Here is a 56937-nt window from a genome sequence, read left to right as displayed (position 1 = left end):
CGAACCGTATCGCGGGTACAGCGGCGGGACAGTCGCTGTGCTGCACCAGATTCGGGACGGCAGGCCCTGGCCGGAGGCGGCCGGGGCGCTGTTCGACGGGCGTGGGTCGTGGGGAAACGGCGCGGCGATGCGGGTGGCCCCGCTCGGGGCGTATTTCGCCGGTGATCTCGATCGGGCCGCGGCGGAGGCGGCCTCGACGGCCGAGGTGACGCATCGGCACCCGGAGGCGATCGTGGGGGCGATGGCTGTCGCGGTGGCGGCGAGCTGGGCGGCTTCCGGTCGCGGAACGGACTGCGCGCCGGCGGAACTCCTGGACGCGGTGGAGCCGTACCTGGTGCCGGGACGGACAGCGAGTGGGGTGCGGCGCGCCAGGGAACTGCTCGGACGCTCCGTCGCCGAAGCCGCGTACGAGCTCGGCAACGGCGCGCAGGTGAGCGCGCAGGACACAGTGCCGTTCACACTGTGGGCGGCGGCGAGCTTCCTCGACGACTTTCCGGCCGCGATCACCGCCTGCGTCGAGGCAGGTGGCGACGCGGACACCACCGCGGCCATCGTGGGCGGAATCGTGGCCGCGCGCACAGGAATCGGGACGCCGGGCGGGGTGCCACCGGACTGGCTGGCCGCCCGGGAAGCCTTGCCCGCCTGGGTGGCGTGAGGCCCAGGCGTGCTTGATCCGCGCGATGACGAACCACAACGTGCCGGGACCGTCCAGCGGGACCGGAGCCGGGCGGGCGAGCACGGCCTCGGGCAGCGCTCGCCCGGAAAGGTGCACGCCGTTCCACAACGAGGAACTCCCCGCCATCCGGTCGTCACCCGGAGCACCCCGCCGCCGACTCGTAGCTGGAACTCGTGACCGTGCAACGAAAATTATTCGGCCACAAATCTTTTGACCAGTGTTGCGACCAGGCTGCGAAAAATCCGACCAGGGGCGGAGGATCCCCAGGTCGCGGGTGCCTATGCTGTGCGTGACAGACCGTCACACCCATCCCGGAGGCACCGTTGCCGAACAATCTCGAAGCCAGCATCGACATCGCCGCAGCGCCGGAGAAAGTGTGGTCGATCCTGGCCGACCTGCGTCGCGTATCCGAACTCAGCCCGACGACGCTGAAGATGATCCCCTTCGGCGGCGTCCGCGACGGCGCGTTCACCGTCAACGTCAACAAGGTCGGCTGGAAGATCTACCCGACCACCTCGCGCATCGTGACCTTCGAGCCGAACAAGTCCTTCGCGTTCCGGATGAACGAGAACCGCACGGTGTGGCGCTACGACCTCGAGCCGACCGCCACCGGCACCCGCGTGGTGGAGACCCGCACCGTCGATCCCCGGGGCCTGCCCGGCTGGCTGCGCGGCGCCATCAAGGTCGCGATGGGCGGCGAGCAGAAGTTCGAGGCCGACCTGGTCTCGGGCATGCGGGAGACGTTGAGCAAGGTCAAGGCCGCCGCCGAGCGCTGACCCACCCGAACGACGAGAGCCCGCCGGATGATCCGGCGGGCTCTCGTCGTTTCAGGGTCAGAGATCGGCGCGGATCTCGTCGAGCGCCTCCGCCGTGCGGGTGAGCAGCGCCGTCACCGCGGCCAGTTCCTCGGCGGTGAAGCGGGCGGCCAGGTCGCGTTCCACCGCGATGGCGCGGACGTCGGCGTCCGCGGTGACCTCCCGGCCCGCGTCGGTCAGCCGGGTCTCCAGGACGTTCTTGTGCCATTCGTGCGGCGTCCGCTCGACCAGGCCCCGGTCCTGCAGGTTCGTCAGAACGGTGTTCATCGTCGGCGGCGTCACCCCCGCCAGCCGGGCCAGCGCCGCGGCCGAGATGCCGGGGTTCTCGGCCAGGTGCAGCAGCGCGCTGTACTGCGGAACGGTCAGCCCGGCCGGCTTCAGCGCGGCGGTCTTCGCCGCGATCAGGGACTGCTCGGCGCGCTTGATATACGTGCCGAGCCTCTCGGCGGCGGGCATGGACGTCATGGGTGCATGCTATCCGCCCATCATCACATAATGATCTTGACGATCATTAGAACTCTAATCTACATTCCTGCCTATCGCTTGATGTCTAGCATTACATCACTGAGAGGCTTCATCATGATCAGGACCAGCGCCACCCTCGCCCTGGCCGTCGCCTGCCTGGCCGTCACCTCGTGCGGCACCGACACCGCGCCCACCACACCCCGGCTGAGCACCGCCTACGAGCTGCCCGGCGCCGCCGTCTATCCCGAGGGCATCGCGGTGGACGCGCGCTCCGGCGACAGCTTCGTCGGCTCGTTCGCCGACGGCGCCGTCTACCGGGCCGCCGCGAACGCGACCCGGGCGGAGGTGTTCCTGCCCGCCGGCGCCGACGGCCGCAAGACCGCCAACGGCCTGCGGGTCGACCACAACGGCAGGCTGTGGGTGATCGATTCGGGCGTGGGCGTCGCGGTGTACGACACCGGATCGCGCGCGCTGCTCGCCTCGTTCGTCGTGCCGGGCAGCGGTCCGCGCTTCGTCAACGATCTCGACTTCGGCGCCGACGGCAGCGCCTATCTGACCGACAGCGTGCGCAATGTCGTCTACCGGGTCACTCCGGACCGGATCGCCGAGGGCCGCGGGGAACTGGCGGTCGGCTACGACCTGGGCCCGGTGCTGGGCCCGCGTGATCCGCAGACCTTCGAGCTCAACGGCATCGTCGCCGATCCGGCAGGCGCGTATCTGCTGGTCGTGGCGATGTCGGCGGGCGAGCTGTACCGGATCGACCTGACCGGCGGCGAGCCGATCGGCAAGGTCGCGCTGACCGGTGGCGACGTGCGCCACGGCGATGGGATGGAACTGCGGGACGACACCCTGTGGGTGGTCCACAACACCGAGAACACGCTCAGCCGCTGGACCGTCTCCGACCATGGTGCCACCGCGACGCGGGTCGCCGAATTCCACGATCCCGCACTGAGCATCCCCACCACGATGGCGCACGCGGGCGATCGGGCGCTGATCGTGTCGTCGCAGTTCGACAAGGGCGGGCCGATGGGCGGCACCGGCGCGCCGGGACCGTTCGTGGTGACCGCCGTCGACGGGTTCTGAGTCAGGTCTCGGCGACGAATTCCCGCAGGACCGCGACGAATTCGTCCGGCTGCTCGACCTGCGGGGAGTGACCGGCGTGTTCGACGAGATGGGTCCGCGCACCCGCCGCGGCGTAGCGGTCCAGGGTGGCGGTGCTGTCGTAGAGGTGGTCATGGCGGCCGTGGATGGCCAGGACCGGCAGGTCGAGCGCGGCGGCCCGATCGTCGAGCGGACGCGCGGCCAGGTCGTCGCCCCGGGGGCCCGCGGCATAGGCCAGGCCGGCGGGGACGGCGGCGCGGAAGTCACGCACCACCGCGTCGGCCAGACCGGGCGCGGAGTCGTAGCGGAAGCGCGGCGCGAACGCGGTGCGGTGGGCCAGCCGGACCACCAGGCTCGGCGTCCACCGCTGCGCGAGCCGCACCGTCCACGGCCGGACCACCCAGGTCGCCGCCGCCGGGATCGCCGCGATCCGGTAGTCCGGCGCCTGCCCGACCACCACCACGCGGGCCACCCGGGGCGAGACCGCGGCGAGTTCCAGGGCGATCTCGGCGCCGAACGAATGCCCGACCACCGTCACCCGCGCGAGGTCGAGCTCGTCGAACAGTTCGATGATCGGCGCGGTCCGGGCGGCGGCGGTGAAGTCACCGGAGTCCGCGCCCTGGGCGTGGACGTCCACGCGGATCACCCGGTGGTCGCGCGCCAGCCGCTCGGCGACCGCGGCGAACCAGTCGACCGAGCCGGGAATGCCGTGCACGAACACGATCGCCGGGCCGGTCCGTGGGCCTTCGTCCAGAAACAGCACCAGTCCAGACTATCGAGACCGATCGGTTCGATCGCCGCACCGTTCGGTCAGCGTGGCTCGTCCAGCTCGGCGCGGAACAGCGCGCGCACCCGCTCGACCTGCCCCGGCCACACCGCACGCCAGAACCGTCCCGGCAGCACCCGGCCCCGCTCCTCCCGATCGACCCGGCCGCGCGGGTGGGAGATGATCCTGGCCTGCCCCGGATCGTAGGACCGCAGGAAGTCGATGGCGCACACCTGCTTGACGTTCTTGTACCCGTAGTGCGCGGGCGCGACGAGACGCAGCGGCGCGCCGAATGTGTCGGTGAGCTCCGCGCCGGACAGGCGATCGGCGAGCAGGACATCGGCGGCGAGGGCGTCGTCGAGGAACAACGTCGAGGAGTAACCGTCGAGGCCGGTGAAGCGCACCCAGCGGACGCCGGGATGCGGGACGACGCGCTCGGCCAGCAGCCGGTACACATCGGCGAAACGCACTCCCTCCCAGGTCAATCCGATCGCGCTCCAGGTCGTGACACAGTGCAGGTCACTGGTCCGGACGCACCGCTGCCCCGCGCCGAGGAGTTCGGCGATGCCGAATTGCGCCGGGTGCCGGGCCGTGCCGCCGACCGACACCCGATGGCCGGGCCCGGAACGCGCTCGGACACCGCCGAATTGCGGCAGCCCGAACGGCTCGTGCGGTGCGGGTCGCTGCCCCGGCGGCAACTCACCCGGCATCGCGCATCCTTCGCTCGGCGCGGGCCATCATGCGCGGGACCAGCCTGCGGTGGGCGATACCGACGATCGCGAAATACAGCCTTCCCAGCGGATTCCGGTAGCGCACCAGGGTGGTGAGGGTGACGCGGCCGTCGAGCACGCGCACCGAGGCGACGAAGTCGAGCATCGGCATCGCCTTGCCGGTCAGGTGCTCGGTGGCCGACCGGGCTCGTTCGGGAAAGGCGTTGCGGCCGAAGATCGCCCGGGTCCAGGCAGCCGGGTCGGTGGTGGCGCCGGGCGGCACGTCGGCGGAGTACGCGTCGGCGTAGTCGGGAGCGGCGATGGCCGCCTCGGCCAGCGGCGCCGCAGAGACGATCGGCATGGTCAAACCTCCATACTGTCCCGTATGGACTTGACCATACGGTAGCGTATGTGCATGCCGCAAGAGGAGAACGCGAAGTCGGCGGGACGCAGGCTCACCGCCGACGACTGGGCCCAGGCCGCGCTCGACGCCCTCGGCGAGGGCGGCCTCGCCGCGGTCGCGGTCGAACCGCTGGCGAAACGGCTCGGCGCCACCAAGGGCAGCTTCTACTGGCATTTCAAAGACCGGGCCGCGCTGGTCGACGCCGTCCTCGCGCGCTGGGAGCAGCGCGGCACCCAGGACGTCATCGACGAACTCGACCAGCTGCCCGGACCGGCCGAACGCTTGCAGCAGCTGTTCACCCACGTCATCGACTACGCCGCGCACGGCAGGGAGGACCTCGCGCTGCTCGCGTCGGTGGATCGGCCCGCCGTCGCCGCGGCGATGAGCCGGGTCGCCGAACGCCGCATCGCCTATGTCGCAGCGCAATTGCGACTGCTCGGAGTGCCCGACCCGCAGGCGCACACCCGCGCGGCGGTCGCCGTCAGCATCTATCACGGGTTCAATCAGCTGGCCAGAATCGCGCCGAAGACGCTGCCCGCCACCGACGAACTGGTCGACGCCGTGCTGCTGCGGCTGCTCGATCCGCAGCGCTGAATCGGTCGCATCGACAGCGCGCTCACCCCGCTCAACAGCCGATTTCGGTTCCGGGGCGAGCATTGTCGGCACACCAGTGGCGGTATTCGGCCTCGTCGAATACGCTTCGCCGCGGATGAAAACGCCTCATGGAGGGACGAGTGATCACTCCGAACAGGGCGGAGGACGCAGCCGAAGCCCGGCATACCGTGCCGTTGACCCAACTGATACACCTGATGGCGGGGTATCAGCACCTCGGCGCGCACCGTGACACCTTCCTCGCGACCCCGGCCGACGACACGTTCGTGCGCGGCTGCGGCATCGTCGCGGGGAGCATCGCCACCATCGGCGTCATCTGCACCGCCGTCGGCGCGTGGCAGGGTGGCGTCGCACTGCTCTCGATCGCCGCGCTCCCGGTCCTGCTGGCGTTCCGCCGCGGAATCCTCAACCGGCAGAACCGCGCCGCCCGCATCGATCTGTTCGACCACGGCGTCACCGTCTACCGCTCCGGCCAGCGCGTCGCCGGATTCCGCTGGGACAGCACCGAAGTCCGTCAGCAGATGATCCCGTTCCACGACACCACGCCGGTCTCCTACTATCTCGAGCTCACCGGCCCCGGCGGCGTCGAGGCCACGATCGACGAGGACGGCTTCGCCCGCGCCCGCGAATGGGCCCGCGCCATCCAATCCGCCGTCACCGCGACCCAACTCCCCCCGGCCGTGACCGCCATCGACAACGGCGACACCGTCGCCTTCGGCGACCTGGCCCTCTCCCTCGACGCCCTCACCTTCAACGGCGAGTCCTTCCCCTGGGAGAACATCCAGCTCATCGACGCCCGCAGCGGCCACATCCGCATCAAACTCGCCGGCATGTGGATCTCCCTCACCCCGGTCGGCACCATCCCCAACTTCTACATCTTCAACGAACTCGCCGAGCGCCTGCGGTTGACCCCGGTGGGCTGAGCCCCTCCATTCTCGACCGTCTGGACGGCCGCCGCCTCGGTAGGTGCGTACGGCGTCCAATGGACGCGTCGGCCAGTGACGTGGACACTGGAATCGACATCGAACCTGCGTTTCAGAAGGGGCGGATGGCGTGGAACCGTCGGAGGCACCAGTGGATTCGCCGTTCGTGTTCAGCTGGTCCGAGTACATCACCTGGTATCAGCGCATCAAGGCAGACCAACTCGATCCCGCAGCCAGAACCTTCGACCGTATCCTGACCAGCGCGCTCGATCAGCAGTTGCCACAGTTCGACCGGCACCGAATCAGGGTGGCAACGAGCCGGGTCAAGGACCCAGCGCGACTCTGGGCGAAGATGACGAAGCGCAAGTACCACGGACAGATCGTTTCGCTCGAGTCGATTCCGGAGGCGATCGACGATCTGGTCGGTTTTCGGGTTATCTGTAACAACCTCAGTGACGTGACGCGACTCCAGGACATCCTGGCCGGTCTCCCGTCGTCCGACACGAGTGATGCCTATTCGTTGGCGATCGAGCCGAACTCCACCAAGGACTACTTCGATGCTCCGAAAGAGTCCGGCTATCGCGCTTACCACGTCAACCTGGTGACCATCGTTCCGGGCTTCGACAAACATGCACGTGTTCGTGGCGAACTTCAGGTGCGCACGCTCCTGCAGGACGGCTGGGGTGAACTCACGCACGAAGACACGTACAAACCCGGTGTTCGACTTCCTGATCTCGCCACGACGATCGCCCGGCGCATGGCCGACCTCCTCGCGACGGTCGATGATCTTGCCCAGGACCTTCGCAACGAACTGGATCGAATCGCCGAGCGCACGATCGCGGATGAGGAATCCGGCGACGTCCGGCCAACCGAAAACCATTCGAAAGCAAACACTTCCGAGACGTCACCCCCACCGCCGATCAGCAATGACTCCCGCGAAGCGCTCTACGACGGAGTACGCACCATCGTTGCCAGCCTCAAACATCCGGCATTGCTGACCGACGTCGCGCAACAGGTGCAGTCGAAGTTCGGAACCGATCTCATCCGAGGTTGGGCAGGCCATGGCTCCTTTCGCGATCTGCTGACCGCCGCCGTCGCCGATGTCCGCATCGCCGGCACCCCGGCCAAGGTGGTTCCGCCGGGTACTCCACACGATGAGATCGTCGACCTCAGCACCCGAACCGATTTCGAGATTCCGATGATCATCCGCAAGCTCCGGGTCAAGGATCGCAACACTCCCGCGGTCGGTAGGCGCCAGATCTCGCAGGTTGTCACTGCCGTACGCGACGCCGTAACCGCGACAGTGTGGCACGAGCTGGAGCTCGCCTCGGACGGCCTGACCGGCATTCGCGATGTGAACAAACTCAGCCAGAGAGCACGGACAGCAGCTTCCGAGCGTGGGGAGATCGTCAGCCGACCTCATCTCGACTACGTGTTCAAAGCACTGCTGTGGAACCACTGTCTAAAGGCCGATCTGACCGTCGAGGAGATCAGGGAATGCCTGGCCACCCATCTGATCTCACGCGCGAACATCGTCGGGATACCCGTCGAACCCGAAGACCCACGTCGAGTCCGGCAATGGCTCGCCGACGAGCAGTGAACACGCCCTATGCCACTACGACACCGTGCTATAATCGGGCCCGATCGAGATTACTTCGTTCGATGGCAATGCCTTCGAGAAATTTCGGTCCGAACTCAAAACATAGGACGTCGGGCCAAACAGCTTGGCTGAATGGCAACTCCGGTCGACCACCACAGCGACGCTACCGCCGCAACGCTGCAAGGAGTCACTTCCTACGGGATTCGATTGAATCGGCCTGCCGCAGAAGTCGAAGGAGCCGTGCCAGGGCGAGTCGACGACATATGTTCCAGCAGATAGCCCCGTTCACCTGGGGCTATCTTCGTATCTGGAGGCAGATGTCATGACCGCCGCTGATCCGCAGGTCGCTTTCCAGGCACTGCAGAACATCATCTCCGAGTGGCGCGAACTCGGCCGTATCACCACGACCGCAGGCTTGAAGCCGGCTATGCAGGACGCACTCGAAGGTTTCACCGAGCAGGAATACGGATTCGACACTTTTCGTGACTTCATCCTTGCCGCCGAGCACGCCGGGTGTGTGCAGGTTCGCCGACTTCCCAACGGCCACAACCTTGTCGGTCTCCCCGGGGAGACATCCGAGGCCCTGGATCAGGTAGCGGCCATGGCCAGGCCCGCCGAGCCCAACAGCACAGCCGGGACCACGTCCGATGCGTCGGGTAACCGCCAGATCAAGTCCGATGTGTGGTCAGTGTTTGTCGATTGGCGTAGCGGGCTTCGGCGACTCTGGGATCGAGAAGGCCAGCACGCCTTCATGTATCCGACAATAGACGGCAAGCCTGCCTGGGAGTCCTCAGCCGAGCGCTTCGTCGAGATCCCCGCGGTCGGTCTCGATCAACAAGTAGCGTGGATGCGAGAGTGGACAAACACTCTGCCCGAGCCGGCGCGATCGGAACTGGCGAAGTCGCTGGCCCCCTCGGCACCGAAAGGCGAGTTCCGCCGCGAATTGACCAGGCTGGGTCTGAACACACAGTGGCGGGCAACTCTGCAACACAACGTCTTCGAGCACCTTTCCAGCTGGGCCGCTCAGCAGAGCATTCCACTCACGCATCTGCTGGACAACCGGCAGCCCAACGCCGTCAGCGCTCGGCTGGCCACGGCGTCGTCGCCGACTCCGCGACAGGCCATCTCCCGAGGACCAGTCCCGATACCTGAGATCGCACGGCAGGGCGGAGATGCCGAGCGGCTGAGGCAACGCCTGCATCGAGCGATCGATCGCATGTCCTTGGTCGAACTCGCGGCACTGCCTATTCGGGCCGAACATCTGTTGTACGACGACTGACCGGAACGCCGAAGGCCGGCCCACTCGGAGTGGACCGGCCTTCGTGACTTGCGGGAACTGGTGATCCAGGGGATCAGAAGTCCATGCCGCCCATGCCACCGGTCGGGTCGCCCGCGGGGGCGGCCTTCTCCGGCTTGTCGGCGACGACGGCCTCGGTGGTGAGGAACAGGGCCGCGATGGAGGCCGCGTTCTGCAGGGCCGAACGGGTGACCTTGACCGGGTCGGCGACGCCGGCGGCCAGCAGGTCCTCGTACTCGTTGGTCTGGGCGTTGAGGCCCTGACCCGCGGGCAGGTTGGCGACCTTCTCGGCCACGACGCCGGGCTCGAGGCCGGCGTTGAACGCGATCTGCTTCAGCGGAGCCGACAGCGCCACGCGGACGATGTTGGCACCGGTGGCCTCGTCGCCCTCGAGCTTCAGCTCGTCCAGCGCGGGAGCCGACTGCAGCAGGGCCACGCCACCACCGGCGACGATGCCCTCTTCGACGGCGGCCTTGGCGTTGCGCACGGCATCTTCGATGCGGTGCTTGCGCTCCTTGAGCTCGACCTCGGTGGCGGCACCGGCCTTGATCACCGCGACGCCGCCGGCCAGCTTGGCCAGGCGCTCCTGCAGCTTCTCACGGTCGTAGTCCGAGTCCGAGTTCTCGATCTCGGTGCGGATCTGCGCCACGCGGCCCTTGATGGCCTCCGCGTCGCCCGCGCCCTCGACGATGGTGGTCTCGTCCTTGGTGACGACGACCTTGCGGGCCTGGCCCAGCAGCTCCAGACCGGCGGTCTCCAGGGAGAGGCCGACCTCTTCGCTGATGACCTCGCCACCGGTGAGGATGGCGATGTCGGCGAGCTGCGCCTTGCGGCGGTCACCGAAGCCCGGGGCCTTGACGGCGACGGACTTGAAGGTGCCACGGATCTTGTTCACGACCAGGGTCGACAGGGCCTCGCCCTCGACGTCCTCGGCGATGATCAGCAGCGGCTTGCCGGCCTGGATGACCTTCTCCAGCAGCGGCAGCAGGTCCTTGACGGTCGAGATCTTGGCCGACACCAGCAGGATGTACGGGTCCTCGAGGACCGCTTCCTGACGCTCGGGGTCGGTCACGAAGTAACCGGAGATGTAGCCCTTGTCGAAGCGCATGCCCTCGGTGAGCTCCAGCTGGAGCCCGAAGGTGTTGCTCTCCTCGACGGTGATGACGCCTTCCTTGCCGACCTTGTCCATGGCCTCGGCGATGAGCTCACCGATGGACGCGTCGCCTGCCGAGATACCGGCGGTGGCAGCGATCTGCTCCTTGGTCTCGACCTCCTTGGCGGTGTCGAGCAGCTTGGCGGTGACGGCCTCGACGGCCTTCTCGATGCCGCGCTTGAGGCCCAGCGGGTTGGCGCCGGCCGCGACGTTGCGCAGGCCCTCACGCACGAGCGCCTGGGCGAGCACGGTGGCGGTGGTGGTGCCGTCGCCCGCGACGTCGTCGGTCTTCTTGGCGACTTCCTTGACCAGCTCGGCGCCGATCTTCTCGTACGGGTCCTCGAGGTCGATCTCCTTGGCGATGGACACACCATCGTTGGTGATCGTGGGGGCGCCCCACTTCTTCTCGAGCACGACGTTGCGACCCTTCGGGCCCAGCGTCACCTTGACAGCGTCGGCGAGGGCGTTCAGACCCCGCTCGAGACCGCGACGGGCCTCTTCGTCGTACGCAATTGTCTTGGCCATTGCGTTGAGATCCTCCACATGTCTATGGCTGACACACGAGACGACCACAGGTTGGATCGCCCCAAAGTACGCTGGCCAGGTGCGGTGCCCGCGACGGACGACCGAGGGTGTCGATGGAACCCGATCTCACCGTCCCGACCTGGCACTCAACAGACGCGAGTGCCAAAGCCATTTTTAGCACTCGGGTAGTGAGAGTGCAAGGTCGCGCCCGACGAGAGGACCGCGCCGGGCGCGTCCAGCGGCTCAGGACTCGTACTCCGCCGCAGCCAGGAACTGGTTCAGCAGCTCCACCAGATCGGCCTCTACCACAGCCTTGTCCAGGCCGAGGTCACTGAGCACGCCCGTGCCGTTCTCCTGCTCGAGCAGCGCGAGCAGGATGTGCTCGGTGCCGATGTAGTTGTGGCCGAGGCGCAGCGCTTCGCGAAACGTCAGCTCCAGGGCCTTCTTGGAGTCGCCGTCGAACGGGATGAGCGCCGGGATGTCGTCGGTCGCGGGCGGCAGCGAGGCGACGGCCGCGGCCCGCACCGACTCCAGGCTGACCCCGCGGGCGACGATCTCCTTGGCGGCCAGGCCCTCGGACTGGTCGATCAGGCCGAGGATCAGGTGACCGAGGGTGATCTGGTTGTTGCTCGCGGACCTGGCCGACTCCTGGGAACCCACGACGACCTGCCGCGCCCGATCGGTGAACTTGGCGAACCCGGCCTGCGGGTCCATGGCCGCGGCGTCGCCGGGCTGCTTGGGCACGAAGCGCTTCTGGGCAGCCTGCTTGCTGACGCCCATACTGACCCCGATATCGGTCCAGGAGGCGCCGGAGCGGCGGGCCTGGTCGACGAAGTGGCCGATGAGATGGTCGGCCACCTCGCCGAGATGACCTGCGGCCACCACGGCGTCGGAGAGCTGGTCGAGAACGTTGTCGGGGCGGGCCTTCTTGATGCCGTCGATCAGATCGTCGAGGCGAATGTTCGGGGTGCTCATGCGTCAACTCTAAGTTGACGATTTGCGATCGTCAACCATTGGTTGACGATTTCTCGATGGCAGAGTGTTCCCATGGGGAGATTTCGGCGCACGGCCCGGTGGGCGCTGCGCATAGTGGGGATTGTCGTGACGCTGGCGTGCGTGGTCGGTCTGGGCCGGTTCCTGTGGCCGCAGCCGGGCATCGATGAGCAGCCGGGGTCGACCGAGCGGCAGCTGGCGTTCCTTCGAGCCGCGCTCGACGACGGCGCGGATGTCGCCGCGCAGAGCCAGTTTCCGGAGGGGCACTTCTTCCTGAACGCGCTCTATGGGCTGTCGTGGGTGCAGGCGGCGCACACCGACCCGGTCCTGCGTGCAGCGGCGTTGCGCGAATCCCGTTGGGCGCTGGCGCGAGTGGAATCAGCCGAGGGGCGGGCGGTGTTCAGCCCGGCGCTGCGGCCCGCGTACGGGGTGTTCTGGGCGGGGTGGACCAATTGGTTGCGTGGGGCGATCCTGTCGCTGGACGCCGACGATCCCGACGAGGTGCGGCGATTCACCGCGCACAGCGAGGAGATCGCGAAGGCGTTCGCCGCGTCGGACACACCGTTCCTGCAGGCCTATCACGGCCAGGCCTGGCCGGTGGATTCCACCGTGGCGGTGGCCTCGCTGCGGTTGCACGACAGCCTGTTCGGCGAGCGCTTCGGCGCGGTGACCACCCGCTGGCTCGCCTCGGCGCGGGCGCACCTCGATCCGGCCACCGGACTGCTGCCGCACCGGGTCGCGCCGGACGGGACCCGACTCGACGGCGCGCGGGCCACCTCGCAGACGATGATCCTGCGCTTCCTGCCGGAACTCGACGCCGACTTCGCCCGGAGCCAGTACCAGCTGTTCCGCGACCAATTCCTGTCCTACCCCGGCGGTTTCGGACCCGCGCTCCGGGAGTACCCGCGCGGGGTGGACAAGGCGGGCGACGTCGATTCCGGACCGCTGGTCGGCGGGATCAGCCTCTCCGCGACGGTGGTCGCACTCGGCGCCGCCCGAGTCAACGGTGACCACGACCTGGCCGCGGCGATCGGCTCCGAAGGCGAACTGCTCGGGCTGCCGATGGAGCTGCCCGGCTCCAAGCGGTACGCCTTCGGGCTGGTGCCGATCGGGGACGCTTTCGTGGTGTGGTCGTCGACGGCTCGGCCGCTCACCACGGAACCGGCTGTGGGCGCGCTGGATCTGCGCTGGTGGTGGCGGGTGCCGTGGTTGATCGTGCTCGGTGTGATCGCCGGTGTGCCCTGGGTCGGGTCACTCGGCGGAGCGATCCGGCGCAGGCCCGAACTCTCGGGAGACCGCGAAGGGAAGCCTCGGGCCGCCGCCCTGTAGGGACCCGGACCAGGAACGGCTTCGCCCCCTCGCTCAGCGCAGACCGGCCGCTCTGCCCGCGAAGCGCACGATCCGCTCCTTGACCCAGGCACCGGTGCGCCCACGGACGACGCGGGTCGCCGGGCTGTCGTCGGCGTGGAGGAACTGGATGACGGCGTCGCGGCGACCCAGGCTGACGCACTGCAACTGGTAACGGAAGGTCATCGGCTTCGGCTCGATGCCGTCGGCGCGGGCCATGATGGCCTTGGCGACGTAGGCCCCGGCGGGCAGGGCTGTCGCGCAGGCCATCCGGAGGGGGCGATCGCCGGGGCCGTCGATCAGCGCGGCGTCGCCCGCGGCGTAGATGGCGGGGTGGGAGATCGAGCGCAGCGTCGCGTCGGTGCGGATGCGGCCCTGCTCGTCGACGTCGAGGCCCGCGCGGCGGGCCAGGTCGGGGACGGTGAATCCGGCGGTCCAGACGACAGCCGCCGCGGGCAGCACAGTGCCGTCCACCAGGCGGACACCCTCGGGCAGCACCTCGGCGACCTTGACGCCGGACCTGATCTCGACGCCGAGAGCGGTCAGCGTGGTGCGGATGTGCTCGGCCGCGCGGGCGGACAACCAGCTGCCCGGCTCCTCCGAACCCAGCAGTGTGACCCGCGAATCCCGGTGCGACTCCGCCAGTTCCGCCGCGAGCTCGATGCCGGTCGAACCGGCGCCGACGACGACCACCGGACCCGCGGGCAGCGCCCGGATGTCCTCGGGGACCGCCACGGAGTGCGCGTACTCGGCGACGCCCGGCACGCCGGCGCGGTCGGCGGCGCTGCCGAGGGCGTAGACGAGGGTGTCGTAGCCGATCGCCCACTCGCCGTCGAGGTAGACCTGTTTCGCGACCGGGTCCAGCGCGGTGACCTGTGCTCGCACGAATTCGACGCCCTTGCGCTCCAGCAACTCCCGCAGGTCCCAGCGCCTGATCGACTGGCCCGCGGCCGCCTGATGCAGGCGCACTCGTTCGACGAACTCCGCGCGGGTATCGACCACCGTGATCGCGGCGCCGCGCGCCTTGCTCGCCAAGCGGCGCGCCGCGCCGAGTCCCGCGTATCCCGCGCCGAGGACGACGATTCGCTGCTGCTGCCCGGTCATGGTGTGGCTCCTCTCGACAATGCCGACACCTTCCAGACCGGACAGCCCCCGATTTCCTGACAGCTCGGTGCGGTGATCCGGGTCACGCCTGCTCGGCGACCAGAAACCCCAGCTTGTCGGGGTTGACGACGATGCGGATCGCGTCGACCCGGCTGTCGGCGTCGAGCTCGAAGAGCATGACCGAGCTCGCGACGACACCGTCGGCCCGCACCACCAGCGCGAGCTCGCCGTTGATCTCGGCGACGGAGAACGAGCTCGCGGGGGTGAGGAACTTGTTCAGGCCGATCAGGTAGCGCGCCACCAGGTCGCCGCCGCGCACCGGGCGACGGGCCGCGGTGATCTTGCCACCGCCGTCGGCCGTGGAGACCACATCGTCGGCGAGCATCGCCCGCAGGGCGGTGACGTCGCCGGTGCCGGCGGCGAGCAGGAACCGGTCGATCAGCGTGCGGGCGTGTGACTCGGGCACCGCGAAGCGCCGCTTGCCCGTGCGCACCCGTTCGCTCGCGCGGTGCAGGATCTGCTGGGAGTTGGCCTCGGTGAGGTCGAGCATCGCGGCGATCTCGGCGTGCGGGTAGCCGAACGCCTCGCGCAGCACGAAGACCGCGCGCTCGATCGGACTGAGCCGTTCCATCGCGGTGAGCAGGGCCAGCGAGATCGACTCGCGGGCCTCGACCGTCTCCAGCGGGCCGAGGGCCCCGCCGCCGGTCGGGACGGGTTCGGGCAGCCACGGGCCCACATAGGTCTCGCGCCGGGCACGGGCGGACACCAGCCAGGTACGGCACAGATTCACCGTGACGGCGGTGAGCCAGGCCTCGGCGTTCTCGATCCCCGCCGGATTCGCGGCAGCCCAGCGCAGATAGACCTCCTGCACGATGTCCTCGGCCTCCGTCGCCGCCCCGAACATCCGGTAGGCGAGCCCGAACAACCGCGACCGATGCCGGAGGAATTCATCGACCTCGTCGTCGCCCCTCACGTGCCCCTCCCAGATCTGCCCACCCGATCCCCCGGGCCACCTCACCACCACGGTTTCGCCGCCGAAAACTCAGTCCCGTGGACGACGCAATCGCAGGCGGGCCGAACCGCGGATCGCCGGGCGGCGGATCTGCGGGATCCGGCTCTGCGCGCGCCGCTGGGCCCGGCGCTCGGCCGGCTTGTGCTGCCAGGTCTCCGGGCGGGCCGCGACCCAGCGGGCCGAGCGCCAGGCGAACGGGATGTGCGCCAGGTACAGGCCGACCAGGATCAGCAGCAGCACGATCGGGTAGGTCACCAGGAGCGCGGCGGCCAGGGCCACCAGCACCAGCAGACCCGCGGCCGCCTGGGGCGCGACCGAGACCGACTTCATCGCCAGCGTGGGGATGGTGCTCACGCACAGCAGCGCGGCGAAGATCGTCCACGCGGCGACGAAGGCGAAACCGTCCCACCAGCCGTCACCGAACTGCACTTTGAGCGCGATGGGGACCAGGGCGATCAGCGCGCCCGCCGGGGCGGGCACGCCGACGAAGTACTCGCGCGCCCAGTTCGGGCGGGAGTCGTCGTCGAGCAGGGTGTTGAAGCGGGCCAAGCGCAGCACCAGGCTCACCGCGTACAGCAGGGCGACGATCCAGCCCGCGCTGTAGCCGTCGAGCAGGGTGACGTAGAGGACCAGCGCGGGCGCGACGCCGAAGGAGATCGCGTCCGAGAGCGAGTCCAGTTCGGCGCCCATCTTGCTGGTCGCGTCGAGCATCCTGGCCAGGCGGCCGTCGAGGGTGTCGAGCACGGCGGCGGCGCCGACCATGGCCAGCGCCACGTCCAGCTCGCCGTCGAGCCCGAACTTCACCGCGGACAGACCGGCGCACAGCGCCAGGATGGTGACGACGCTCGGCAGCAACCGGACCGAGCGCGGACGCTTCCGGCGGGCGGCCTGTTCGATCATCCCAGCACAGCCAGGACTGTTTCGGCCCCGATCGTGCGCTGGCCGGGGGCCACCAGCAATTCGGTGCCCACCGGGAAGTACGTGTCGACGCGGGAGCCGAACCGGATCAGGCCGTAGGTGTCACCGATGGTGAGCACATCGCCGACGCGCGCGTCGCAGACGATGCGCCGCGCGAGCAGACCGGCGATCTGCACGACGACGACCTGCTTGCCGTCGGCGGTGTCGATCACCATGCTGTTGCGCTCGTTGGCGTCGCTGGCCTCGGGCAGATCGGCCGAGAGGAACTTGCCCGGCTGATGCAGCACCTCGCGCACGGTGCCGGACACCGGGACGCGCTGCACGTGCACATCGAGCACCGACAGGAAGATGCTGACGCGCGGCAGCGGCTGATCGCCGAGACCGAGCTCGGCGGGCGGCACCGCGGTGTCGACCAGGGCGACCTCACCGTCGGCGGGCGCGACGACGACGCCCGCCCGGTTCGGCGGCACCCGGTGCGGGTGCCGGAAGAAGGCCGCGCAGGCGCCGGCGGCGGCGAGCCCGGCCCGGCGCACCCATTTGTTCCGTCCGCCGACGACCGCGACCGCCAGCGGCACCGCGACAAACGGCAGGCCGGCGGGGTGTAGCGGTGGTACAGCGGCCCGCACCAGGTCGACGACATGGCCGACGCCGGTGGTTTCGGGCGTGCCGGGCGGAGTGGGGCGGCGTGCCACGGGCTCCCTCTTTCGTGGTGTGACGACAACGCAAGCGTTCACACCTTACGCCGAACCCCGCCGCATCCACCCGTGGTCAGTGCGCCGCTTTACGCCCTGTGAACAGCTTCACGAGGTACAGCAGGATGCAGGCACCCGCCAGACAGGTGAAGAAACTGAAGATCCAGCCCGCTCCCTCGACGTCGACCCCGAAGAGGCTGAGGATGAATCCGCCGAGCAGACCGCCGACGACTCCGACGACGATGTTGAGCAGGATGCCCTGCTGCGCGTCGGTCTTCATGAACTTGCTCGCAATCCAACCGGCGAGGCCGCCGATGATGATCCAACTGATTATCCCGAGTCCAAGCATGGTGTCCTCGTTCCCTCGATGGGTCGGCGAGCAATCGCCTTGTCTCCAAGGTATACCCCGGAGCAGTTGTGACATAAGACACGAATCGGCGGGGCGGACGCGCTAATATGAGGCGTCCTCATGTCTGCGCGTTCACATGTTGTCCACGCGGGGGTCATGGGCGATGAGCGACGGATTTCGATGCTTCGGGTACACCCAGCGGTGCGACCGCAGGTTGACAGGTACATAGGAGACGCAACATGGCTGCTCGAATCGCCCAGACGACTGGGGCTGAGCACACCGCGATTCTCGGTTTGGGCGTTTACCGCCCGGCCCGGGTGGTCACGAACGACGAAGTCGCGGGGCCGATCGACTCGAGCGACGAGTGGATCCGCACCAGGTCCGGGATCAAGACCCGGCGCTTCGCCTCAGCCGAGGAAACCATCCAGACGATGAGCGTCGCGGCCTCGCGCGACGCCCTGGCCGCGGCGGGCATCGCTGCCGATCAGGTCGACTGCGTCATCGTCGCGACGTCCACCCACCTGCTGCTCACCCCCGCCATCGGCCCACGCATCGCCACCGACCTGGGGATGACCGGCGCCGCCGCCTTCGACATCTCGGCCGGCTGCGCCGGGTTCTGTCACGCCCTGGCGATGGCCTCGGATCTCGTGCGCGCGGGCACGTCGAAGAACGTGCTGGTGATCGGCGTCGAGAAGCTGACCGACACCGTCGACTTCACCGACCGCTCGACGGCGTTCCTGTTCGCCGACGGCGCCGGCGCCGTGATCGTCGGCCCGGCCGCGGACCAGGGCATCGGCCCGACCGTCTGGGGCTCGGACGGCACCCAGCACCACGCCATCCGGCAGAGCAAGGACTGGATGGAGTTCTTCGCCGAGATCGACGAGAAGGGCACCGACGCCGTGCGTCCCTATCTCGAGATGGAGGGCACCGCGGTGTTCCGGTGGGCGGCGCACTCGCTGGAGAAGGTCTGCCGGGACGCGATCGATCGGGCCGGGCTGACCACCGAGGACCTGGACGCGATGATCCCGCACCAGGCCAACGGCCGGATCATCGAGATCATGGCCAGGGTGCTCAAGCTGCCGGAGAACTGCGCGCTGGCCAACGACATCGAGGATTCCGGCAACACCTCCGCGGCGTCGATCCCGCTGGCCATGGAGGCGCTCCTACGCAAGGGCGAGTCCAAGCCGGGCGATACCGCGCTGCTGATCGCCTTCGGCGCCGGACTGTCCTACGCCGCACAGGTTGTCACCCTGCCCGCCTGGCGATAGCCGAGGCAGCAACTTCGCCCACCGCTCGACAGACAGGCCCTCGGGCAGGCCGCCGAGCGGTGGGCTCGCCGTGTCCACCCTGTCCCGCTTGCACCAACCCGGACACGCTGGCAAACTCTTCGCTAATCGCCGTTGCTGATCGACGATGCTCAGCTCCCAGCGTTCCCGTCGTCAACCCGAGGTGATCGGCCGTGAAAATGCGTTCCTTCCTGCCGCGCAGGCACACCAACGACGTCCCGCTGCTGCCGACCATCGAGCCGGACGACAGCTCCGCGCTGCGCGCCGCCCTCACCCGCCGTAAACGCGACGAACGCCTCGAACGCCTGCTCACCCCCAGCGAACTGGACCTGGTGCTGCACAACCAGCTCTGACCACGCGCGGCGGCGCACCACCTCCACGGAGGGGGATACTTCTCTGGTGAGCACTCCAGCGGTAACCAAACCGGCCATTCTGAGCGTTGACGACGATCCGGGGGTCTCCCGGGCGGTGGTGCGCGACCTGCGCCGCCGCTACGGCGCGGACTACCGGATCCTGCGGGCCGAGTCGGGACCACAGGCGCTCGAGGCTCTGCGGGAGATGAAACTGCGCGGCCAGCCGGTCGCGGTGCTGATCGCCGACTACCGGATGCCGGGCATGGACGGCATCGAATTCCTGGAGCAGGCGATGGACCTGCACCCCTACGCGCGCCGCGTCCTGCTGACCGCCTACGCCGACACCAACGCCGCCATCGACGCGATCAACGTCATCGATCTGGACCACTATCTGCTCAAGCCGTGGGACCCGCCGGAGGAGAAGCTCTACCCGGTGCTCGACGGCCTGCTCGACGCCTGGCGCAGCGCGGAGCAGCGGCCGGTCCACGAGACGAAGGTGGTCGGCGATCGCTGGTCGCCGCGGTCCTCGCAGGTGCGCGAGTTCCTGGCGCGCAACCAGTTGCCGTACCGCTGGTACCCCGTCGACGAGCCGGAGGGTGCGCGGTTGCTCGAGGCGGCGGGCGCCGATCCGCTGACCTGTCCGGTGGTGATCACCGCGGCGGGCACCGCGCTGATCCAGCCCAGCGACAGCGAGCTCGCCGAGAACGTCGGCCTCACCGTGGAACCCAGCGGCGACTTCTACGACCTGATCGTCGTCGGCGGTGGCCCGGCCGGGCTCGGCGCCGCGGTGTACGGCGCGTCCGAGGGACTGCGCACGGTGCTGGTGGAACGCACCGCGACCGGCGGACAGGCCGGGCAGAGTTCGCGGATCGAGAACTACCTGGGCTTTCCCGACGGCTTGTCCGGTGCGCAGCTGGCCGACCGGGCGCGACGGCAAGCCGCCAAATTCGGCGCGGAGATCATCACCACCCGCGATGTCGTCGGGCTGGAGGTCAACGGGTCCGCGCGCACGGTGCGCTTCGCCGACGGCGGCAAGCTGTGCGCGCACACGGTGCTGATCGCGACCGGCGTCGACTACCGGCGTCATCCGGCACCCGGCGTCGACGAGTTCACCGGTCGGGGTGTGTACTACGGCTCGGCGATGACCGAGGCGGCCGAGTGCGCTGATCAGGACGTCTACATCGTCGGCGGGGCCAACTCGGCCGGACAGGCCGCGGTGTTCCTCTCGCGCAACGCCCGTCGGGTGCACATCGTGGTCCGGAGCGACGCGCTGGAGAAGTCGATGTCGCACTACCTGATCCAGCAGATCGCGCAGATCCCGAACATCGTGGTGCACACCGAGACCGAGGTGGTCGGCGTCGACGGTGACGATCACCTGGAACGGATCGTGCTGCGCGACAACCGCACCGGCACCGAGGACAAGGTCGACGCGCAACGGCTGTTCCTGTTCATCGGCGCCGCGCCGCAGACCGGCTGGCTCGATGGCGTCGTCATCCGCGACGACGCCGGCTACGTGGTGGCCGGACCCGACCTGATGATCGACGGCGCCCGCCCGCCGGGCTGGGAACTGCCCCGCCCACCGCATCACCTGGAGACCAGCGTCCCCGGTGTCTTCGTGGCGGGCGACGTGCACGCCGAATCGGCCAAGCGGGTCGCCTCCGCGGTCGGTGAGGGCGCGATGGCGGTCATGCTCGTCCACCGGTATCTGGCATGAGTAGCCAGCGGCCGGGGGCGGGAGCGGAGCGTCACCACGGGGGCCGTCCGATCATGCCCACTGCTACTACTCAGGAGCGGCGATGACCGACAGCATGCTGATCTGCGATCCGAACGAACTGCGCACGCTGTTCCTGTTCGAGAAGCTCGACGACGACCAGCTCGCGCAGCTGTGTGAGGCGGGCCGGATCGAATACATCGACCCGGGCCCGGTCTACCGCGAGGGCGAGCCGGCGACCTGCTTCTACGTGCTGATCGACGGCGAGGTGCGGCTGACGAAGCTGTCCGGCGGCATCGAGATCGAGATCAACCGCACCGACCACCGCGGCGTCTACGCGGGCGCCTGGATGGCCTACCTGGGCGACAAGGTGAGCCAGGACTACGCGGGCTCGATGTATGTCCAGCGGCGCTCCCGGTTCCTGGTGCTGGCGGCCGCGGACTTCGCGCGGATGGTCAAGGACTGGTTCCCGATGGCGGTGCACCTGCTGGAGGGCGCCTTCTACGGCGGGCAGAAGTCCAGTCAGCGGATCGCCGAGCGGGAACGGCTGCTCGCGCTCGGATCGCTGTCGGCCGGGCTGACCCACGAGCTCAACAACCCGGCCGCCGCCGCGGTGCGGGCCACCGCCGGCCTGCGCGAACGCGTCGCGGGCATGCGCCACAAGCTCAAGATGATGGCCACCGGCAAGTTCCCGCCCGAGGCGCTGGTGCATCTGGTCGATCTGCAGGAGCAGGCGGCCGAGCGGGTCGCCAAGGCGCCCGACCTGTCGCCGCTCGAGGCCGCCGACCGGGAGGACGCGCTCGCCGACTGGTTCGACGAGCACGGCATCGCCGACGGCTGGAACCTGGCGCCGACCTTCGTCCAGGCCGGGCTCGACATCGACTGGCTCGAAGGCGTGCACGCGACCCTGGAGGCCTGCCAGGCGCAGGTCTTCGAGGGCGCGATCCGCTGGCTGAACTACACCATCGAGACCGAGCTGCTGATGAACGAGATCGGCGACTCGACGGCCCGCATCTCCACCCTGGTCGGCGCGGCCAAGCAGTACTCGCAGATGGACCGCGCGCCCTACCAGGTCGTCGACCTGCACGAACTGCTCGATTCCACGCTGGTGATGCTCAATCGCAAGCTCGGTGACGGCGTGCGGGTGGTCAAGGACTACGACCGCTCGCTGCCGCCGGTCCCGTGCTTCGCGGCCGAACTCAACCAGGTGTGGACCAACCTCATCGACAACGCGGTCTACGCGATGGACGGCGCAGGCACCTTGACGCTGCGCACCTACCAGGAGAACGACTGCGCGGTCGTCGAGATCGGCGATACCGGCCCCGGCATCGCGCCCGAGGCGAAGGGCCGGATCTTCGAACCGTTCTTCACCACCAAACCGGTCGGTGACGGCACCGGACTCGGCCTCGACATCTCGTTCCGGATCGTGGTCAACAAGCACAACGGCGACATCCGGGTCGAATCCGAGCCGGGCGACACCCGTTTCATCGTCCGCCTGCCGCTCGATCCCCAGGCGGACAACGACAGCACCCCGTCGAACACAGGAGATCAGTGATGGCTGAAGAGTTCGAAGGTATCGACACCAGCGTCCCGCCGAGCGGGGCCGGTTGCGTGGAATGCGACGCCGCGAACGGCTGGTGGGTGCATCTGCGCCGCTGCGCCGAATGCGGGCACGTGGGCTGTTGCGACAGCTCGCCGAGCCAGCACGCGTCGAAGCATTTCGCCTCGACCGGGCATCCGTTCATGCAGAGCTACGAGCCGGGCGAGGACTGGTTCTACAACTTCACCACCAGCGAGATGTACAGCGGCGGGCCCGAACTCGCGGCGCCGACCAGTCATCCGATCGGCCAGTCCGTGCCGGGACCGGCCGACCGGGTGCCCGCGAACTGGCAGTCACTGGTCCACTAGCAGCGCTAGGGCGTGATCCCGGCGGCCTCGGCGACGGTCTTGTCGGCGTTGCCCGGCGCGAGGCAGACCAGCTTCGCGGTGCCGAGCGCCACGTTCGGGCTGCCCTCGAAGGGGCTGCCCGGATTGGCCGCCAGGATCTGCTCGATCGCCTGCTTCTCACCCTCGGTGTCGAGTTCCTTGAACTGACCGCAGGTGATCTCGGCGGCGGCCGGCGCGGCGCTCGCCGATGTCGTCGGCGCGCCGGCCTTGGTCGTGGTGGTGGCACTCGCGCTCGCGCTCGAGGTCGGTGTGCCCTTGCGCAGCCCGCTCGCGTCGGCGGCGTCGTCGGAACCGCATCCGGCCACCGTCAAGCACAACGCCCCAGCAGCCAGGACGACGAGGGAGATTCGATTCATCTGCAGCTCACTGTGTTCTCGGCGGCTGGCGCCGCGGGTTTTCGGCCTCGTAACCTCGCGTCCGAGCGGCGATACTCCGCCTGCGGCGTTACGTCTCGCCGCTCGGATGCGAGGCGGCCGAAAACGTGGTGGTCCGGTTCGGGAGGTAAGGATGCCAGCTTGTTCGAGCGGATGCCAATGGCTGCGGTCCGGGCGTCCATAGGATGGGGTGGTGGCTGAACTCTCGCTGACCGCCCGGCTCAACCCTTCGGCGGCCGATGCCCGGCGCGGGGTGGTGCGTCTGCACCCCGAGACGCTGACCGCGCTCGGCCTGCGCGAATGGGACGGCATCGCCCTGACCGGCGCCCGCCGGACGGCGGCGGTGGTGGCCAAGGCACCGGCGAGCACTCCGCCCGGCGTCGCACTGCTCGACGACGTGACGCTGTCGAATGTGGGGCTGCGCGAGAACGCGGCGGTGACGGTCGCACCGGTGACGGTCTACGGCGCCAAGCAGATCTCGCTGAGCGGATCGGCCCACGCCACGGCCAGCATCCCGGCGGCCACGCTGCGCCAGGCCCTGCTCGGCAAGGTCGTCACCGTCGGTGACACGGTCTCGCTGCTGCCGCGCGACCTCGGCCCCGACATCAGTTCGGCGGCGGCCACCCAGGCGCTCTCGCGCGCCTTCGGCATCGCCTGGACCACCGAACTGCTCACCGTCACCGCGATCGAGCCGATGCCGGGACCGGTGAGCGTGCAACCCAATTCGGCCGTCGGCTGGGGTCGTGGCCCGGCCGCGATCCTGCACGCGATGGAACGCGACGCCGACCCCGGCCTCAACGGCCTGCCCGCCGATGCCGTCTCCGTGAGCACGGGGACCGCGCCGATCCAGGTCGAGGAGCTGGCCGGCGTGCAGGGGCAGGCGGCCAAGCTGTCGGAGTGGCTGAGCCTGGCGCTCGACGAGCCCGAGCTGCTGAAAACCCTGGGGGCACCGGCACATCTGGGCGTGCTCGTCACCGGGCCCGCCGGAGTCGGCAAGGCGACGCTGGCCAGGGCGGTGGCCGCGCCGCGGCGCGTGGTGGAACTCGACGGACCCAGCGTCGGCGCGATGGAAAGCGGAAACCGGTTGCGCGAGGTCGCCGAGGCGGTCGGGGACGTCGCCGCCGGGCAGGGCGGCATCCTGCTGATCACCGATATCGACGCGCTGCTGCCCGTCGAGGCGGAGCCGGTCGCCACGCTGATCCTCGACCAGCTGCGGGCCGCGATGCGCGCGCCGTGCGTGGCTCTGCTCGCCACCACCGCCCATCCGGCCCAGGTGGACGCGCGCTTGCGCGCGCCGGACCTGTGCGATCGCGAACTCACCCTGCCGCTGCCGACCGCCGTGGTCCGGCGGGCTCTGCTCGAACAGCTGCTGCGCAAGGTGCCCTCGGGCACCCTCGACCTGGAGCTGATCGCCTCGCGCACACCCGGTTTCGTGGTGGCCGACCTGGCCGCGCTGTGTCGGGAGGCCGCGGTGCGCGCGGCCGGACGGGCCAGCCGCGAGCAGTCCGAGCCCGAACTCACCCAGGACGACCTGGTCGGCGCGCTCGATGTCATCCGGCCGCTGTCTCGTTCGGGGACCGAGGAATTGGCGATCGGCTCGCTCGATCTCGACGATGTCGGCGACATGGTGGAGACCAAACAGGCGCTCACCGAGGCGGTCCTGTGGCCGCTGCGGCACCCCGATTCATTCGCCCGGCTCGGCATCGACCCGCCGCGCGGTGTGCTGCTCTACGGTCCGCCCGGCTGCGGTAAGACCTTCCTGGTGCGGGCGCTGGCGGGCACCGGTCAGCTCAGCGTGCACGCGGTCAAAGGCGCTGAGCTGATGGACAAGTGGGTCGGCTCCTCCGAGCGGGCCGTGCGCGAACTGTTCCAGCGCGCCCGCGATTCGGCGCCGTCGCTGATCTTCCTCGACGAGGTGGACGCGCTGGCACCGCGACGCGGGCAGAGCAGCGACTCCGGGGTCTCCGACCGGGTGGTCGCGGCCCTGCTCACCGAGCTCGACGGGGTGGAACCGCTGCGCGATGTGGTGGTCGTCGGCGCGACCAACCGGCCCGAGCTGATCGATCCGGCGCTGCTGCGACCGGGGCGGCTGGACCGGTTGGTGTTCGTGCCGCCGCCCGACGGGCCCGCCCGGCTCGACATCCTGCGCACCGCGGGTCGCTCGGTGCCGCTGGCGGCCGACGTCGACCTGGCCGCACTGGCCGAGGACCTCGACGGCTACTCCGCCGCGGACTGCTCGGCCCTGCTGCGCGAGGCGGCGCTGTCGGCGCTGCGCCGCGATATGGCGGCGGCCGATGTCACCGTCGAGGACGTCGCCGCCGCCCGGGCGAGCGTGCGGCCGTCGCTGGATCGCGAGCAGGTCGAGTCGCTGCGCCGGTATGCCGAGAGCCGCGCCTGACCATTCCCGTGCTGCTGTACCGGATCCGGCCCGCGGCGCCGACACCCGTCGCGCCGTAGCGGTGTCCGGCGCGACCGGATCGCGCACCGTCGGCGAACGCGCCGCCCGGTCATCCGGTCGTGATATCCCAGGTAGGACGGTTTTCGCCGGTATCGTCGAAGGGTGCCCAAGATCCGGGATGGTCTGGACGCGGTGGCGGCCTTCGCCGGGGCCGCGGCGGCGGGGATGTCGCTGTTCCTGCCGTTCACCTTCGGCGCCGAGTCCGCGGTCGACTCGCCCTACCGGGTCACCAGCCTGATCAACAGCGTGCCGCGCGCGGCGGCGCTGGGGCTCATCGTCGCCGTCGTCGTCGCGGTGCTGGCCCGGCCGATCACCCGGCCCGGACTGGTCTGGCTGGCCGCGGCGTGCGGCTCACTCGCCCTGGCGATCAACTACTTCGTCGGGCAGACGATGACCTCCACCGACGTGCTGACCACCCAGAACTACGTCGACTCGCTCTGCGGTGGCGTGCTGTTCGGCGCGCTCGGCATCTGCGCGCTGCGGATGCGCTGGCCCGCGGTCGGTTTCCTGCTCGGGGTCGTCACAGTGTTCGTCTACGGCGAGGTCGTGGCCGTGTTCAGCTCGAACACCTCGGCCACGGCCAGCAGGTCCGTGCACACCCCGGCCTGGCTGGTCGTCGCCGCGGTCGTGCTGCTGACGCTGAACACCCTGCGTCACCGGCACGGCATCATGCTGCCCGGCATCGCGCGCCTGGCCGCCGACCTGCCGATCAGCCCGATCGTGGCCGCCACCGTGCTGTCTGTGACGCTGCTGATCGCCACCGACTGGCTCGATCGCGAGTTCGACGACCTGCACGGCAACACCTGGCAGATCACCCTCGCCGTGGTGGTCACGCTGGCCGCCGCCTTCGCCACCGCCGTCCTGCTGCCCGGCCGCGACGGCACGGGCGTGCTGATGGCGGTCAGCCTGGGCGCCGCGGCCGACTCGCTCGCCGACGCGCTGAGTCTCGGCTGGAATCTCGTCCTGATCCTGCTCGTCGCGACCGCCGCCATCCTGGCCGGCCTGCGCTGGTCGCGACCGTGGCTCGTACTGCTCGGCGCGGCCGCGATCTGCGTGTTCGCCACCGTGGCCGAACGGCTTCCGTGGGCGTTCGCCTGGACGGCGGGTGTCGTGGCGCTGACCGGCGTCGTGGGTTTCGCCGCCGGTTCGCTGCGGGTCGTCTACCTGCCCAGCGCCGTGCTCGGCCTCGGCGCGCTGTACCTGCCGTCGATCCTGTGGTCCATCCCCACTCGGCAGCGCCACTGGCCCACGGGCACGACCTCGGTCGACGACAGCATTCCGGGCTGGGTCGCGCTGACCATCACGATCGGCGCCGCGGCCGGTCTGGCCGTGTTGTACCGGATCCGGCCCGCGGAAACGGAATCCGTCGCGCGGTGATAGCCGGGCGCCCCGCGACATGGCCGACGCGACAGCACCGGTGCCACGAAACCCGACGGGATCGCCCGTAGGATCGGGGCGCACTACTCGACCGCCACCTACCCGACGGAGGAGGAGTTGCTCGCCGTTCTACTCGCCCACGCGCTGGCCGCACTGGTGGCCCCGGTGTGTGTGCGAGTGCTGGGCCGCAACGCTTTCTACCTGCTCGCGCTGGTACCGCTGGGCAGTCTCGGCTGGGTGATCGCGCACTGGGGAACGACCGTGCGCACGCATGTGCGATGGGCGCCGCAGATCTCGATGGACATCGATCTGCGCTTCGACTCCCTCGCCGCGGTGATGTGCACGCTGGTTCTCGGCATCGGCGCGCTGATCCTGGCCTATTGCGGACGCTATTTCGAGCGCGACGAAGCCAAGCTCGGGGTCTTCGCGGCCGAGCTGACCGGTTTCGCGGGCGCCATGTTCGGCCTGGTCACCAGCGACAACATGCTGCTGCTCTATGTCTTCTGGGAAATCACGACAGTGCTGTCGTTCCTGCTCGTCGGGCACTACGCCGAGCGGTCGGTGAGCAGGCGGGCGGCGATCCAGGCGCTACTGGTGACCGGGGCGGGCGGGCTGGCGATGCTGGTCGGGATCGTCGTGCTCGGCAACCGCTACGGCAGTTACCTGCTGTCGGATCTGCTGGCCACCGCGCCGCCCGGCGGGACCGCGGTCTCGGTCGGCATCGGGTTGGTGCTGATCGGCGCGATCAGCAAATCGGCGATCGTCCCGCTGCACTTCTGGCTCCCCGGCGCGATGGCCGCGCCGACCCCGGTCAGCGCCTATCTGCACGCGGCCGCGATGGTGAAGGCGGGCATCTACCTGGTGGCCCGGCTCGCGCCCGCCTTCGCCCAGACCCCGCCCTGGCACGTCATGCTGCTGCCGCTGGGTCTGATCTCGATCCTGCTGGCGGGCTGGCGGGCGATGCAGGTGTACGACCTCAAACTGGTGCTGGCCTTCGGCACCGTCAGCCAACTGGGCCTGCTGATGACGATGATGGCGATCGGCACGCCGGACGCGGCCCTGGCCGGGATCACGCTGCTGGTCGCGCACGCCCTGTTCAAGGCCTGCCTGTTCATGGTGGTCGGCATCATCGATCACGGCGCGGGCACGCGTGACCTGCGCGAGCTGTCCGGGCTCGGGCGGCGGGCGCCGTGGTTGTGCGCCATCGCGGTCGTCGCCGCGCTGAGCATGGCCGGGATCGCCCCGCTGCTCGGCTTCGTCGGCAAGGAGTCGGCGCTGAGCTCGGTGTGGTCGGCGGAAGTACTGACGACACCGGTCAAGCTGGCCGAGCTGGCTGGCATCGCGATCGGCTCGGCGTTCACGGTGGCCTACAGCACCCGCTTCATCTGGGGTGCCTTCCGTGGCGCCGGGTCGCCGACCCCACCGATGACCTGGCACGCGCCGGGTCCGCTGCTGCTGGTGCCGCCCGCGGTGCTCGCCGCGGCGGGCGTCGCGGGCGGGCTGGACACGACCGACGTCGACCGGTGGCTGAGCCCCTACGCCCAGACCTTGCCCGGTGAACTGGACGCCCACCTCGCGCTCTGGCACGACGTCACCTGGCCGCTGGTGCTGACGCTGTTCATCATCGTCGCCGGCGTCGCCCTGTTCCTCATCCGCGGCCGGATCACCGAACCGGTCCATCCGCGCCTTGGCAACGCCGACCGCGCCTACGACGCGGCCCTGCGCGCGATGGACCGGCTCTCGCTGAAGATCACCGGCACCGTGCAGTCCGGTTCGCTGCCCGCCAGCCAGGCCACCATCCTGGGCACCCTGATCGTGCTGCCGACGGTCCTGCTGGCGCTCGGCACCCGCACGGGAGTGGAGCTGCGGCTGTGGGATTCGCCGCTGCAAGCCGCGATCGGGGCGATCATGATCGCGATGGCGCTGGCGGCGACGGTGCTGCGCAACCGGTTGGCCAGCGTGCTCGTCGTCGGGGTCACCGGCTACGGCTGCGGCGTGATCTTCGCCCTGCACGGCGCGCCCGACCTGGCGCTGACCCAATTCCTGGTCGAGACCCTGACCCTGGTGATCTTCGTGCTGGTGTTGCGCGCGTTCCCCGCCGAGATCGCCGAGGACCAGGCGACGGCCTTCAAGATCCGCCGGGCACTGCTCGCCGTCGGCGTCGGCGTCACCGTCGCGGTGCTGGCCGCGTTCGCCACCGCCGCCCGCCGCGCCGAACCGATCTGGCAGGCCATCCCGGACGCCGCCTACCGGATCGGCGGCGGCAAGAACGCGGTGAACGTGCTGCTCGTCGACATCAGGGCCTGGGACACCCTGGGCGAGATCTCGGTACTCGTCGTCGCCGCGACCGGCGTCGCCTCGCTGGTGTTCCGCAGCCGCCGCTTCGGCAGCGCGCCGCGCGCGGCCGACTCACCGAACTACGACCCCGACGCGGTGAGCTGGCTGTCGGCCGCCCGGCTGGTCGACCGGCGCGACCGCTCGATGGTCCTGCAGATCACTACCCGGCTGATCTTCCCCACCATCATGGTGCTGTCGGTGTACTTCTTCTTCTCCGGGCACAACGCGCCGGGTGGCGGCTTCGCGGGCGGCTTGGTCGCCGGGCTCGCGCTGACCCTGCGCTACCTGGCGGGCGGCCGCTACGAGCTGGGCGAGGCGCTGCCGGTCGACGCCGGACACCTGCTCGGCGCCGGACTCACCCTGGCCGCGGGCACCGCGACCGCCTCGCTGCTGCTCGGCGCGCCGCCGCTGTCGTCGGCGATCGTCGAGGTGACGCTGCCGGTGCTCGGCCACATCAAGCTGGTCACCGCGATGTTCTTCGACCTCGGCGTCTACCTGGTCGTGGTCGGGCTGGTCCTCGACGTGCTGCGCAGCCTCGGCGCCCGCCTGGACAAGGAATTGGTATGAGTGCCAATCTCGTTCTGCTGATCACCATCGGCGCGCTCACCGCGTGCGGGGTGTACCTGTTGCTCGAGCGGGTGGTCTCGAAGATGCTGCTCGGGATGATCCTGCTGGGCAACGCGGTGAACCTGCTGATCCTCACCATGGGCGGCCCCGACGGGCGGCCGCCGGTCCTCGGCAGTTCCGATACCTCCCACGACGGCATGGCCGACCCGCTTGCCCAGGCCATGGTGCTCACCGCCATCGTCATCACCATGGGCCTGGCCGCGTTCGTGCTCGCGCTGGCCTACCGCTCCTACATGCTGACCACCACCGAGGACGTCGACAACGACCCCGAGGACGCCCAGATCGCCGCCCGGCGGGAACGGGAGGATCCCGAACAGTGACGCTGTCCCCGGATCTGCTCCCCACGCTCGCCGCGCTGCCGGTGCTGGTCCCGCTGCTCGGAGCCGCGGCGACGCTGGTGTTCGGCCGCCGCCCCCGGCTCCAGGCGATGATCTCGCTGAGCGCGCTGTCGTGTGTGCTGGTGATCAGCGCGCTGCTGCTGTATCTGGCCGACCGCGACGGCACCACCGCGGTCCAGGTGGGCGGCTGGTCGTCGCCCATCGGGATCACGCTGGTGGTCGACCGGCTCTCGGCGGCGATGCTGCTGGTGTCGGCGTTCGTGCTGCTGGTCGTGTCGATCTACGGTGCGGGACAGAACATCTCCGACGGCGGCGAGAACCAGCCGACCTCGATCTACCGGCCCACGTACCTGGTGCTGACCGCGGGCGTGGCGACGGCGTTCCTCGCCGGTGACCTGTTCAACCTGTTCGTCGGGTTCGAGGTCCTGCTCGTCGCCTCGTTCGTGCTGCTCACCGTCGGCGCGACCGAGGAGCGCATCCGCACCGGGATCGCCTATGTCATGGTCTCGATGGTGTCGTCACTGATCTTCCTGATCGGCATCGGCATCACCTACGCCGCCACCGGGACACTGAATCTCGCGCAACTGGCCGTGCGCCTCGAGGCCACCCCGAGCGGCGTGCGCACCGCCTGCTACGCGGTGCTGCTGGTGGCGTTCGGGATCAAGGCGGCGGTGTTCCCGCTGTCGAGCTGGCTGCCCGACTCCTACCCCACCGCGCCCGCGCCGGTGACCGCCGTCTTCGCCGGTCTGCTCACCAAAGTCGGTGTGTACGCGATCATCCGCACGCACACCCTGTGGTTCCCCGACGGCGCGTTCGACGACATCCTGCTGGTGTGCGGGCTGGCGACGATGCTGGTCGGCATCCTGGGCGCCATCGCGCAGACCGATATCCGGCGACTGCTCTCGTTCACCCTGGTCAGCCATATCGGCTACATGGTCTTCGGCATCGGCCTGGCCACCACGGCGGGCCTGACCGGCGCGGTCTTCTACATCGCCCACCACATCCTGGTGCAGACCGCGCTGTTCCTGGCCGTCGGTCTGATCGAACGCCAGGCCGGGTCGGTCTCGCTGCGCCGGATCGGCGGACTGGCCGCCGCGAGCCCGCTGCTGGGCGTGCTGTTCCTGATCCCGGCCCTGAATCTCGGTGGTATCCCGCCGTTCTCCGGGTTCATCGGCAAGGTCGCGCTGCTGGAGGCGGGCGCGGCCGAGGGCAGTGTGCTGGCCTGGGTACTGGTGGGCGGCTCGGTCGTCACCAGTCTGCTGACGCTGTACGCGGTGGCGCGGGTGTGGAGCAAGGCGTTCTGGCGGCCGCGTGAAGAGGCACCGGAGGGCCATCTCACCGCGGCGAAACCACCGACGCTGGTCGAGGACTCGACCGACGTGTACTACGAGGACCGCACCGACCCCGGCCGGATGCCGGTGCTGATGGTGCTGGCGACCGCGGGCCTGGTCACCGCCGGGCTGGCGCTGACCGTGCTCGCCGGACCGATCCTGGGCATCGCCGAACGCGCGGCCGCCGACCTGGACGACCCGTCGGTCTACATCGGCGCCGTCCTCGGATCGGAGCCGCGATGACGATCGGAGGGCTGGTCAACCGCGACAACGTGCTGCGGATCGGGGTCCTGGTGTGGCTGACCGCGGTCTGGGTCGCGCTCTGGGGCGACCTGAGCGCGGCCAATGTCGCGGCCGGCTTCGTCGTCGCGCTGATCGTGGTCTTCGCGCTGCCGCTGCCGCTGGTCCCGGTGACCGGCCGGTTCCATCCGGTGTCGTTCATCGAATTGATCGTGGTCAGCGCCTATTACGCGTTCGAGTCGAGTCTGCAGGTGGCCTGGTTCGCGCTGCGCCCCGCCGGACCGCCGGTCTCGGGCGTGCTGCGCGTGCACCTGGGCATCCAGTCCGATCTGGTGCTGGTGATGGCCACCGACCTGCTCAACCTGATCCCCGGCACCATGGTGCTCGAGCTGGACCGGCCGCGCTGCGTGGTCTATGTCCACGTGCTCGACGTGGGCAGCGAGAAATCGGTGCTGAAGTTCTACCGCACCACCCGGCGATTGGAGCATCTGCTGATCAACGCCTTCGAACGACCCAGCGAACGCCGCCGGCTCGATCCCGACTCGGAGGTGCCGTCGTGACGGTCGTCGCCGTGCTCGCGGGCATCCTGCTCACCGCCGCCGCGGTCATCACCAGTTACCGAGTGCTGGCCGGACCCAGCACCCTGGACCGGGTCGTCGGGATCGACTCGCTGATGGCCATCGCCGCCTGCGGGCTCGCGGTCTGGGCCGCCTACAGCGACGACACCACGGTCATCCCCGCGATCGTGGCGCTGGCCCTGGTCGGCTTCCTCGGCTCGGCCGCGGTCACGCGCTTCCGCGTCAGGGACGACCGATGACGGCATGGGAGTGGGTCTCGGCCGTGCTGATCCTGACCGGCTGCACGCTCGCGTTCACCGCGGCCATCGGTATCGTGCGTTTCCCCGACACCCTCACCCGCATGCACGCGGCCACCAAGCCCCAAGTGGTCGGGTTGGTCCTGGTGCTGATCGGCACGGGCATCGACATCAGGGGCGACGTCAACGTCTGGATGCTGGTGCTGACGGGCCTGTTCACCATCCTCACCGCACCGGTCATCGCCCATCTCCTCGGCCGCACCGCCTACCGCGAGCAGCGGCACCGCGACGGCCTGCTGCGGATCAACGAACTCGGCCGCGACGCCGACGACTAACCGGCCACCGGCGCGAGCGCCCGTCGCGGGGCCGCGGCGAACCAGGTCGCGTGGAACGCGACGGCCACCGCGGCCAGCAGCCCGAGGACGACGGCGCCCGCGAGCACTGGGTACTCGGCCATCGGCACCGCGAGATACCGGAAGGACAGCAGCAGCCCGGCGAACACCACGGCGCCGAAACCGACCATCCGCACCCGGAACGCGCCCCAGCCGCGTTCGGGCGCCCGCAGCGCGGACTCCACGGTCAGGCACAGCACCGCGCCCGCCACCAGGTCGACGCCGTAGTGGTACCCGAACCCGAGCGTGGCGGCCACGGTCGCGGCCAGCCAGAACGCGCCGCCCCAGCGCAGCCAGGCCGGTGCGCGCGAGCCGTCGACATCGCGACGGGTATGGATGAACAGCGACAGCGCCCAGGCGGTGTGCATCGACGGCATGCAGTTGCGCGGAGTGAACGCGTCGAACGGCAGTGGCGCCGGGTTGTGGTCGATCGGCGGCAGCATCGAGGGCCAGAAGTTGCCCACCTGGAAGCCGTGCCCGTCCGCGCCGAAGGCGAACATCGGTCCCACGACCGGGAACAGCACATAGAACAGCGGCCCGACCAGCCCGAGCACCAGGAAGGTCCGGACCAGGTAGTGCGTCGGCCACTCCCCCGTCGGGACCACCCGGCGCAACTGCCACACCGCGACGACGATCGCCGCGACCGGCAGTTCGATGTAGACCCAGTGCAGCACGCCGTACACCTCGGGTCCGAGGACCTCGAGCACCCGGCCGAGCACCCAGGACGGGTCACCGAGCGCGTGGTCGGCGAGGACGAGGTATTCGTCGAGCACCGAGGGCCGCACCGCCGAGGTGACGTGCAGCCACACGTCACCCACCTTGGTGGCGAGCACCAGCAGCGCGCCCAGCGCCGCCGCCTTCAGCGCGTCGGTGCGCTCGCGCCCACGCCAGCGCACGGCCGCCACGATCGCCAGCCCGGTCAGCACGATGGTCGGCCCGTTGCCGACCGTGAAGGGTTTGCCGTCGAGCAGCCGAAGCGCGGCGTAGATCGCGTCGATCCCGATCGCGGCGACCACCGCGGACAACCGCCTGCGCGCGTTGACCCCGACGAGGGCGAGCAGCAGACCCGCCCACGGCACCGACATCGATTTCGGCGTTCCGACGTAGTCGCGGGCCAGGCTCGCCAACGGACCGTCGAACCCGCTGACCCAGGCCGCGATCTGCAATCCGACCAGCAGCGCGAGCACCGCCGACACCGCGACGACGGCGAGGGTGCGTGGCTCACGCAGACGGTTCCGAAGGGTGGCACCCCCCGCATCGGTGCGCGGATGTTCGACAAGCATCCAAACATCGTAAACGGCGGGTTAACGCCACCCCGCCGCGTAGCTGAACGCTACTGATCCAGCTCCCGCACCAGCGAATCCACGACGGCGACAAGATCACCCTGCGACTGCGCCGCGACCCGGCGTTGCCGCTGGTAGGAGGCACCGTGACGGGGAATGTCGGCGACCGCGGCCAGTTCGTCGGAGCAGCCGAGCCGTTTGGCGGTCGGCTCCAGTTTGCCGAGCAGGTCCATCAGATCGTCTGTGACCAAACGCTCATTGCTGGCGTCGTCGACGATCACGATCGCGTCGAGCCCGTAGCGCGCGGCCCGCCACTTGTTCTCCTGCACGTGCCACGGCGGCAACGTCGGCAGGTCCTCGCCCTCGTCCAGCCTGCGCTCCAGATCGACGACGAGGCAGTGGATCAGCGCGGCCACCGAGGCCAGTTCGGCCCGGCTGGACAGGCCGTCGCACACCCGGATCTCGATCGTGCCCCACTTGGGCGCCGGCCGGATGTCCCAGTGCATGCCGCCGAGCTGTTCGAACACCCCGGTCTTGAGCTGGTCGTGCACGAAACCCTCGAACTGCCGCCAGCTCTCGAACTGGAACGGCAGGCCCGCGGTCGGCAGCTGCTGGAACATCAGCGCGCGGTTGCTGGCGTAGCCGGTGTCGTCGCCGGACCACATCGGCGAGGACGCCGAGAGCGCGAGCAGATGCGGATACGACAGCAGCAGCGAGTTCAGGATCGGAAAGACCTTGTCCCGGTGCGAGACTCCCACGTGCACGTGCACGCCCCAGATCAGCATCTGGCGGCCCCACCACTGGGTGCGCTCGATCAGCTCGTCGTAATGCGGTGAGCGGGTGAGCTGCTGGGCCGACCACTGCGCGAACGGATGGGTGCCCGCGCAGAACAGGTCGACGCCGAGCGGGTCGGCCGCGCGGCGCACCGCGTCCATGGTGCCGCGCAGGTCCTCGACCGCGCCCCCGACCGTGTCGTGCACACCGGTCACCAATTCGACGGTGTTGCGCAGCAATTCCTTGGTCACCTGGGGTGTGCCGTCGTGGGCGCGCAGGTCACCGACCGCGTCGAATACCGCCGAGGCGGTGTTGGACAGATCGCGCGTCACCTTGTCGACGAGCGCGATCTCCCATTCGATGCCGATGGTCGGCCGGGGCGAACCAGGGAAGGGTACCGACTGGACTGCCCCGGCCATCTACGTCTCGCTAACCGACCACGCCGCAGGCGACCCGGGAGCCCGCGTCACCGGTGGACAGCGTGGTCTCGTCGGGGCCCGTGCCACCCTCACGGGTGTACCGGGACGGGATGTTGCCGAAGTTGTCGGCGCCGGAGTGCACGATCAGCGCCTTGCCCTTGATGTTGTCCAGGGTGACGGTGTCGGTGCGGGTGACCAGCTTGGCGCTGCCGTCGGCGCCGACCTGCAGCGAGGTCAGGTCGCCGCTGGCCGGGTGCGCGTTGGCCGCGCCGACCTGCAGGTGACCGCCGGCCGAGGTGAAGTCGCCCTCACAGGTGCCGTTCTGGTGGAAGTGCAGGCCATGGAAACCGGGGGTCAGACCCTGCGCCTCGACGGTGACCACCAGGTGGCTGCCCTCGGTGACGAACGTCGCGGTGCCGACGGTCGCGCCGGAGCCGGACTTGAGTTCGGTCTTCAGACCGCCCGCGGCGGGGGTGCCGTGGTCGCCGCCACCGTGGTTCGCGGTGGTCGGCATGCCGTGACCGCCGCCGTGCTCGGTGCCGGAACCGGCGGGCGCGGGCGAGCTGGTCCACACCGGCGGCGTGGTTCCCTTGACGTCACTCGACTCCTGGCTGTTGGTGCAAGCAGCGAGCCCGAACGCGGCAACCGCCAGCACCGGGGTCACAATGCGCCAGGACGGGCGACGAGTTGTCGACGTGGCCATCAGGGAACTCCTTTACGAGTACCGAGTTTAACGAGTAAAGCTGGGTGGACAGGGGCTGTACCGCTCAAGATGATGCCACAGCGCAAGTACCCCACTCGGCACCGCGTGCCGAGCCTCGTTCAGCGACCGGTCAGTACGACGATCACGCCCGGCGACGTGTCACCGGTCTTCGGCGCGACGGTCCCGCCGATCTCCGCGGCGATCTCGGCGGCCGCGGCCTTGTCGCCCGCGCCGCCGCCGTAGAACACCGTGGTGGTGGTGAGGTTCTCGCCGCTGTAGTTGCCGGTACTGACATTGCTCCAGCCCGACGAGGTCAGCTCGCCGGCGGTGCGCGCGGCCAGACCGGCGACCAGGCTGTTGTTCAGCACCCGCACGGGCACACTCTGATCGACCGTGGCCGCGGGCGCGGTGGTCGGCGGTGCCGTGGTGGTGCTCGGCGCGACGGTCGTCGTCGCGGTGGTGGTGGTCGGGGCAGCGGCCGCGCTGGTGGCCGTGGCAGCGGTGGTGGCCGGCGCCTGCGCGACCACGCTCGACGTCGTCGTCTCGGTCTGCTCGGCCGAATCGGCGGAGTCGGCACCGGAGTTCGACAACGACATCGCACCCAGACCCGCGAAAACGATGGCCAGGGCGATCAACACCATCGCCAGCGCGCGCAGCGGCGGGCCGCCGGGGGTGGGATTCGGGTTGCTCACCCGCGCAACCCTAGTCGCAACGAGTGCTGTGTGGCCCCGCGCGACGCGAACTCACGGCCCGAAGACGGGAGCCTGCGTGACCACGGAGGGCCGGTGAGTGGCGCCATCGGACACCTCAGACCTGGAAACCGAGTCGGCGCGCTGCGCGCGCTTTCTGCCTGCTCGCCCGCAACCTGCGCAGGCGCTTGACCAGCATCGGGTCCGCCGCCAGTGCCTCGTCCTTGTCGACGACCGCGTTGAGCACCTGGTAATACCTGGTGGCCGACATGGCGAACAGCTCGCGGATCGCGTCCTCCTTGGCGCCCGCGTACTTCCACCATTTGCGTTCGAAGTCGAGGATGTCGAGCTCACGGCGACTCAGCCCGCTGCTTTCGTCGGGGGCCGAGTCCTGTGTGGTTCCCGCCTCGATGTTGCGAGCCGCTGCGCCGTCCATCTTGCTCCCTCGCCGAGTATCACGAGATGAAAATGACGCTTGCACGTCGCGGATCATTCAACCACGCAGGAGCCGGATCCTTCGACCGATGTCCCGGCGTGTTGACTACGGGCCAGTAGGGGTGTCGTGCCCCACAGGGGTCGCCGCCCACGCACCCGCGCGACCGGCGATAATGGCGCCCATGGCAATTCTCCCGATCGTGATCGTCGGTGACCCCGTCCTCCACAACCCCACCGCACCGGTGACGGAGACGCCGGCCGAGCTGGCCGACCTGATCGCGGACATGTACGACACCCTGGAGGAATCCAAGGGTGTCGGGCTGGCGGCCAACCAGGTCGGGGTCGGCAAGCGGCTGTTCGTCTACGACTGCCCCGACTTCGACGCCGCGGGCAAGCCGATCCGCCGCAAGGGCGTGGTGATCAACCCGGTGCTGGAGACCTCCGAGATCCCGGAGACCATGCCCGATCCCGACGACGACGAGGAAGGCTGCCTGTCCGTGCCGGGCGAGCAGTTTCCCACCGGCCGCGCCGACTGGGCCAGGGTCACCGGTACCGACGAGAAGGGCGAGCCCGTCGACATCGAGGGCACCGGCTTCTTCGCCAGGATGCTCCAGCACGAGGTGGGCCACCTCGACGGCTTCCTCTACGTCGACGTGCTGATCGGCCGCAACGCCCGCGCGGCGAAGAAGGCCATCAAGCGCAACGGCTGGGGCATACCGGGTCTGAGCTGGATCCCCGGCACCGTGCCCGACCCGTTCGGCCATGACGACTGAGTCATGGCGGCCGGCGCCGCGAGTTCTCGGTCTGTTCCCTCGATCTTCCCTCCCGCCGGGCACTGCTTCGTCGCGACCTCTGGTCAGTCCAGATCGAGGCGGCCGAGAACTGTGATCCCGCTCGGTCGCCGCGTCGTCATGCGGTACCAGCTGCCGGAGGGGTATCCGCAGCCGCTCACCGATGTGATCGGTGAGCTGGTGTCGCTGAGCCCGCCCTCGGTGCGGACCGCCGAGGGCGAACTGGTGTCCGTGGCGCCCGATCGGGTCGTCGCGCTGAAAGCCCTGGGGCCGAGACCGATTCGCACCAAGGAGATCCGCTCGCTGGAGGCCGCGGCGGCGGCCGCCTGGCCGGGCAGCGGTCACCTGTGGATCGACGGCTGGCTCGCGCGCGCGGGCAACGGCTACACCGGGCGCGCGAATTCCGCGGTGCCACTGGGCGAGTCCGGCCTGCCCGCGGCGCTGTCGATCGAGACCATGCACAAGATCGCGGACTGGTACACCGCCAACGGGCTGCCGCTGCTGTTGCAGCTGCCCGATCGGCTCGCGCCGGTGCCGCCGGGCTGGAACACCTGGAGCGAGACCGTCGTCCTCGGCCTCGACATCGCGAATTTCGTGCTGCCGCAAGGACCGTCGATGGTCAAGATCGCCGACGCGCCCGATCAGGGCTGGCTGACGACGCATCGCTACCGTGGTGAGATCCCGCTCGACCCCGCCGTCCGGGAACCGGACGTCTCGGTGCTCACCTCGGTCATCGACGGCACCCTCGGTTTCGCCTCGCTCGGCCTGCCGGAGGCGCTGGCGATCGGCCGGGGCGCGGTGACCACCGCGCCCGACGGCAGGCGTTGGGTCGGCCTGACCTGCGTCGCGGTGGCGACCGCGCACCGCCGCAACGGCCTGGCCTCGCTGCTGTGCGCCGAGCTGATCCGCTGGGGCGCCGACCACGGCGCCACCCACGCCTACGTGCAGGTGGAGGTAGGCAACGCCACCGGGCTCGCGCTCTACCGCGAACTCGGCTTCCTGGAACACCACAGCTACCGCTACGCCGCGCCGCCGAGCGCGTCGTAGGAAAGGACCGCGACCCGTGCGTCTCGCCACCTGGAACGTCAACTCGATCCGCTCCCGCGTCGATCGCGTGACGGCCTTCCTGGACCGCCACGACATCGATGTGCTGGCGATCCAGGAGACCAAGTGTCGCGACGACCAGTTCCCCTACGAGCAGTTCGACCAGGCGGGCTACGAGGTCGCCCACGTCGGGCTGAACCAGTGGAACGGCGTCGCGATCGTGTCCAGGGTCGGGCTCACCGACGTCGAGACCGCGTTCCCCGGCCAGCCCGGTTTCGACAAGAACGCCGGTGACTCGCTGATCGAGTCGCCGGTGGTGGAGGCCAGGGCGATCGGCGCGACCTGCGGCGGGGTGCGGGTGTGGAGCCTGTACGTGCCCAACGGCCGCGCCCTCGACGACCCGCACTACGCATACAAGCTCAGCTGGCTGTCGACCCTGCGCGAGCGGGCGACCGACTGGCTCGCCCAGGATCCGGCGGCCGAGATCGCGCTGGTCGGCGACTGGAACATCGCCCCCACCGACGACGATGTCTGGGCCCCGGAGCTGTTCGAGGGCAAGACCCACACCTCCGTCCCCGAGCGGGCCGCGTTCCAGGCCATGCTCGACAGCGGTTTCCGCGACGTGATGCGTCCGTTCGCGCCCGGCCCCGGCGTCTACACCTACTGGGACTACACCCAGCTGCGTTTCCCCCGCAAGGAGGGCATGCGCATCGACTTCATCCTGGCCTCGGCCGCGCTCGCCGACCAGGTGAAGGACGCCTCGGTCGACCGGGAGGAGCGCAAAGGCAAGGGCGCCAGCGACCACGCCCCGGTCATCGCGGAGTTCTCCGACTGAGCCGTCTCGCGCGCCTCGAGCGGTACCGTGGATGACAGGATCATCCGACCTGCGACGGAGCGGGAGGTGTGCTTGTGGCGTTCTACCGGCGGCTCGGCGATGTTCCACCGAAGCGGCATACCCAGCATCGGGACGAGCGGGGCAACCTCTACTACGAGGAGCTGATGGGCGAGGAGGGCTTCTCCGGCGACTCCTCGCTGCTCTACCACCGCGGCCTGCCGCCCGCGATCGTCGATGCGACGGTCTGGGAACTCCCCGACCAGTCGCTGACCCCGAATCACCCACTGCGCCACCGCCATCTGCGGCTACCGAACCTGTTCCCCGGCGACACCCCCGCCAAGACCGATCCGGTGACCGGCCGCAGACTGCTGCTCGCCAACGCCGATGTGCGCATCTCGTACGTGGTCGCCAAGGGCGCGTCGCCGCTGTACCGCAATGCCATCGGCGACGAGCTGGTGTACGTCGAATCCGGGGCGGCCGTGGTGGAGAGCGTGTTCGGCACGGTGCCGGTCCGGCAGGGCGACCAGCTGATCATGCCGCGCGCCACCACCCATCGCTGGCTGCCCACGGGCGAGGAACCAGTGCGCGCGTATGTGATCGAGGCGTCCAGCCACCTCACCCCGCCCAAACGGTACCTCTCGAAATTCGGTCAGCTGCTGGAGAATTCGCCGTACTGCGAACGGGACCTGCACGGACCCACCGAACCCCTGCTCGCCACGGGCGAGGAGGTGGAGGTGCTGGTCAAGCATCGGCCGGGCGCGGAGGTGGTGGGCACCAGGATGATCTACGCGACGCACCCGTTCGACGTGGTCGGCTGGGACGGCTGCCTGTATCCCTACACCTTCAACATCGCCGATTTCGAACCGATCACCGGCCGGATACATCAGCCGCCGCCGGCGCACCAAGCGTTCGAGGGCATCAATTTCGTGGTCTGTAACTTCGTGCCGCGCAAGGTCGACTATCACCCGCTGTCGATCCCGGTGCCCTACTACCACTCCAATGTCGACTCCGACGAGATCATGTTCTATTGCGGCGGAAACTACGAGGCGCGCAGGGGTTCCGGGATCACCCAGGGTTCGGTGTCGGTGCATCCCGGCGGCTACGCGCACGGCCCGCAGCCCGGCGCCTACGAGCGCAGCATCGGCGCCGAGTTCTTCGACGAACTGGCGGTGATGGTCGATACCTTCCGGCCGTTGCAACTCGGCGAGGGCGCGCTGGCCTGCGAGGATCCGGCCTATGCCTGGACCTGGTCGGGCCGCGGACCGGGGCTGCGATGAGCGGGCGACTGCTGCGGGTCGAGGTCGCGCCGGACTCGCTGTTCGGGCCGGAGAACCTGCCCTACGGCGTCTTCGCGCCGCCCGGTGGCGGCTTCCGCGTCGGGGCCCGGCTGGGCGATACCGTGCTCGATCTCGTCGCGCTGCTGGGTGATCCCGTCTTCGCCCAGCCGTCGTTGAACGCGTTGCTGGCCGCCGGGCCCGAGCACTGGCGGACCGTGCGCGCCCGCCTGCGGGAACTGGCGGACACCGAGCTGCCGATCGAGGCGGTGCACCCGGTCAACGGCGTGCGGACGGCGCTGCCCGTACAAATCGGCGACTACGTCGACTTCTACGCCAGCATCGACCACGCCACCAATCTCGGCAGGCTGTTGCGGCCCGACAGTGAACCGCTGCTGCCGAATTGGCGGCACCTGCCGGTGGGATACCACGGCCGGGCCGGGACCGTCGTCGTGTCGGGGACCCCGATCATCCGGCCGCGGGGCCAGCGTCGCACCGATGCGGGGACCCCGGATTTCGGGCCGTCGCGGCGACTCGACATCGAGGCCGAACTGGGTTTCGTGGTCGGCACCGGGTCGCCGCTCGGCGTTCCGGTGGACGTCGACGACTTCGCCGAGCACGTCTTCGGCGTGGCCCTGGTCAACGACTGGTCGGCCCGCGACATCCAGGCCTGGGAGTACCAGCCGCTCGGGCCGTTCCTGGGCAAGTCGTTCAGCACGTCGATCTCGGCGTGGATCACCCCGCTCGCCGCGCTGGCCGAGGCCAGGGTCGCGCTGCCGCCGCAGGACCCGCCACCGCTGCCCTACCTGCGCGGAACCGACGACCACGGCCTCGACATCGACCTGACCGTCAGCTGGAACGGCGACGTGGTGGCGCACCCGCCCTATGCGCGGATGTACTGGTCGCCCGCGCAGATGCTGGCCCACCTCACCGCCAACGGCGCCTCGGTCCGGCCCGGGGACCTCTACGCCTCCGGCACGATCTCCGGCCCGGAGCCCGACCAGCGCGGTTCGTTCATCGAACTGTCCTGGGGCGGAACGCAACCCGTCACCGTACGTGGGGAATCCCGGACCTTCCTGGCCGACGGCGACGAGGTGACGATCACCGCCACCGCCCCCGGCACGGCGGGCCGCCGCATCGGCCTCGGCGAGGTCGGTGGACGAATCCTGCCCGCCCGCACCACTTGACGCCGCCGGAGCCACCCCGAAACTCGGGTCTGGCCCGGCTCCCGTCCGCATCGATACCGTGACCAACCATGAAAGCCTCCCTTGCCGCCATGGCCGGTCTTGCCCTCATCAGCCTCGCTCAGCTGCCGTTGGCAGCGCCGGCCGCGGCCGATTGCCCACCGTATCCGCCGACCTGCGCACCGAGCTCCTCCGAACAGGCGGAGCACATCATCGCCAATCTGCTGGGCGCCCTGACCAGTGGATCGGCGACGGGGTGAATCGGTAGCGGTACCTCCGGCAACCACCCAGGGGCGGAGATAGTACGGGTCAACCTCCACCTTGGGGTGGTATCGAGCGGATTTCAGTGCGGGATACGGTGACGTTCGACGATCCCTAGCAGAGAGCCCGACGATGTTGACGAGAATCGCCCGCGCCGCCGTGGCCCGACCACGACTGGTCGTCGCGGTCGCCCTGTTACTGATGATCCTCAGCGGCGCGATCGGCGCCACCGTGCATTCGCACATGAAATCGGGCGGATTCGTCACCGAGGATCTCGACTCGGTGCAGGCCAGCCAGTATCTGAACGAGCATTTCCCCGGATCCGAGCCGAACTACGTCTTGCTGGTGACCGCTGAGGACGGCGCCGATTCACCGGCCGCACGCGCCGCAGCGGACACCGCGATCTCCCAGCTCCGCGGCCATTCCGACATCGTCAGCGGCGTGCAGTCGTACTGGACCTCGCGACCGGACCTCAAGCAGGCGCTGCGCAGCAAGGACGGCAAGCGGGCGCTCATCCTGGCCAGCATCGAAGGAGACGACGCCCAGCTACCGGACCGCGCGGGCAAGCTCAGCAAGGAAGTGCAGGTCGAGAGCGGGCCGGTGACAGTCGAGGCGGGCGGGCTGGCGGCCTCGTTCTCCGACATCAATGTCCAGATCAGCAAGGATCTGGTGATCGCCGAGGCCGTGGCCATCCCGGTGACCGGCCTGCTGCTGGCCGTGGTGTTCGGCAGTGTCGTCGCCGCGGCGCTGCCCATCGCGATCGGGCTGTTCGCCATCGCGGCGGCGCTGGGCATCCTGCGTGTGCTGACCTCCGTCACCGACGTGTCGATCTTCGCGCTGAACATGACCACCGCGCTCGGCCTGGCGCTGGCGATCGACTACAGCCTGTTCATCGTCAGCCGGTACCGCGAGGAACTGACCGGGGGCGCGACACCGGCCGCCGCGGTGCTCCGCTCGATCCAGACCGCGGGCCGCACGGTGGTCTACTCGGCGCTGGTCGTCGCGCTGTCGCTGTCGGCGCTGCTGGTGTTCCCGCAGTACTTCTTCAAATCGTTCGCCTACGCGGGCATCGCGGTGGTCGCCGCCGCCACCGCCGCCGCGGTGATCGTGCTGCCCGCCCTGCTCATCCTGGTGGGCACCCGGATCGACGCCGTCGACCTGCGCGCGCCGCTGCGCAAGCTGTTCCGGCGGGCGCCGCGCGTGGACAAGCAGCCCCAGCAGACGTTCTGGTACCGCCTGGTCACCGCCGTGATGAAGCGGCCGCTGCCGATCGCGCTGGCGACCACCGCGTTCCTGCTGCTGCTCGGGTCGCCGTTCCTCGGCGTCCAGTTCGGCTACCCCGACGACCGCTCGCTGCCCACCGGCGTGGCCAGTCGCGAGGTCGGCGACGTGCTGCGCACCGAGTTCGACGCCGATATGGCCGCGAGCGCGACCATCGTGCTGCCGGAGTTCCGTGGCACGCCCGCCGAACTGGACGGCTACGCCCTCGCCCTGTCCAAGGTGCCGGACGTGCCCGCCGTGCTCAGCAGCGCCGCGGTCTACCGCAACGGGTGGCGGGTGGCGCCGGGCGTGCCGGAGATGGCCGACCCGTCGGCGGGCACCTATCTGTCGGTCGCGACCACGCTCGACCCTTATTCCGACGCGGGCCGGATCCAGCTCGACGCGCTGCGTGCCGTCCCGGCGCCGTCGGAGGCCCTGATCACCGGCCCCGCCGCGCTGAATCAGGACTCCGTCACCGCGATCACCGGCAAGCTGCCGCTGGCCGGGGCCCTGATCGCGATCACCACCCTGGTGCTGCTGTTCCTGTTCACCGGCAGCGTGGTGCTCCCGGTCAAGGCATTGGCGCTGAACATCCTGTCGCTGGCGGCGACGTTCGGCGCGATGGTGTGGATCTTCCAGGAGGGGAACCTGTCGGGGCTGCTCGGTTTCACCTCTACCGGCACGCTCAACCTGGCCATGCCGATCCTCATGTTCAGCCTCGCCTTCGGCGCCTCGATGGACTACGAGGTGTTCCTGCTCTCCCGCATCCGGGAGGAGTGGCTGGCCGGGCCCAAGACGACCGAGGGCAATACCGAGGCCGTCGCCATGGGCGTGGCCCGCACCGGCCGCATCTTCACCGCCGCCGCCCTGCTCATGAGCATCGTGTTCCTCGGCGTGGCGACCTCCGACGTGTCGATGATGAAGCTGTTCGGCCTGGGCTGCGCGCTGGCCGTGATCAGCGACGCCACCGTCATCCGCGGCCTGCTCGCCCCGGCCCTGATGCGAATGATGGGCACCTGGAACTGGTGGGCGCCCAAGCCACTGGTGGTGCTGCACAACAGGTTCGGGCTGCACGAAGCCGACGATGCCGAGCCTGCCCCGGTCGTGGCCCAGGACAAGGTCGCCGTCCGCTAGCGATCAGCCCAACCCGGCACCTACACTGTGAACCGCCACGCACTCCCCGACCTCGAGGAGGGGCCCGCCGCGCAGCGGCGGGTTCGCGGCCGTCCCGCCGATGGGAGGCTGTTGCGTAGGCGACGAAGAAGCAAGCAACGGCCTCCCATCGGCGGGACACAGGGGGCCGCGAACTCGAGCGCGCCAGCGCTCCGACCAGCACGGGGGCTCGCACCAGCGGGCTGAGAGGACGGCTAGCCCATTTCTCGGGCGATCAGGGCCGTCGACCGTATGAACCTGACCGGGTAATGCCGGCGTAGGGAGGAACCATCATGGGCACAGCCACGTCTTCGACCGGGGCGGTCGACACCGTCACCACCGGGCCGATCCAGGGCAGCGTCAAGCACTACCAAGAGGTCGACGGCCTGCGCATTCCCGTGCGCCGGATCAACCTCACCAACGGCGAGCACTTCGACGTCTTCGACACCTCCGGCCCGTACACCGACGACAACGCGGTGATCGACCTCGAGGCAGGCCTGCCGAAGCTGCGCGACGAGTGGGACCGGCCCACCGTCGACGGCCCGCCCACCCAGCTGGCCTGGGCGCGCCAGGGCATCATCACCCCGGAGATGCGCTTCATCGCCGCGCGCGAGGGCGTCTCCCCGGAGCTGGTGCGCGACGAGGTCGCCGCCGGTCGCGCGGTGATCCCGGCCAATCACAAGCACCCGGAGCTGGAGCCGACCATCATCGGCAAGAAGTTCCTGGTGAAGATCAACGCCAATATCGGCAATTCGGCGGTGTCGTCGTCGATCGCCGAAGAGGTCGAGAAGATGGTGTGGGCCTCGCGCTGGGGCGCCGACACCATCATGGATCTGTCGACCGGCAAGAACATCCACGAGACCCGCGAGTGGATCCTGCGCAACTCCCCCGTCCCGATCGGCACCGTGCCGATCTACCAGGCGCTGGAGAAGGTGAACGGTGACCCCACCAAGCTCACCTGGGAGATGTACCGCGACACCGTGATCGAGCAGTGCGAGCAGGGTGTCGACTACATGACCGTGCACGCGGGCGTACTGCTGCGCTACATCCCGCTGACCGCCAAGCGGGTCACCGGCATCGTCTCGCGCGGTGGGTCGATCATGGCCGCGTGGTGTCTGGCCCATCACCAGGAATCGTTCCTGTACACGCACTTCCGGGAGCTGTGCGAGATCCTGGCGCGCTACGACGTCACTTTCTCCCTGGGCGACGGCCTGCGTCCCGGCTCCATCGCCGACGCCAACGACGAGGCCCAGTTCGCCGAGCTGCGCACCCTCGGTGAGCTCACCAAGATCGCGAAATCCTATGGCGTGCAAGTGATGATCGAGGGCCCCGGCCACGTGCCGATGCACAAGATCGTCGAGAACGTGAAGCTCGAGGAAGAGCTCTGCGAAGAGGCGCCGTTCTACACCCTCGGCCCGCTGGCCACCGATATCGCGCCCGCCTACGATCACATCACCTCGGCGATCGGCGCCGCGATCATCGCGCAGGCCGGTACCGCGATGCTCTGCTACGTCACCCCCAAGGAGCATCTGGGCCTGCCCAACCGCGACGACGTCAAGGTCGGCGTGATCACCTACAAGATCGCCGCCCACGCCGCCGACCTCGCCAAGGGCCACCCGCACGCCCAGGACCGCGACAACGAATTGTCCAAGGCCCGTTTCGAATTCCGCTGGCACGATCAGTTCGCGCTCTCGCTCGACCCGGACACCGCCCGCGAGTACCACGACGAGACGCTGCCCGCCGAGCCCGCCAAGACCGCGCACTTCTGCTCCATGTGCGGTCCGAAGTTCTGCTCGATGCGTATCTCCGCCGACGTGCGCGAGTACGCCGAGAAACAGGGCCTGACCGACGTCGCCGCCATCGAGGCCGGCATGGCCGAGAAGTCGGCCGAGTTCGCCGACCACGGCAACCAGGTCTACCTGCCGGTGGTCTGACCTCCGGTTTCCCGGNGGCCGGCATGGCCGAGAAGTCGGCCGAGTTCGCCGACCACGGCAACCAGGTCTACCTGCCGGTGGTCTGACCTCCGGTTTCCCGGGACCGGCACGGCTGCGCCGCGCGGGCCCCGGCCGTTTCCGGGGCTAGCATTGTCCCGGCAGAACAGCTCTGCGCAGCCTTTCTGTACCGACCGGAAAGGGATCACCCGCATGTGCACCTCTTTCACCGTCACCGCCGAGGACGGCTCGGTCACCGCCGGGCGGACCATGGAATTCGCGTTCGATCTCGAGTCACGGATGATCGTCTTCCCACGGGGCATGTCGTATCAGGCCAAGAGCCCGGACTGGTCGCCGAATACATCGACGGTGACCTCCAGCTCCACGACAATCCGCTGTCGGTCCTGACGAATTCACCGCCGTTCGAGTGGCATCTGCTCAACACCGGCAACTACGTCAATCTCTCCGCCGTCAATGTCCCCGACCTGCCGCTGTCGGGATACGACGTGAGCGCCCTCGGCCAGGGCAGCGGAATGCTCGGCCTGCCAGGCGATTTCACCCCACCCTCCCGTTTCGTCCGCGCGGTCGCGCTGAGCCAGGCCGCCGAACCCGCGGCCGACGCGACCGGCTCCGCCCTCGTGGCCGCCCACATCCTCGACAGTTTCGACATCCCCAAGGGTTTCGTCCGTTCCGGCGACGACGGCCCCGCCTCCATCGAATACACCGAATGGTCGACCATCGCCGCCCTCGCCCCCGCCCACCGCCGCTATTTCGTCCGCTACTACGACAGCCCCGTCTGGTGCGCCGTCGACGTGGGCAACCTCGACTTCGACCAAGCCGACGTCACCCCCATCGACACCGCCGCCCCCTGGTGCGTCGACGTGACCCCGACCCCCTGACCGTCCACACCACCCTTCGGCTGCTGCCGCACATGTTCTTCGGACGCGAACGGACCGATCCCGCGCTGCCCGGTGCCGTTCTCAGCACGGTGCTGCGCGATACGCTCGGACCGGACCGGGAGGCGGCCCCCGATCCGGTCGTCGAGCTGATCATCGAATCGGACGTCCGGGTGACCATCCTGGATCTCCGACCGTAGGATCGTCCGCCGAGAAATCGGCCCGACGGTGCGAGCCCGGAATTTCGGGGGCTTTCCTCGCCGAGCCCGGTCAGTAGGGTTCTTGCATGTCAGCTCGCACCACACGTCTCGTCGCCGGCGCCGTCGCGGCCGCCGCCATCTCCTTCGCTGCCCCGCTCGGCACCGCCCAGGCGGCCTCCCCGGTCGCCGACTCCGGCTCGTCGTCCATCGGCTGCACCTCCGATACCAGTCCGTGCGCCCTGCGCCCGCTGTTCGACCTGATCACTGCCCTTTCCACGGGCAGCGCCCAGGCCTGAGACAAGATCGGTCCCGGCGATCGGGCCACCGGGGAAGCCGGATCGTTGTCCGGGGTAACGTCGACGAGGTGGCCGATGCCTTCTATCTCCCCGACCCGGCGGACCCGAGCCGCTACCTGTCGACCGAGCTGACCAGGGGACCCTGGTCACCGGACGCGCAGCATGCCGGGCCACCCTCGGCGCTCCTCGGGCATGTCATCGAGCGGTGCGAACCGCGACCCGGCTTCCAGGTCGGGCGGGTCGCGGTCGAGATTCTCGGGCCGGTGCCGCTCGCGCCGCTGACCGCACGAACGAAGGTGGTGCGGTCGGGGCGCAGCGTCGAGCTGATCGAGGCGACCTTGTCCTCGGATCGCGGGCCGGTGATGCAGGCCAACGCGTGGCGGCTCAAGGTCGCCGATCCGCCGCTGGATCTCCCCCAGCAATTCCTGCCGACCGGTTCCCGGCCGCTGCCCTCGGCGACAGAGCCGGAGGTGTTCCCGTCCGATCAGGAGATCGGTTTCCACACGGGCATCGAATACCGTTTCACCGCAGGCTCTTTCACCGCGCCCGGCCCCGCGGTCTGCTGGATCCGGGTGAAGTACCCGATTGTCGCGGGCACCACCCCGAGTCCACTGGAGCGCACGCTGGCCGCCGCCGATTCGGGCAACGGGGTCAGCGCGGTCCTCGACTGGTCGAAATACCTGTTCATCAACACCGACCTCACCGTCACCCTGCACCGGCAGCCGGTCGGGGAATGGGTGTGCCTGGACGCGGTGACCCATCCGCAGCCGCACGGCATCGGTCTCGCCGAATCGGCGATATTCGACGAGACCGGGCCGATCGGGCGCAGCACACAGACGCTGCTCATCGCGCCGCGCGGCTGATCAGCGCAGCACGTCCAGGTTCACCAGGTCGCCGTTGCCGTGCTTGAGCAACTCCGATTCCGCGGTGCTGGTGCGGCGGAACGGATCGCCCTGGCCGGTGGTGAGCAGGCCGCGCAGGCTGGTGGTGATGTAGGCGCCCCAGGCGTTGGAGCACACTTCGTAGCATTCACCCGCGGGCACCAAACCCACATGGGTGAAACGGACTTCGGTGCCGTCGGCCGTTTCGGCGATGTCGAAGACGATATCGGTGTCCTCCCACTCGGTCGTGTCCTCGATGAAGGACAGATGCGAGTCGGTGACATGCCAGACCAGCCTGCGTCCGGGCACCGACTCGGTGGTGGTCAGGGTGCAGCGGTGGATGCCGGGCACCTCGAACAGGTAGCTGTCGCCGACCGTGCCGGTGGTGCCCTCGATGGTCTCCGACCACCAGCCCCAGACATTGTTGACAGCGGCGAACACCTCGGCCGGGGTCTTGTCGACGGTGATGGTGGCGGTGAAATCGTTGGTGCTCATTGCTTTTCCTTCCGGGCTCAGCCGTCCAGATGCCGGCGGAGCGCGTCCAAGGGGCCGTCCCAATCACGCGAGAGGGCGGCCAGGAATTGTTGTGCCACTTGCATCGGCGCCGAGTCGAGGCGATAGCGCACGCGCCTGCGCTCGCCCGGCTCCGGGATCACCAGGCCCGCATCGGTCAGCAGAGCGAGGTGTTTGGCGATCGCCTGACGGGTGATGGGCAGGCGATCGGCGAGGTCGGTCGCGGTGGCGGGGCCGTGCGCGGCGAGGGCGGCCAGGACCGACCGCCTGCTCGGATCGGCCAGCGCGACGAAGACCCGTTCGGCGGTGGCCTCGAGCTCAGGCCGCATCGAGGTACTCGACGAGCTCGCCCAGCTCGCTCTTCCAGCCACCGACATTGCCCTCGAACGCCTCCTTGTGCGCATCCTCGGGCAGTTGCGCGAACCCGGATTCGACGACGGTGAGCCGGGTGCCGTCGCCGTGCGGTTCGAGGGTGAACTCGACGTAGGTGCGTCGCGGGTCGTCGTCGGGCAGGCCGTTGATCGGCCAGGTGTAGCCGAACACGGTCGGCTCCTCGACCCGCTCCACCCGCATGTCGGCGGCGAAGCCTTCCTTCCAGGTCATCCGCATGTCCCCGCCCGGGCGCAGGTCGATCTCGGCGGTATTGCCGAACCAGCTCGCGAGTCCTTCGGCGGTGGTGATGGCCGCCCACACCTTGGCGGGTGGATGGGCGAGCTCGACGGTCCGCACGATCTGATCAGGGAATCCCATGGTGTTCTCCTCAGTCAGTAGCAACCAGTTGGTTGCAACTCAGAGTATGGCAACCGAATGGTTGCGTCAAGGTCAGTGGCCGCCGGTGACCCGGAAACCGCGCGGGACCAGCCACACCGTGCCGATCGCCACCAGCGCCACCACCACCGCGGAGATGTACGACGTCGTGGTCAGCGCGGTGTCGAAGGCATGGCTCGCCGCGTCGACCACCTGCGTGTGCGCCGGTTCGGGCAGGTCGGTGGCCACCTCGTAGGCCCCGCCGACCGAGCCGCTCGCCTGCTCCACCTGGTCGGCCGGGACCGGCAGGTTCGTCATGTGCTGAGTGAAGATCCGCGCGTGCAGGCTGCCGAGCAGCGCGACGCCGAAACCGACGCCGACCTCGTAGTTGGTCTCCTCGACCGCCCCGGCCTGCCCCGCCCGATCGGCGGGCACGGCACCGACGAGCACCGCGGCGGCCGCGGTCACCGCCATCCCGTCGCCGAGCCCGAACGACACCAGCACCAGCGCGACCACCGGATAGGTCGTCGGCTCCGGGCTCACCGCCAGCAGCAGGAACCCCAGCGACACCGCGCCGAGCCCGACGCCGAGCACCGCGCGGACACCGAACTTCTCCATCAGCATCGGCGTCAGCAGCGAGGCGGTGAGCAGGGTGAGCGCGGCGGGCAGCATCCGGATGCCGGCCTGGGACGGGCTGTAGCCGTGCACGTATTGCAGCCACAGCGACACCAGGAACATCGCCGCGCCGATCGCCATCATGGCCAGCAGGGTCGCCACGGCGGCCGCGGTGAACGCGCTGTTGCGGAACAACCGCACGTCCAGCAGCGGATCGTCGGCGGTGAGCTGGCGGCGGACGAACCAGACCATCGCGCCGATCCCGACGAGCAGGACCACCCAGTCGACCGATCCCGCTTCACCTTTCGCCAGATGCTTGATGCCCCAAGCCAGGCAGACGATGCCGATCATGGACAGCGCCGCGGCGAACCAGTCGAGGCTGCCCGCCTGCGGCGCCCGGTATTCCGGCAGCACCCACAGCCCGACCACCACCGTCACCAGCACCACCGGCACGTTCAGCCAGAACGCCGACGACCAGCCGAAGTGCTCGACCAGGAAACCACCGATGATCGGGCCGACCGTCGCGCCGACACCGGCCACCGCGGCCCAGATCCCGATGGCCATCGTGCGCTCGCGCACATCGGTGAAGATGTTGCGGATCAGCGACAGCGTCGACGGCATCACCATCGCGCCACCGATGCCGAGCAGCACGCGTCCGCCGATGAGCTGAGCCGCGCTCCCGGCGGTCGCCGCGACCACCGAGGCGACGCCGAACAGCACGAAACCGCTGATGAACAACAGCTTCCGGCCCACCCGGTCACCGAGCGCGCCGGTGGTGATGAGCAGACCGCCGAGCACCAGGCCGTAGATGTCGATGATCCAGAGCTGCTCGAGCGGCCCGACCTGGAGGTCGTCGATGAGCGAGGGCAACGCGACATTGAGAATCGTGGCGTCCATCGCCACCAGCAACAGGCTGGCGCACAGCACCCCGAGCATCACCCAGCGCACCGAACCGTAGGTCTTCGTGGTCTCGTCCACCATGGCGCATCACCCGATTCCTGATCACCGACCGGTTTCCGGATCCGTGGCGCTCGATCCGCTGCTCAACCTACCCAGTCGCCGACGATTGCGGCCGGAGCGCAACCCCGGAGTGGGCAACCGGTCGGGTTGCCCGGCAACGCTGTCCTGTCGCCGTATGATCTGTCCCGCTCGTACAGCACGTTTGTTTCCCTGGGGCGAGGCGACGGAGGCGAGAAACCGATGTCCGAGAGCTCGATCTACGACCGGTTCGACCGGGACGCGGCCGCCGTGGCCGACCAGGTCATCGCCTGGCGGCACCACCTGCACCAGCACCCGGAGCTGTCCAACCGCGAGGTCGACACCGCCGCGCTCATCGCCGACCACCTCAGGTCGCTGCCGCTGGACGAGGTTCGGACCGGTATCGCCGGCCACGGTGTCGTCGGCGTTCTCACCGGTGGCCTGCCCGGTGACCAGGTCATCGCGTTGCGCGCCGACATCGATGCCCTGCCGGTGCCCGACGAGTGCGGAGTGCCGTTCGCGTCGACCGTCGTCGACGACGACTATCCCGGCGGCCCGTTCCCGGTGTCGCATGCCTGTGGGCACGACTGCCACACCGCGATGCTGCTCGGCGCGGCCACGGTCTTGGCCGGGGTCCGCGACCACCTGCCAGGCACCGTACTGTTCGTGTTCCAGCCCGCGGAGGAAGGTCCACCGGTCCAGGAGAAGGGCGGCGCGCGGGAAATGCTCGCCGAGGGCGCACTGGATGATCCGGCGCCCACGATGGCATTCGGATTCCATGTCACGCCGTATCCCAAGGGCTACATCGGCTATCGGGTCGGCAACCAGTTCGGCGCCTCGAGCCTGATCAAGATCGTCATCACCGGCGAGCAGGTCCACGGGTCGACGCCGTGGATGGGCATCGACCCGATGCCCGCGGCAGGGGCCGTCCTCACCGGGATCGGGCAGATCTACCGCCAGCTCAGCGCCTTCGATCCGGTCACCGTCACCATCGGTCACATCGAGGACGTCGGAAGGTTCAATATCGTCGGCCGGACGGTCACGCTGTGGGGCACCATCCGGTGTTCGGTCGAAGCCGATATGGCGCAGGTGCGGCAGCGGCTCGAAACGCTGGCCACCCACTCCGCCCAGGCCTACAACTGCACGGCGACCGTGGAGTACCTGCAAGACGTGCCCGCCGTGCACAATCTGCGACCCTGGGTCGACGCGGCATTGCCGACCCTGCGCAAGGTCGTCGGCGACGAGCGGGTCGTGGCCACGACCCCCACCCTCGGATACGACGACGTCTCCGAGTTCGTCAACAGATACGGCGGCCTCTACGTCACGCTCGGCGTGCAGGACACCGAATTCGGCGGCGCGGCCGGGTTGGAGCCGACGCCGGGCGGACGCGGGATGTACATGAACCACAACCCGCACTTCTACGCCGACGACGACACGCTGGTGACCGGCGTGCGCCTGCATACCTACATGGCCTACGACCACCTACGCGGAGCAGTCGTCCCCCGGTGACGGCGATGCTCGGCGCACCGGCTCGGGGAGCACGGCGTCGATGAGGACGCGCGCGGCCCGGCCGGTGCGCTCCCGGTCGCCGGTGATCACCCGGTCCTGGAGGATGCCGCGCAGCCCGGAGACGAGCAGGGTCGCGACCACCTCGGGGTCCGCGGCCAGGCCGGTGCGGCGCAGCGCGGCCGCGAGCTCGGTGACGAATGTGGCGATCGCCGCGTTCGCGTAGTCCTGGTACGGCGAATCGGGGGCACACGCCGCACCGAGCACCTGCAACAGCACGCGCACGCTGTCGGCCTCGGCGCCCTCGGAGTTCAGGTCGAAGAAGCCGGTCAGCCGGGCACGCAACTGGGCGGGCTCGGTGACATCGGCGAAGACCGCCGCGAGGTCGGGGCGCTGCGTCGCCAGCGCCTGGACCAGCAGTTCCTCCTTGGTCTCGAAGTAGTAGATGAGCATGCGCGAGCTGGTGCCGAGGGCGGCGGCCAGCGGGCGCAGCGACAGTTCGGCCAGGCCGTGCGCGGCGATGTACGCCACGACACCGGCCAGCAGTTCGGCGCGCTTGCGGTGGTCGAGAGGACGGGCCATGGGTTGACTGTAGCGACTGCTACAGGTATCCATGACGGCGTGACTGTACCGATCGCTTCAGAAACTCGGGCCGGTGTCGTGGTGACCGCGTACGCGGCGACCACCGCCCTCGCCGACACCATCGACGAGACCTGGTCGCGCCTGCTGCGCGGCGAGAGCGGAATCCGCGCGCTGGCACCGGAATTCCTCGCCGACCACGACCTGCCGGTCCGGATCGGCGGACCGCTGGTCACCGCACCCGACGCCGAACTCACCCGGATCGAACAGCGCAGGCACTCCTACGTCGAGCGGATGGCCCTGGTCCTCGGCAGGCAGGTCTGGCGGGCGGCGGGCGCGCCTGCGGTCGACCCCGAGCGCCTGGCCGTGGCCATCGGCACCGGGCTCGGCGGCGGTGACGCGCTGATCGACGCCGTCGACGCGATGCGCGCGGGCGGTTACCGCAAGGTCTCGCCGCTGGCCGTCCCGATGGTCATGCCCAACGGCCCCGCGGCCACCGTCGGACTCGAGATCGGTGCGCAGGGCGGCGTTTTCGCGCCGGTCTCGGCCTGCTCGTCGGGATCGGAGGCGATCGCGCACGCGTGGCGGCTGATCAGCACGGGCGAGGCCGACGTGGTGGTCACCGGTGGCGTCGAGGGCCATATCGACCCCGTGCCCATCGCGGGTTTCGCGATGATGCGGGCCATGAGCACCCGCAACGACGAGCCGGAACGCGCCTCGCGCCCGTTCGAGCGTGACCGCGACGGTTTCGTCTTCGGTGAGGCGGGCGCGCTGCTCGTGCTCGAATCCGAACGGCACGCGAGGGCGCGCGGCGCGCGAATTCACGCCAGGGTGCTCGGCGCGGGCATCACCTCCGACGCCTTCCACATCGTGGCCTCCGATCCGGCGGGCGCCGGGGCGGCCCGTGCGATGCGCAAGGCGATTCAGACCGCGGGACTGCGGGTTTGCGACATCGACCACGTCAACGCGCACGCGACGTCGACCTCGGTCGGCGATGCCTCCGAGGCCGCGGCCATCACCGCGGTCACCCCCGACGCCTCGGTGTACGCGCCGAAATCAGCGCTCGGCCATTCGATCGGCGCGGTGGGCGCGCTGGAGTCGGTGCTGACGATACTGAGTCTGCGCGAGCAGATCGTCCCGCCCACCCTGAATTTCGACCACCCCGATCCGGCGATCGAGCTCGATATCGTCGCGGGCACTGCCCGCCCGCAGCGGATCGACTACGCGCTCAACAACTCGTTCGGTTTCGGCGGGCACAACGTCGCCCTGGCATTCGGAAAAGCGTAGCGGCGCTTACGCCTTGTCGAACCTGGTGTCGACGAAGGACTCGAAGTCGACCTTGCCCGGGATGGCCTTGGCCTTGGTGAAGGCGTCGGCGATCTCCTGCTCCGAGGCGATCACCGGATCGGAGAGCTTGATCGGCTGCTTGATCGAGCGGGTCCAGGTGGTGCGGGAGGCGTCGACGCTGATCTGGGTGAGTTCGGCATATTTGGTCGACCAGGTGTCGAGATTGTCCGAGGACCACTTGGTGGCGGCGGCGTAGCGCTGGAAGAAGTCCGCGATCGCGGCCGACTTGCCCGCGTCGCCGACCGCGTGCTTGCCCGCGACCCAGAAGTTGTAGCCGTTGGCGGCCTGATCGGCGGTCGCGATCGGCTTGGCGCCGATCTCCTTCTCGGCGATGGCGGTGTAGGGATCCCAGGTCGCCCAGGCGTCGACATCGCCGCGGGTCAGCGCGGTGTAGCCGTCGGCGGGAGCCAGGTAGACCGGCTCGACATCGCCGAGCGACAGGCCCGCCTTCTGCAGCTGCAGCAGCAGATTCGCGTTGGCCGAGCTGCCCTTGTAGACCGCGACCTTCTTGCCCTTCAGCGCCGCGACAGAGCCGATCGAGGAGTCCTTGCCGACCAGGATCGCGTCGCCCTTTCCGGTCGCCGAGAGCGCGCCGACGATCTTGATGTCGGCGTTGGACGCCGCACCGAAGATCACCGGGGTGTTGCCCGTCTGCGCGATGTCGATGCCGCCGGCGCTGGCCGCCTCGACCAGCGGCAGACCGGCGGTGAAGGTGGAGAACTCGATCTTGTACGGCAGGTTCGCCAGCTGACCGGAGGCCGCGAGCAGCACTTCGATCGAGATCGCCTTCTGGTCCCCGACTTTCAACGTGACGGTGCTCAGATCGACCGGGCCCGACGGCGCGGCGTCGGTCGCCGCGTCGTCACCGCAGGCACTCAGCGAGAGCGCGGCGACGACGGCGAGGGCGAGCCCGGCCAGGCGGGACTTCGGAGTGCGTTTCACGGGAACAACTTTCGTGCGGGGGTGGACATCTCAGGAAGTGACGCCGAGCAGGGCCAGCAGCCGCGTGGCGTACTCGGCGACCTCGGGCGCGGCCGCCGTGCGCGGTCGCGGCAGGTCGATGGACACCTCGGCGGCGATGCGCCCCTCGTCGAGGACCAGGACGCGGTCGGCCAGGATGATCGCCTCGAGCACATCGTGGGTCACCAGCAGCACGCCGAACGCGCGTTGGGCGTGCAGGCCGAGCAGCAGCTCGTGCATGGTCAGGCGGGTCAGCGCGTCGAGCGCGCCGAAGGGCTCGTCGAGCAGCAGCAGCGTCGGCTCGGCCACCAGCGCGCGGGCCAGCGCCGCGCGCTGGG

At 69.4% G+C, this 56937-nt stretch carries 59 protein-coding genes, 1 pseudogene and 1 riboswitch (1 of these 61 only partly in view); of the genes and pseudogenes, 36 read left to right on the top strand and 24 right to left on the bottom strand.

Annotated elements, in window-relative coordinates:
• Together V8688_RS07880 and V8688_RS07875 are read left to right on the top strand one after the other, a co-directional pair.
• Nucleotides 1-655 carry the 3' portion of an ADP-ribosylglycohydrolase family protein gene (locus V8688_RS07880; RefSeq protein WP_218722092.1) on the top strand. Its footprint begins 239 nt before the window's first position, so only the last 655 of its 894 coding nucleotides appear in the window; its start codon lies beyond the left edge, outside the window; its stop codon occupies nt 653-655.
• Nucleotides 656-999: 344 nt separating this feature from the next.
• Entirely contained in the window at nt 1000-1452 is a 453-nt protein-coding gene (locus V8688_RS07875; RefSeq protein WP_316576270.1) for an SRPBCC family protein, read from the top strand.
• 57 nt (nt 1453-1509) lie between these two features.
• Here the strand turns inward: V8688_RS07875 and V8688_RS07870 are convergent, their stop codons facing one another.
• Entirely contained in the window at nt 1510-1956 is a 447-nt protein-coding gene (locus tag V8688_RS07870) for a MarR family transcriptional regulator (protein WP_316576271.1), read from the bottom strand.
• A 114-nt stretch (nt 1957-2070) separates the two neighbouring features.
• On the opposite strand from V8688_RS07870, the gene V8688_RS07865 reads away from it, so the two are divergent.
• Entirely contained in the window at nt 2071-3039 is a 969-nt protein-coding gene (locus tag V8688_RS07865) for a superoxide dismutase (protein ID WP_316576272.1), read from the top strand.
• Nucleotide 3040: 1 nt separating this feature from the next.
• Here the strand turns inward: V8688_RS07865 and V8688_RS07860 are convergent, their stop codons facing one another.
• The 3 genes from V8688_RS07860 to V8688_RS07850 are packed head-to-tail and all read right to left on the bottom strand — an operon-like array spanning nt 3041 to nt 4894.
• Nucleotides 3041-3820, bottom strand: coding sequence for an alpha/beta hydrolase (locus V8688_RS07860; RefSeq protein WP_218722095.1), 780 nt, complete (start codon nt 3818-3820; stop codon nt 3041-3043).
• A gap of 47 nt (nt 3821-3867) precedes the next feature.
• Nucleotides 3868-4533, bottom strand: a complete 666-nt coding sequence (locus V8688_RS07855) for a molybdopterin-dependent oxidoreductase (RefSeq protein WP_218722096.1) — start codon at nt 4531-4533, stop codon at nt 3868-3870.
• Complete coding sequence (locus tag V8688_RS07850) at nt 4523-4894, bottom strand: DUF2867 domain-containing protein (RefSeq protein ID WP_218722097.1); 372 nt, start codon at nt 4892-4894, stop codon at nt 4523-4525. Before V8688_RS07850 ends, V8688_RS07855 begins: the two co-directional genes overlap by 11 nt.
• A gap of 54 nt (nt 4895-4948) precedes the next feature.
• Between V8688_RS07850 and V8688_RS07845 the strand changes: the two genes are divergently transcribed.
• The 4 genes from V8688_RS07845 (at nt 4949) to V8688_RS07830 (ending at nt 9350) form a co-directional block, all read left to right on the top strand.
• On the top strand, nt 4949-5530 hold the full coding sequence (locus tag V8688_RS07845; protein WP_218722098.1) for a TetR/AcrR family transcriptional regulator: 582 nt from the start codon (nt 4949-4951) through the stop codon (nt 5528-5530).
• A gap of 188 nt (nt 5531-5718) precedes the next feature.
• Nucleotides 5719-6471, top strand: coding sequence for a DUF6585 family protein (locus V8688_RS07840; protein WP_342800507.1), 753 nt, complete (start codon nt 5719-5721; stop codon nt 6469-6471).
• A gap of 151 nt (nt 6472-6622) precedes the next feature.
• A complete protein-coding gene (locus V8688_RS07835) occupies nt 6623-8071 on the top strand; it encodes a RelA/SpoT domain-containing protein (protein ID WP_218722100.1) in 1449 nt (482 codons plus the stop codon).
• A gap of 322 nt (nt 8072-8393) precedes the next feature.
• Nucleotides 8394-9350: a hypothetical protein gene (locus V8688_RS07830; RefSeq protein WP_218722101.1), complete on the top strand. Its 957-nt coding sequence runs from the start codon at nt 8394-8396 to the stop codon at nt 9348-9350.
• Between the two features lie 73 nt (nt 9351-9423).
• Here V8688_RS07830 and groL read toward each other — a convergent pair whose 3' ends face one another.
• Nucleotides 9424-11046: a chaperonin GroEL gene (groL, locus tag V8688_RS07825; protein ID WP_218722102.1), complete on the bottom strand. Its 1623-nt coding sequence runs from the start codon at nt 11044-11046 to the stop codon at nt 9424-9426.
• A gap of 243 nt (nt 11047-11289) precedes the next feature.
• On the bottom strand, nt 11290-12021 hold the full coding sequence (locus V8688_RS07820; protein WP_218722103.1) for a Clp protease N-terminal domain-containing protein: 732 nt from the start codon (nt 12019-12021) through the stop codon (nt 11290-11292).
• Between the two features lie 72 nt (nt 12022-12093).
• Here V8688_RS07820 and V8688_RS07815 point away from each other — a divergent pair, with 72 nt between their 5' ends.
• Nucleotides 12094-13368 carry a hypothetical protein gene (locus tag V8688_RS07815; RefSeq protein ID WP_342800496.1) on the top strand — a complete coding sequence of 425 codons (1275 nt, stop codon included), beginning with the start codon at nt 12094-12096 and terminating at the stop codon, nt 13366-13368.
• A 33-nt stretch (nt 13369-13401) separates the two neighbouring features.
• Here the strand turns inward: V8688_RS07815 and V8688_RS07810 are convergent, their stop codons facing one another.
• The 5 genes from V8688_RS07810 to V8688_RS07790 form a co-directional block, all read right to left on the bottom strand.
• Nucleotides 13402-14490 (bottom strand): FAD-dependent oxidoreductase, encoded by a 1089-nt coding sequence (locus V8688_RS07810; protein ID WP_316576278.1) that lies wholly within the window; start codon nt 14488-14490, stop codon nt 13402-13404.
• Between the two features lie 82 nt (nt 14491-14572).
• On the bottom strand, nt 14573-15463 hold the full coding sequence (locus V8688_RS07805) for an RNA polymerase sigma-70 factor (RefSeq protein WP_218722105.1): 891 nt from the start codon (nt 15461-15463) through the stop codon (nt 14573-14575).
• A gap of 69 nt (nt 15464-15532) precedes the next feature.
• On the bottom strand, nt 15533-16402 hold the full coding sequence (locus V8688_RS07800; protein WP_218722106.1) for a phosphatidylcholine/phosphatidylserine synthase: 870 nt from the start codon (nt 16400-16402) through the stop codon (nt 15533-15535).
• A complete protein-coding gene (locus V8688_RS07795) occupies nt 16399-17112 on the bottom strand; it encodes a phosphatidylserine decarboxylase (RefSeq protein WP_218722107.1) in 714 nt (237 codons plus the stop codon). The genes V8688_RS07800 and V8688_RS07795 overlap by 4 nt, the downstream gene beginning before the upstream one ends.
• A 76-nt stretch (nt 17113-17188) precedes the next feature.
• Entirely contained in the window at nt 17189-17461 is a 273-nt protein-coding gene (locus tag V8688_RS07790) for a GlsB/YeaQ/YmgE family stress response membrane protein (protein ID WP_218722108.1), read from the bottom strand.
• A 239-nt stretch (nt 17462-17700) separates the two neighbouring features.
• Here V8688_RS07790 and V8688_RS07785 point away from each other — a divergent pair, with 239 nt between their 5' ends.
• From V8688_RS07785 to V8688_RS07765, 5 genes are all read left to right on the top strand, one after another.
• Complete coding sequence (locus V8688_RS07785; RefSeq protein WP_316576279.1) at nt 17701-18729, top strand: beta-ketoacyl-ACP synthase III; 1029 nt, start codon at nt 17701-17703, stop codon at nt 18727-18729.
• Nucleotides 18730-18920: 191 nt separating this feature from the next.
• The gene (locus V8688_RS07780; protein WP_218722110.1) at nt 18921-19100 is read left to right on the top strand and encodes a hypothetical protein; all 180 of its coding nucleotides are present in this window, start codon (nt 18921-18923) and stop codon (nt 19098-19100) included.
• A 46-nt stretch (nt 19101-19146) separates the two neighbouring features.
• Nucleotides 19147-20814, top strand: coding sequence for an FAD-dependent oxidoreductase (locus tag V8688_RS07775; protein ID WP_218722111.1), 1668 nt, complete (start codon nt 19147-19149; stop codon nt 20812-20814).
• An 82-nt stretch (nt 20815-20896) separates the two neighbouring features.
• Entirely contained in the window at nt 20897-22366 is a 1470-nt protein-coding gene (locus tag V8688_RS07770) for an ATP-binding protein (protein ID WP_316576280.1), read from the top strand.
• The gene (locus tag V8688_RS07765; protein WP_218722113.1) at nt 22366-22719 is read left to right on the top strand and encodes a UBP-type zinc finger domain-containing protein; all 354 of its coding nucleotides are present in this window, start codon (nt 22366-22368) and stop codon (nt 22717-22719) included. Before V8688_RS07770 ends, V8688_RS07765 begins: the two co-directional genes overlap by 1 nt.
• A gap of 5 nt (nt 22720-22724) precedes the next feature.
• Here the strand turns inward: V8688_RS07765 and V8688_RS07760 are convergent, their stop codons facing one another.
• On the bottom strand, nt 22725-23114 hold the full coding sequence (locus tag V8688_RS07760; protein WP_316576281.1) for a hypothetical protein: 390 nt from the start codon (nt 23112-23114) through the stop codon (nt 22725-22727).
• A 211-nt stretch (nt 23115-23325) separates the two neighbouring features.
• Between V8688_RS07760 and V8688_RS07755 the strand changes: the two genes are divergently transcribed.
• From V8688_RS07755 to mnhG, 8 genes are all read left to right on the top strand, one after another.
• Nucleotides 23326-25530 (top strand): AAA family ATPase, encoded by a 2205-nt coding sequence (locus tag V8688_RS07755; RefSeq protein ID WP_316576282.1) that lies wholly within the window; start codon nt 23326-23328, stop codon nt 25528-25530.
• 162 nt (nt 25531-25692) lie between these two features.
• Nucleotides 25693-26967 (top strand): hypothetical protein, encoded by a 1275-nt coding sequence (locus V8688_RS07750; protein WP_342800495.1) that lies wholly within the window; start codon nt 25693-25695, stop codon nt 26965-26967.
• A gap of 117 nt (nt 26968-27084) precedes the next feature.
• Nucleotides 27085-29871, top strand: a complete 2787-nt coding sequence (locus V8688_RS07745; protein ID WP_342800494.1) for a Na+/H+ antiporter subunit A — start codon at nt 27085-27087, stop codon at nt 29869-29871.
• A complete protein-coding gene (locus tag V8688_RS07740) occupies nt 29868-30251 on the top strand; it encodes a Na(+)/H(+) antiporter subunit C (RefSeq protein ID WP_218722117.1) in 384 nt (127 codons plus the stop codon). The genes V8688_RS07745 and V8688_RS07740 overlap by 4 nt, the downstream gene beginning before the upstream one ends.
• A complete protein-coding gene (locus V8688_RS07735; protein WP_218722118.1) occupies nt 30248-31843 on the top strand; it encodes a Na+/H+ antiporter subunit D in 1596 nt (531 codons plus the stop codon). Before V8688_RS07740 ends, V8688_RS07735 begins: the two co-directional genes overlap by 4 nt.
• Nucleotides 31840-32400 carry a Na+/H+ antiporter subunit E gene (locus V8688_RS07730; protein ID WP_218722119.1) on the top strand — a complete coding sequence of 187 codons (561 nt, stop codon included), beginning with the start codon at nt 31840-31842 and terminating at the stop codon, nt 32398-32400. Before V8688_RS07735 ends, V8688_RS07730 begins: the two co-directional genes overlap by 4 nt.
• Nucleotides 32397-32657: a monovalent cation/H+ antiporter complex subunit F gene (locus V8688_RS07725; protein ID WP_218722120.1), complete on the top strand. Its 261-nt coding sequence runs from the start codon at nt 32397-32399 to the stop codon at nt 32655-32657. Before V8688_RS07730 ends, V8688_RS07725 begins: the two co-directional genes overlap by 4 nt.
• The gene (gene mnhG, locus V8688_RS07720; RefSeq protein WP_218722121.1) at nt 32654-32989 is read left to right on the top strand and encodes a monovalent cation/H(+) antiporter subunit G; all 336 of its coding nucleotides are present in this window, start codon (nt 32654-32656) and stop codon (nt 32987-32989) included. The genes V8688_RS07725 and mnhG overlap by 4 nt, the downstream gene beginning before the upstream one ends.
• Here the strand turns inward: mnhG and V8688_RS07715 are convergent.
• The 5 genes from V8688_RS07715 to V8688_RS07695 all read right to left on the bottom strand — a co-directional run bounded on the left by V8688_RS07715 (nt 32986) and on the right by V8688_RS07695 (nt 37350).
• Entirely contained in the window at nt 32986-34329 is a 1344-nt protein-coding gene (locus V8688_RS07715) for a DUF5933 domain-containing protein (protein ID WP_342800493.1), read from the bottom strand. The two genes, mnhG and V8688_RS07715, sit on opposite strands and share 4 nt — an antisense overlap.
• Before the next feature lie 50 nt (nt 34330-34379).
• Complete coding sequence (locus V8688_RS07710) at nt 34380-35522, bottom strand: glutamate--cysteine ligase (protein WP_218722122.1); 1143 nt, start codon at nt 35520-35522, stop codon at nt 34380-34382.
• A 10-nt stretch (nt 35523-35532) separates the two neighbouring features.
• The gene (locus V8688_RS07705; RefSeq protein ID WP_218722123.1) at nt 35533-36225 is read right to left on the bottom strand and encodes a superoxide dismutase family protein; all 693 of its coding nucleotides are present in this window, start codon (nt 36223-36225) and stop codon (nt 35533-35535) included.
• Nucleotides 36226-36344: 119 nt separating this feature from the next.
• Nucleotides 36345-36917 carry a LytR C-terminal domain-containing protein gene (locus V8688_RS07700; RefSeq protein WP_308248709.1) on the bottom strand — a complete coding sequence of 191 codons (573 nt, stop codon included), beginning with the start codon at nt 36915-36917 and terminating at the stop codon, nt 36345-36347.
• Between the two features lie 115 nt (nt 36918-37032).
• Entirely contained in the window at nt 37033-37350 is a 318-nt protein-coding gene (locus tag V8688_RS07695; protein ID WP_218722124.1) for a DUF3263 domain-containing protein, read from the bottom strand.
• Between the two features lie 181 nt (nt 37351-37531).
• Here V8688_RS07695 and V8688_RS07690 point away from each other — a divergent pair, with 181 nt between their 5' ends.
• The 13 genes from V8688_RS07690 to V8688_RS07630 all read left to right on the top strand — a co-directional run bounded on the left by V8688_RS07690 (nt 37532) and on the right by V8688_RS07630 (nt 49336).
• Nucleotides 37532-38122 carry a peptide deformylase gene (locus V8688_RS07690; protein ID WP_218722125.1) on the top strand — a complete coding sequence of 197 codons (591 nt, stop codon included), beginning with the start codon at nt 37532-37534 and terminating at the stop codon, nt 38120-38122.
• Between the two features lie 138 nt (nt 38123-38260).
• Nucleotides 38261-39187: a GNAT family N-acetyltransferase gene (locus tag V8688_RS07685; protein ID WP_342800506.1), complete on the top strand. Its 927-nt coding sequence runs from the start codon at nt 38261-38263 to the stop codon at nt 39185-39187.
• A 16-nt stretch (nt 39188-39203) separates the two neighbouring features.
• Nucleotides 39204-40019, top strand: coding sequence for an exodeoxyribonuclease III (locus tag V8688_RS07680; RefSeq protein WP_218722126.1), 816 nt, complete (start codon nt 39204-39206; stop codon nt 40017-40019).
• Nucleotides 40020-40093: 74 nt separating this feature from the next.
• Entirely contained in the window at nt 40094-41296 is a 1203-nt protein-coding gene (locus V8688_RS07675; protein ID WP_218722213.1) for a homogentisate 1,2-dioxygenase domain-containing protein, read from the top strand.
• Nucleotides 41293-42480, top strand: coding sequence for a fumarylacetoacetase (gene fahA / locus V8688_RS07670; RefSeq protein WP_342800492.1), 1188 nt, complete (start codon nt 41293-41295; stop codon nt 42478-42480). The genes V8688_RS07675 and fahA overlap by 4 nt, the downstream gene beginning before the upstream one ends.
• A gap of 68 nt (nt 42481-42548) precedes the next feature.
• Nucleotides 42549-42737 (top strand): hypothetical protein, encoded by a 189-nt coding sequence (locus V8688_RS07665; RefSeq protein ID WP_218722128.1) that lies wholly within the window; start codon nt 42549-42551, stop codon nt 42735-42737.
• A 133-nt stretch (nt 42738-42870) separates the two neighbouring features.
• Nucleotides 42871-45132, top strand: a complete 2262-nt coding sequence (locus V8688_RS07660; protein WP_342800491.1) for an MMPL family transporter — start codon at nt 42871-42873, stop codon at nt 45130-45132.
• Nucleotides 45133-45322: 190 nt separating this feature from the next.
• Nucleotides 45323-45448, top strand: a riboswitch (TPP riboswitch).
• Nucleotides 45444-47084: a phosphomethylpyrimidine synthase ThiC gene (thiC, locus tag V8688_RS07655; protein ID WP_342800490.1), complete on the top strand. Its 1641-nt coding sequence runs from the start codon at nt 45444-45446 to the stop codon at nt 47082-47084. Its footprint overlaps the riboswitch before it by 5 nt.
• A 210-nt stretch (nt 47085-47294) precedes the next feature.
• Entirely contained in the window at nt 47295-47489 is a 195-nt protein-coding gene (locus tag V8688_RS07650; protein WP_342800489.1) for a linear amide C-N hydrolase, read from the top strand.
• Nucleotides 47429-47980 (top strand): linear amide C-N hydrolase, encoded by a 552-nt coding sequence (locus tag V8688_RS07645; protein WP_342800505.1) that lies wholly within the window; start codon nt 47429-47431, stop codon nt 47978-47980. The genes V8688_RS07650 and V8688_RS07645 overlap by 61 nt, the downstream gene beginning before the upstream one ends.
• A 32-nt stretch (nt 47981-48012) precedes the next feature.
• Nucleotides 48013-48177, top strand: a complete 165-nt coding sequence (locus V8688_RS07640; protein WP_218722132.1) for a hypothetical protein — start codon at nt 48013-48015, stop codon at nt 48175-48177.
• A gap of 86 nt (nt 48178-48263) precedes the next feature.
• Entirely contained in the window at nt 48264-48473 is a 210-nt protein-coding gene (locus tag V8688_RS07635; RefSeq protein ID WP_218722133.1) for a hypothetical protein, read from the top strand.
• Between the two features lie 68 nt (nt 48474-48541).
• The gene (locus V8688_RS07630; protein ID WP_218722134.1) at nt 48542-49336 is read left to right on the top strand and encodes a thioesterase family protein; all 795 of its coding nucleotides are present in this window, start codon (nt 48542-48544) and stop codon (nt 49334-49336) included.
• On the opposite strand, the gene V8688_RS07625 is transcribed toward V8688_RS07630, so the two are convergent.
• The 4 genes from V8688_RS07625 to V8688_RS07610 all read right to left on the bottom strand — a co-directional run bounded on the left by V8688_RS07625 (nt 49337) and on the right by V8688_RS07610 (nt 52210).
• The gene (locus tag V8688_RS07625) at nt 49337-49849 is read right to left on the bottom strand and encodes an SRPBCC domain-containing protein (RefSeq protein WP_218722135.1); all 513 of its coding nucleotides are present in this window, start codon (nt 49847-49849) and stop codon (nt 49337-49339) included.
• 17 nt (nt 49850-49866) lie between these two features.
• Complete coding sequence (locus V8688_RS07620) at nt 49867-50196, bottom strand: metalloregulator ArsR/SmtB family transcription factor (protein ID WP_342800488.1); 330 nt, start codon at nt 50194-50196, stop codon at nt 49867-49869.
• The gene (locus tag V8688_RS07615) at nt 50186-50617 is read right to left on the bottom strand and encodes an SRPBCC domain-containing protein (protein WP_218722137.1); all 432 of its coding nucleotides are present in this window, start codon (nt 50615-50617) and stop codon (nt 50186-50188) included. Before V8688_RS07615 ends, V8688_RS07620 begins: the two co-directional genes overlap by 11 nt.
• A 72-nt stretch (nt 50618-50689) precedes the next feature.
• On the bottom strand, nt 50690-52210 hold the full coding sequence (locus V8688_RS07610; RefSeq protein ID WP_316576292.1) for an MFS transporter: 1521 nt from the start codon (nt 52208-52210) through the stop codon (nt 50690-50692).
• 219 nt (nt 52211-52429) lie between these two features.
• On the opposite strand from V8688_RS07610, the gene V8688_RS07605 reads away from it, so the two are divergent.
• Nucleotides 52430-53716, top strand: a complete 1287-nt coding sequence (locus V8688_RS07605; protein ID WP_342800487.1) for an amidohydrolase — start codon at nt 52430-52432, stop codon at nt 53714-53716.
• On the opposite strand, the gene V8688_RS07600 is transcribed toward V8688_RS07605, so the two are convergent.
• Nucleotides 53690-54295, bottom strand: coding sequence for a TetR/AcrR family transcriptional regulator (locus tag V8688_RS07600; protein WP_316576294.1), 606 nt, complete (start codon nt 54293-54295; stop codon nt 53690-53692). The genes V8688_RS07605 and V8688_RS07600 overlap by 27 nt on opposite strands.
• 39 nt (nt 54296-54334) lie before the next feature.
• On the opposite strand from V8688_RS07600, the gene V8688_RS07595 reads away from it, so the two are divergent.
• On the top strand, nt 54335-55579 hold the full coding sequence (locus V8688_RS07595) for a KasA/KasB family beta-ketoacyl-ACP synthase (RefSeq protein WP_218722141.1): 1245 nt from the start codon (nt 54335-54337) through the stop codon (nt 55577-55579).
• A 6-nt stretch (nt 55580-55585) separates the two neighbouring features.
• On the opposite strand, the gene V8688_RS07590 is transcribed toward V8688_RS07595, so the two are convergent.
• Nucleotides 55586-56581 carry an ABC transporter substrate-binding protein gene (locus V8688_RS07590; RefSeq protein ID WP_342800486.1) on the bottom strand — a complete coding sequence of 332 codons (996 nt, stop codon included), beginning with the start codon at nt 56579-56581 and terminating at the stop codon, nt 55586-55588.
• A gap of 30 nt (nt 56582-56611) precedes the next feature.
• Nucleotides 56612-56937 (bottom strand): annotated as a pseudogene (locus V8688_RS07585) (sulfonate ABC transporter ATP-binding protein); the annotation flags it as partial.

Origin of the sequence: Nocardia sp. No.11 (assembly GCF_038752175.1) — a bacterium.
GTDB lineage: Bacteria > Actinomycetota > Actinomycetes > Mycobacteriales > Mycobacteriaceae > Nocardia > Nocardia canadensis.
Note: the sequence above shows the minus strand (reverse complement) of the source record. Positions and strands in the feature narration are given on the sequence as shown.

Coding starts and splice junctions, on each gene's coding strand:
- V8688_RS07620 (WP_342800488.1), bottom strand. CDS start 50,196: ATGCGGCCTGAGCTCGAGGCCACCGCCGAACGGGTCTTCGTCGCGCTG.
- V8688_RS07810 (WP_316576278.1), bottom strand. CDS start 14,490: ATGACCGGGCAGCAGCAGCGAATCGTCGTCCTCGGCGCGGGATACGCG.
- V8688_RS07855 (WP_218722096.1), bottom strand. CDS start 4,533: ATGCCGGGTGAGTTGCCGCCGGGGCAGCGACCCGCACCGCACGAGCCG.
- V8688_RS07625 (WP_218722135.1), bottom strand. CDS start 49,849: ATGAGCACCAACGATTTCACCGCCACCATCACCGTCGACAAGACCCCG.
- V8688_RS07870 (WP_316576271.1), bottom strand. CDS start 1,956: ATGACGTCCATGCCCGCCGCCGAGAGGCTCGGCACGTATATCAAGCGC.
- V8688_RS07760 (WP_316576281.1), bottom strand. CDS start 23,114: ATGAATCGAATCTCCCTCGTCGTCCTGGCTGCTGGGGCGTTGTGCTTG.
- V8688_RS07865 (WP_316576272.1), top strand. CDS start 2,071: ATGATCAGGACCAGCGCCACCCTCGCCCTGGCCGTCGCCTGCCTGGCC.
- V8688_RS07635 (WP_218722133.1), top strand. CDS start 48,264: ATGTCAGCTCGCACCACACGTCTCGTCGCCGGCGCCGTCGCGGCCGCC.
- thiC (WP_342800490.1), top strand. CDS start 45,444: ATGGGCACAGCCACGTCTTCGACCGGGGCGGTCGACACCGTCACCACC.
- V8688_RS07640 (WP_218722132.1), top strand. CDS start 48,013: ATGTTCTTCGGACGCGAACGGACCGATCCCGCGCTGCCCGGTGCCGTT.
- V8688_RS07770 (WP_316576280.1), top strand. CDS start 20,897: ATGACCGACAGCATGCTGATCTGCGATCCGAACGAACTGCGCACGCTG.
- V8688_RS07765 (WP_218722113.1), top strand. CDS start 22,366: ATGGCTGAAGAGTTCGAAGGTATCGACACCAGCGTCCCGCCGAGCGGG.
- mnhG (WP_218722121.1), top strand. CDS start 32,654: ATGACGGCATGGGAGTGGGTCTCGGCCGTGCTGATCCTGACCGGCTGC.
- V8688_RS07820 (WP_218722103.1), bottom strand. CDS start 12,021: ATGAGCACCCCGAACATTCGCCTCGACGATCTGATCGACGGCATCAAG.
- V8688_RS07740 (WP_218722117.1), top strand. CDS start 29,868: ATGAGTGCCAATCTCGTTCTGCTGATCACCATCGGCGCGCTCACCGCG.
- V8688_RS07710 (WP_218722122.1), bottom strand. CDS start 35,522: ATGGCCGGGGCAGTCCAGTCGGTACCCTTCCCTGGTTCGCCCCGGCCG.
- groL (WP_218722102.1), bottom strand. CDS start 11,046: ATGGCCAAGACAATTGCGTACGACGAAGAGGCCCGTCGCGGTCTCGAG.
- V8688_RS07845 (WP_218722098.1), top strand. CDS start 4,949: ATGCCGCAAGAGGAGAACGCGAAGTCGGCGGGACGCAGGCTCACCGCC.
- V8688_RS07685 (WP_342800506.1), top strand. CDS start 38,261: ATGCGGTACCAGCTGCCGGAGGGGTATCCGCAGCCGCTCACCGATGTG.
- V8688_RS07850 (WP_218722097.1), bottom strand. CDS start 4,894: ATGCCGATCGTCTCTGCGGCGCCGCTGGCCGAGGCGGCCATCGCCGCT.
- V8688_RS07615 (WP_218722137.1), bottom strand. CDS start 50,617: ATGGGATTCCCTGATCAGATCGTGCGGACCGTCGAGCTCGCCCATCCA.
- V8688_RS07785 (WP_316576279.1), top strand. CDS start 17,701: ATGGCTGCTCGAATCGCCCAGACGACTGGGGCTGAGCACACCGCGATT.
- V8688_RS07705 (WP_218722123.1), bottom strand. CDS start 36,225: ATGGCCACGTCGACAACTCGTCGCCCGTCCTGGCGCATTGTGACCCCG.
- V8688_RS07665 (WP_218722128.1), top strand. CDS start 42,549: ATGAAAGCCTCCCTTGCCGCCATGGCCGGTCTTGCCCTCATCAGCCTC.
- fahA (WP_342800492.1), top strand. CDS start 41,293: ATGAGCGGGCGACTGCTGCGGGTCGAGGTCGCGCCGGACTCGCTGTTC.
- V8688_RS07815 (WP_342800496.1), top strand. CDS start 12,094: ATGGGGAGATTTCGGCGCACGGCCCGGTGGGCGCTGCGCATAGTGGGG.
- V8688_RS07660 (WP_342800491.1), top strand. CDS start 42,871: ATGTTGACGAGAATCGCCCGCGCCGCCGTGGCCCGACCACGACTGGTC.
- V8688_RS07830 (WP_218722101.1), top strand. CDS start 8,394: ATGACCGCCGCTGATCCGCAGGTCGCTTTCCAGGCACTGCAGAACATC.
- V8688_RS07605 (WP_342800487.1), top strand. CDS start 52,430: ATGTCCGAGAGCTCGATCTACGACCGGTTCGACCGGGACGCGGCCGCC.
- V8688_RS07730 (WP_218722119.1), top strand. CDS start 31,840: ATGACGATCGGAGGGCTGGTCAACCGCGACAACGTGCTGCGGATCGGG.
- V8688_RS07600 (WP_316576294.1), bottom strand. CDS start 54,295: ATGGCCCGTCCTCTCGACCACCGCAAGCGCGCCGAACTGCTGGCCGGT.
- V8688_RS07690 (WP_218722125.1), top strand. CDS start 37,532: ATGGCAATTCTCCCGATCGTGATCGTCGGTGACCCCGTCCTCCACAAC.
- V8688_RS07800 (WP_218722106.1), bottom strand. CDS start 16,402: ATGATCGAACAGGCCGCCCGCCGGAAGCGTCCGCGCTCGGTCCGGTTG.
- V8688_RS07715 (WP_342800493.1), bottom strand. CDS start 34,329: ATGCTTGTCGAACATCCGCGCACCGATGCGGGGGGTGCCACCCTTCGG.
- V8688_RS07790 (WP_218722108.1), bottom strand. CDS start 17,461: ATGCTTGGACTCGGGATAATCAGTTGGATCATCATCGGCGGCCTCGCC.
- V8688_RS07610 (WP_316576292.1), bottom strand. CDS start 52,210: ATGGTGGACGAGACCACGAAGACCTACGGTTCGGTGCGCTGGGTGATG.
- V8688_RS07695 (WP_218722124.1), bottom strand. CDS start 37,350: ATGGACGGCGCAGCGGCTCGCAACATCGAGGCGGGAACCACACAGGAC.
- V8688_RS07650 (WP_342800489.1), top strand. CDS start 47,295: ATGTGCACCTCTTTCACCGTCACCGCCGAGGACGGCTCGGTCACCGCC.